General features: G+C 73.0%; 52 protein-coding genes and 2 pseudogenes (1 of these 54 running past the window's edge). 32 read left to right on the top strand and 22 right to left on the bottom strand.

The genetic code is table 11. The features are described from left to right. Both ACI79O_RS12410 and ACI79O_RS12405 read left to right on the top strand, forming a co-directional pair. A protein-coding gene (locus ACI79O_RS12410; RefSeq protein WP_456914286.1) for a transposase crosses the window boundary here: on the top strand, window positions 1-259 show its 3' portion. It extends 32 nt beyond the left edge of the window; 259 of the gene's 291 nt are visible here — the last part of the coding sequence; the start codon falls outside the window, past its left edge; the stop codon is at window positions 257-259. Next, window positions 256-1,077: an IS3 family transposase gene (locus tag ACI79O_RS12405; protein WP_456914285.1), complete on the top strand. Its 822-nt coding sequence runs from the start codon at window positions 256-258 to the stop codon at window positions 1,075-1,077. The genes ACI79O_RS12410 and ACI79O_RS12405 overlap by 4 nt, the downstream gene beginning before the upstream one ends. Before the next feature lie 406 nt (window positions 1,078-1,483). Here ACI79O_RS12405 and ACI79O_RS12400 read toward each other — a convergent pair whose 3' ends face one another. After that, the gene (locus ACI79O_RS12400; protein WP_456914284.1) at window positions 1,484-2,170 is read right to left on the bottom strand and encodes a recombinase family protein; all 687 of its coding nucleotides are present in this window, start codon (window positions 2,168-2,170) and stop codon (window positions 1,484-1,486) included. A gap of 209 nt (window positions 2,171-2,379) precedes the next feature. Between ACI79O_RS12400 and ACI79O_RS12395 the strand changes: the two genes are divergently transcribed. Then, on the top strand, window positions 2,380-2,520 hold the full coding sequence (locus tag ACI79O_RS12395) for a hypothetical protein (RefSeq protein ID WP_456888962.1): 141 nt from the start codon (window positions 2,380-2,382) through the stop codon (window positions 2,518-2,520). A gap of 806 nt (window positions 2,521-3,326) precedes the next feature. Here ACI79O_RS12395 and ACI79O_RS12390 read toward each other — a convergent pair. Further along, window positions 3,327-3,662, bottom strand: coding sequence for a hypothetical protein (locus ACI79O_RS12390; protein WP_456914283.1), 336 nt, complete (start codon window positions 3,660-3,662; stop codon window positions 3,327-3,329). A gap of 244 nt (window positions 3,663-3,906) precedes the next feature. Between ACI79O_RS12390 and ACI79O_RS12385 the strand changes: the two genes are divergently transcribed. Continuing rightward, a complete protein-coding gene (locus tag ACI79O_RS12385) occupies window positions 3,907-4,176 on the top strand; it encodes a DUF4242 domain-containing protein (RefSeq protein ID WP_456914282.1) in 270 nt (89 codons plus the stop codon). Here ACI79O_RS12385 and ACI79O_RS12380 read toward each other — a convergent pair. Beyond that, window positions 4,121-7,066, bottom strand: coding sequence for an ATP-binding protein (locus ACI79O_RS12380; protein WP_456914281.1), 2,946 nt, complete (start codon window positions 7,064-7,066; stop codon window positions 4,121-4,123). The genes ACI79O_RS12385 and ACI79O_RS12380 overlap by 56 nt on opposite strands. A 165-nt stretch (window positions 7,067-7,231) precedes the next feature. Here ACI79O_RS12380 and ACI79O_RS12375 point away from each other — a divergent pair, with 165 nt between their 5' ends. From ACI79O_RS12375 to ACI79O_RS12355, 5 genes are all read left to right on the top strand, one after another. Continuing rightward, window positions 7,232-8,602, top strand: a complete 1,371-nt coding sequence (locus ACI79O_RS12375) for an FAD-binding oxidoreductase (RefSeq protein WP_456914280.1) — start codon at window positions 7,232-7,234, stop codon at window positions 8,600-8,602. Window positions 8,603-8,638: 36 nt separating this feature from the next. Beyond that, window positions 8,639-9,001 carry a hypothetical protein gene (locus ACI79O_RS12370; protein ID WP_456888955.1) on the top strand — a complete coding sequence of 121 codons (363 nt, stop codon included), beginning with the start codon at window positions 8,639-8,641 and terminating at the stop codon, window positions 8,999-9,001. 870 nt (window positions 9,002-9,871) lie between these two features. After that, window positions 9,872-10,483, top strand: coding sequence for a GNAT family N-acetyltransferase (locus ACI79O_RS12365; RefSeq protein ID WP_456914279.1), 612 nt, complete (start codon window positions 9,872-9,874; stop codon window positions 10,481-10,483). A 375-nt stretch (window positions 10,484-10,858) separates the two neighbouring features. Beyond that, entirely contained in the window at window positions 10,859-11,821 is a 963-nt protein-coding gene (locus ACI79O_RS12360; RefSeq protein ID WP_456914278.1) for an AraC family transcriptional regulator, read from the top strand. Between the two features lie 591 nt (window positions 11,822-12,412). After that, the gene (locus ACI79O_RS12355) at window positions 12,413-12,853 is read left to right on the top strand and encodes a helix-turn-helix transcriptional regulator (protein WP_456914277.1); all 441 of its coding nucleotides are present in this window, start codon (window positions 12,413-12,415) and stop codon (window positions 12,851-12,853) included. Between the two features lie 407 nt (window positions 12,854-13,260). Here ACI79O_RS12355 and ACI79O_RS12350 read toward each other — a convergent pair whose 3' ends face one another. The 3 genes from ACI79O_RS12350 to ACI79O_RS12340 all read right to left on the bottom strand — a co-directional run bounded on the left by ACI79O_RS12350 (window position 13,261) and on the right by ACI79O_RS12340 (window position 17,232). After that, window positions 13,261-13,539 (bottom strand): hypothetical protein, encoded by a 279-nt coding sequence (locus ACI79O_RS12350; protein ID WP_456914276.1) that lies wholly within the window; start codon window positions 13,537-13,539, stop codon window positions 13,261-13,263. A gap of 181 nt (window positions 13,540-13,720) precedes the next feature. Next, window positions 13,721-15,070: an ANTAR domain-containing protein gene (locus tag ACI79O_RS12345; RefSeq protein ID WP_456888943.1), complete on the bottom strand. Its 1,350-nt coding sequence runs from the start codon at window positions 15,068-15,070 to the stop codon at window positions 13,721-13,723. A 914-nt stretch (window positions 15,071-15,984) separates the two neighbouring features. Then, window positions 15,985-17,232: a PP2C family protein-serine/threonine phosphatase gene (locus ACI79O_RS12340; RefSeq protein ID WP_456914275.1), complete on the bottom strand. Its 1,248-nt coding sequence runs from the start codon at window positions 17,230-17,232 to the stop codon at window positions 15,985-15,987. A gap of 216 nt (window positions 17,233-17,448) precedes the next feature. Between ACI79O_RS12340 and ACI79O_RS12335 the strand changes: the two genes are divergently transcribed. Further along, window positions 17,449-17,964, top strand: a complete 516-nt coding sequence (locus ACI79O_RS12335) for an ATP-binding protein (protein ID WP_456914274.1) — start codon at window positions 17,449-17,451, stop codon at window positions 17,962-17,964. 375 nt (window positions 17,965-18,339) lie between these two features. Here the strand turns inward: ACI79O_RS12335 and ACI79O_RS12330 are convergent, their stop codons facing one another. Beyond that, entirely contained in the window at window positions 18,340-18,708 is a 369-nt protein-coding gene (locus tag ACI79O_RS12330) for a nuclear transport factor 2 family protein (RefSeq protein WP_456888937.1), read from the bottom strand. A 514-nt stretch (window positions 18,709-19,222) separates the two neighbouring features. Between ACI79O_RS12330 and ACI79O_RS12325 the strand changes: the two genes are divergently transcribed. Further along, entirely contained in the window at window positions 19,223-20,428 is a 1,206-nt protein-coding gene (locus tag ACI79O_RS12325) for an alpha/beta hydrolase family protein (protein ID WP_456914273.1), read from the top strand. Between the two features lie 103 nt (window positions 20,429-20,531). Here ACI79O_RS12325 and ACI79O_RS12320 read toward each other — a convergent pair whose 3' ends face one another. The 4 genes from ACI79O_RS12320 to ACI79O_RS12305 form a co-directional block, all read right to left on the bottom strand. Then, window positions 20,532-22,763 (bottom strand): xanthine dehydrogenase family protein molybdopterin-binding subunit, encoded by a 2,232-nt coding sequence (locus tag ACI79O_RS12320; RefSeq protein WP_456914272.1) that lies wholly within the window; start codon window positions 22,761-22,763, stop codon window positions 20,532-20,534. 77 nt (window positions 22,764-22,840) lie between these two features. Continuing rightward, entirely contained in the window at window positions 22,841-23,836 is a 996-nt protein-coding gene (locus ACI79O_RS12315) for an FAD binding domain-containing protein (RefSeq protein ID WP_456914271.1), read from the bottom strand. Beyond that, window positions 23,833-24,384: a 2Fe-2S iron-sulfur cluster-binding protein gene (locus ACI79O_RS12310; protein ID WP_456914270.1), complete on the bottom strand. Its 552-nt coding sequence runs from the start codon at window positions 24,382-24,384 to the stop codon at window positions 23,833-23,835. Before ACI79O_RS12310 ends, ACI79O_RS12315 begins: the two co-directional genes overlap by 4 nt. A 24-nt stretch (window positions 24,385-24,408) precedes the next feature. Beyond that, entirely contained in the window at window positions 24,409-24,687 is a 279-nt protein-coding gene (locus ACI79O_RS12305; protein ID WP_456914269.1) for a type II toxin-antitoxin system Phd/YefM family antitoxin, read from the bottom strand. Window positions 24,688-26,057: 1,370 nt separating this feature from the next. Here ACI79O_RS12305 and ACI79O_RS12300 point away from each other — a divergent pair. Together ACI79O_RS12300 and ACI79O_RS12295 are read left to right on the top strand one after the other, a co-directional pair. Next, entirely contained in the window at window positions 26,058-26,300 is a 243-nt protein-coding gene (locus ACI79O_RS12300) for a hypothetical protein (RefSeq protein WP_456888925.1), read from the top strand. Between the two features lie 85 nt (window positions 26,301-26,385). Then, window positions 26,386-27,552: an NAD(P)/FAD-dependent oxidoreductase gene (locus ACI79O_RS12295; protein WP_456914288.1), complete on the top strand. Its 1,167-nt coding sequence runs from the start codon at window positions 26,386-26,388 to the stop codon at window positions 27,550-27,552. A 77-nt stretch (window positions 27,553-27,629) separates the two neighbouring features. Here the strand turns inward: ACI79O_RS12295 and ACI79O_RS12290 are convergent, their stop codons facing one another. Continuing rightward, the gene (locus ACI79O_RS12290; protein ID WP_456888919.1) at window positions 27,630-28,514 is read right to left on the bottom strand and encodes a hypothetical protein; all 885 of its coding nucleotides are present in this window, start codon (window positions 28,512-28,514) and stop codon (window positions 27,630-27,632) included. Window positions 28,515-28,749: 235 nt separating this feature from the next. On the opposite strand from ACI79O_RS12290, the gene ACI79O_RS12285 reads away from it, so the two are divergent. The 7 genes and pseudogenes from ACI79O_RS12285 to ACI79O_RS12255 all read left to right on the top strand — a co-directional run bounded on the left by ACI79O_RS12285 (window position 28,750) and on the right by ACI79O_RS12255 (window position 36,555). Then, complete coding sequence (locus ACI79O_RS12285) at window positions 28,750-31,287, top strand: ATP-binding protein (RefSeq protein ID WP_456888917.1); 2,538 nt, start codon at window positions 28,750-28,752, stop codon at window positions 31,285-31,287. Window positions 31,288-31,566: 279 nt separating this feature from the next. Continuing rightward, complete coding sequence (locus tag ACI79O_RS12280) at window positions 31,567-32,520, top strand: alpha/beta hydrolase (RefSeq protein WP_456914268.1); 954 nt, start codon at window positions 31,567-31,569, stop codon at window positions 32,518-32,520. 370 nt (window positions 32,521-32,890) lie between these two features. After that, window positions 32,891-33,826 (top strand): hypothetical protein, encoded by a 936-nt coding sequence (locus tag ACI79O_RS12275; protein ID WP_456888913.1) that lies wholly within the window; start codon window positions 32,891-32,893, stop codon window positions 33,824-33,826. Window positions 33,827-33,906: 80 nt separating this feature from the next. Next, entirely contained in the window at window positions 33,907-34,326 is a 420-nt protein-coding gene (locus ACI79O_RS12270; protein ID WP_456914267.1) for an SRPBCC family protein, read from the top strand. Between the two features lie 280 nt (window positions 34,327-34,606). Then, window positions 34,607-34,922, top strand: a pseudogene (locus tag ACI79O_RS12265) (IS5/IS1182 family transposase); the annotation flags it as partial. 241 nt (window positions 34,923-35,163) lie between these two features. Further along, entirely contained in the window at window positions 35,164-35,823 is a 660-nt protein-coding gene (locus ACI79O_RS12260) for a hypothetical protein (RefSeq protein ID WP_456914266.1), read from the top strand. A 498-nt stretch (window positions 35,824-36,321) separates the two neighbouring features. After that, a complete protein-coding gene (locus ACI79O_RS12255; RefSeq protein ID WP_456914265.1) occupies window positions 36,322-36,555 on the top strand; it encodes a hypothetical protein in 234 nt (77 codons plus the stop codon). On the opposite strand, the gene ACI79O_RS12250 is transcribed toward ACI79O_RS12255, so the two are convergent. After that, a complete protein-coding gene (locus ACI79O_RS12250) occupies window positions 36,509-37,081 on the bottom strand; it encodes an ROK family protein (RefSeq protein WP_456914264.1) in 573 nt (190 codons plus the stop codon). The two genes, ACI79O_RS12255 and ACI79O_RS12250, sit on opposite strands and share 47 nt — an antisense overlap. Here ACI79O_RS12250 and ACI79O_RS12245 point away from each other — a divergent pair. The 3 genes from ACI79O_RS12245 (at window position 37,052) to ACI79O_RS12235 (ending at window position 39,027) form a co-directional block, all read left to right on the top strand. After that, a complete protein-coding gene (locus ACI79O_RS12245) occupies window positions 37,052-37,825 on the top strand; it encodes an enoyl-CoA hydratase/isomerase family protein (RefSeq protein WP_456914263.1) in 774 nt (257 codons plus the stop codon). The two genes, ACI79O_RS12250 and ACI79O_RS12245, sit on opposite strands and share 30 nt — an antisense overlap. A 198-nt stretch (window positions 37,826-38,023) precedes the next feature. Then, on the top strand, window positions 38,024-38,449 hold the full coding sequence (locus ACI79O_RS12240; protein ID WP_456914262.1) for an SRPBCC family protein: 426 nt from the start codon (window positions 38,024-38,026) through the stop codon (window positions 38,447-38,449). A gap of 164 nt (window positions 38,450-38,613) precedes the next feature. After that, window positions 38,614-39,027, top strand: coding sequence for an STAS domain-containing protein (locus ACI79O_RS12235; RefSeq protein WP_456914261.1), 414 nt, complete (start codon window positions 38,614-38,616; stop codon window positions 39,025-39,027). Window positions 39,028-39,045: 18 nt separating this feature from the next. Here ACI79O_RS12235 and ACI79O_RS12230 read toward each other — a convergent pair. Next, window positions 39,046-39,806 (bottom strand): annotated as a pseudogene (locus tag ACI79O_RS12230) (DNA glycosylase AlkZ-like family protein). Window positions 39,807-39,909: 103 nt separating this feature from the next. Between ACI79O_RS12230 and ACI79O_RS12225 the strand changes: the two are divergent. The 4 genes from ACI79O_RS12225 to ACI79O_RS12210 all read left to right on the top strand — a co-directional run bounded on the left by ACI79O_RS12225 (window position 39,910) and on the right by ACI79O_RS12210 (window position 44,959). Next, complete coding sequence (locus tag ACI79O_RS12225) at window positions 39,910-40,293, top strand: hypothetical protein (RefSeq protein WP_456888909.1); 384 nt, start codon at window positions 39,910-39,912, stop codon at window positions 40,291-40,293. 141 nt (window positions 40,294-40,434) lie between these two features. Further along, window positions 40,435-43,119, top strand: a complete 2,685-nt coding sequence (locus ACI79O_RS12220; protein WP_456914260.1) for a hypothetical protein — start codon at window positions 40,435-40,437, stop codon at window positions 43,117-43,119. A gap of 83 nt (window positions 43,120-43,202) precedes the next feature. Beyond that, complete coding sequence (locus ACI79O_RS12215) at window positions 43,203-43,565, top strand: hypothetical protein (RefSeq protein WP_456875037.1); 363 nt, start codon at window positions 43,203-43,205, stop codon at window positions 43,563-43,565. Between the two features lie 269 nt (window positions 43,566-43,834). Continuing rightward, window positions 43,835-44,959 (top strand): DUF2235 domain-containing protein, encoded by a 1,125-nt coding sequence (locus tag ACI79O_RS12210; RefSeq protein ID WP_456914259.1) that lies wholly within the window; start codon window positions 43,835-43,837, stop codon window positions 44,957-44,959. 304 nt (window positions 44,960-45,263) lie between these two features. Here the strand turns inward: ACI79O_RS12210 and ACI79O_RS12205 are convergent, their stop codons facing one another. Continuing rightward, window positions 45,264-45,656: a hypothetical protein gene (locus ACI79O_RS12205; protein ID WP_456914258.1), complete on the bottom strand. Its 393-nt coding sequence runs from the start codon at window positions 45,654-45,656 to the stop codon at window positions 45,264-45,266. Between ACI79O_RS12205 and ACI79O_RS12200 the strand changes: the two genes are divergently transcribed. Together ACI79O_RS12200 and ACI79O_RS12195 are read left to right on the top strand one after the other, a co-directional pair. Continuing rightward, window positions 45,649-46,065 carry a hypothetical protein gene (locus tag ACI79O_RS12200; protein ID WP_456914257.1) on the top strand — a complete coding sequence of 139 codons (417 nt, stop codon included), beginning with the start codon at window positions 45,649-45,651 and terminating at the stop codon, window positions 46,063-46,065. The genes ACI79O_RS12205 and ACI79O_RS12200 overlap by 8 nt on opposite strands. Before the next feature lie 195 nt (window positions 46,066-46,260). After that, window positions 46,261-47,859: a M20/M25/M40 family metallo-hydrolase gene (locus tag ACI79O_RS12195; RefSeq protein ID WP_456888898.1), complete on the top strand. Its 1,599-nt coding sequence runs from the start codon at window positions 46,261-46,263 to the stop codon at window positions 47,857-47,859. 27 nt (window positions 47,860-47,886) lie between these two features. Here the strand turns inward: ACI79O_RS12195 and ACI79O_RS12190 are convergent, their stop codons facing one another. Next, a complete protein-coding gene (locus tag ACI79O_RS12190) occupies window positions 47,887-48,063 on the bottom strand; it encodes a hypothetical protein (RefSeq protein WP_456888897.1) in 177 nt (58 codons plus the stop codon). 196 nt (window positions 48,064-48,259) lie between these two features. Further along, window positions 48,260-49,339: a M43 family zinc metalloprotease gene (locus tag ACI79O_RS12185; RefSeq protein WP_456888895.1), complete on the bottom strand. Its 1,080-nt coding sequence runs from the start codon at window positions 49,337-49,339 to the stop codon at window positions 48,260-48,262. 364 nt (window positions 49,340-49,703) lie between these two features. Here ACI79O_RS12185 and ACI79O_RS12180 point away from each other — a divergent pair, with 364 nt between their 5' ends. Next, window positions 49,704-51,914, top strand: a complete 2,211-nt coding sequence (locus ACI79O_RS12180) for a hypothetical protein (protein WP_456888894.1) — start codon at window positions 49,704-49,706, stop codon at window positions 51,912-51,914. A gap of 7 nt (window positions 51,915-51,921) precedes the next feature. Here the strand turns inward: ACI79O_RS12180 and ACI79O_RS12175 are convergent, their stop codons facing one another. From ACI79O_RS12175 to ACI79O_RS12155, 5 genes are all read right to left on the bottom strand, one after another. Continuing rightward, on the bottom strand, window positions 51,922-52,224 hold the full coding sequence (locus ACI79O_RS12175; RefSeq protein ID WP_456914256.1) for a hypothetical protein: 303 nt from the start codon (window positions 52,222-52,224) through the stop codon (window positions 51,922-51,924). Window positions 52,225-52,327: 103 nt separating this feature from the next. Continuing rightward, window positions 52,328-53,938: a M28 family metallopeptidase gene (locus ACI79O_RS12170; RefSeq protein WP_456914255.1), complete on the bottom strand. Its 1,611-nt coding sequence runs from the start codon at window positions 53,936-53,938 to the stop codon at window positions 52,328-52,330. Between the two features lie 39 nt (window positions 53,939-53,977). Continuing rightward, entirely contained in the window at window positions 53,978-54,217 is a 240-nt protein-coding gene (locus ACI79O_RS12165) for a hypothetical protein (RefSeq protein WP_456914254.1), read from the bottom strand. 70 nt (window positions 54,218-54,287) lie between these two features. Further along, a complete protein-coding gene (locus ACI79O_RS12160; RefSeq protein ID WP_456914253.1) occupies window positions 54,288-54,497 on the bottom strand; it encodes a hypothetical protein in 210 nt (69 codons plus the stop codon). Between the two features lie 6 nt (window positions 54,498-54,503). Beyond that, the gene (locus ACI79O_RS12155) at window positions 54,504-55,499 is read right to left on the bottom strand and encodes a leishmanolysin-related zinc metalloendopeptidase (protein ID WP_456914252.1); all 996 of its coding nucleotides are present in this window, start codon (window positions 55,497-55,499) and stop codon (window positions 54,504-54,506) included. Window positions 55,500-55,750: 251 nt separating this feature from the next. Between ACI79O_RS12155 and ACI79O_RS12150 the strand changes: the two genes are divergently transcribed. Together ACI79O_RS12150 and ACI79O_RS12145 are read left to right on the top strand one after the other, a co-directional pair. Next, a complete protein-coding gene (locus ACI79O_RS12150) occupies window positions 55,751-55,879 on the top strand; it encodes a hypothetical protein (RefSeq protein ID WP_456888888.1) in 129 nt (42 codons plus the stop codon). Window positions 55,880-56,054: 175 nt separating this feature from the next. Then, window positions 56,055-57,611, top strand: a complete 1,557-nt coding sequence (locus ACI79O_RS12145) for an LVIVD repeat-containing protein (protein WP_456914251.1) — start codon at window positions 56,055-56,057, stop codon at window positions 57,609-57,611. Window positions 57,612-57,671 lie beyond the last annotated feature (60 nt).

Here is a 57,671-nt window from a genome sequence, read left to right as displayed (position 1 = left end):
CCGGGCGGTGGAGTTGGCCCGCCGGCGGGAGAAGTCGATCGCCGAGATCGCCCACGACCTGGGGATCGCGGAGTCGTGCTTGCGGCGGTGGCTCAAGCAGGACGACATCGACTCAGGCCGCGCCGAGGGGCTGTCCACCGATGAGCGGGCCGAACTGGTGCGGCTGCGCCGGGAGAACCGGGTGCAGGCGATGGAGATCGAGATCCTTAAGCGAGCCAGTGCCTACTTCGCCCGGGAGGCCTTTCCCGGCCCAAAATGATCTACCGGCTGGTCCACGAGCTCGCCGCTGACGGTATCGACGTCGCGGTGGCCTGCCGGGTGCTGCGGGTGTCGCGATCGGGCTTCTATGAGTGGCGCGGCCGGGCTCCCGGCGCTCGCCAGGTCGTCGACGAACAACTGACCGTCACGATCACCGAGGTGCATCAGGCCTCCCGCGGCACCTACGGGGCCCCGAGAGTGCACGCCGAGCTGCGGCTGGGGCTCGGGCTGGCGTGCGGGCGCAAACGGGTGGCCCGGCTGATGCGCACCGCTGGCCTGGCCGGCGTCTGTGCTCGACGCAGACACCGCCGCGCTGGCCCGGCGCCGGCCGTGCACGCCGATCTGGTGCAGCGGCGGTTCGTCGCCGAGGGCCCGGATCGGCTGTGGGTCACCGACATCACCGAGCACCCCACCGGCGAAGGCAAGGTCTACTGCGCCGCGGTGCTCGACGTGTTCAGCCGGGTCGTCGTGGGCTGGTCGATCGCCGACCACATGCGCTCAGAGCTGGTCGTCGACGCCCTGGAGATGGCCCGCTGGCGCCGCCGGCCACCAGCCGGCGCCGTGGTTCACAGCGACCGCGGCAGTCAGTACACGTCCTGGATCTTCGGCCACCGGCTGCGTGCCGCCGGGCTGCTCGGGTCGATGGGGCGGGTCGCCTCCAGCATCGACAACGGCTTGATGGAGTCGTTCTGGTCGACCATGCAGCGCGAGCTGCTCGACCGGCAGCGCTGGGACACCCGGGCCGATCTCGGGTCGGCGATCTTTGAGTGGATCGAGGCCTTCTACAACCCCCGCCGACGCCATTCCGCACTCGGCTAACTCAGTCCCGTGCAGTTTGAGGAGCTTCACACCGCCGCACTCACCGCGGCATGATCACCCAACCTGACGTGTCCGGAGAACCGGGTCAGGCTCCATTATGAATGGGGCAGGACCTGAGGGACTCAAAGCCCAACCCACCAGCCCTGGCCCCGACGTTAGGCAGTAGGGGGTGCGCACGCCCCTGACCGTCGGCATACGTGTCTCTCCCATCCGGAACGGGGCGCGCTGGTCGTCGCCAGTCCGTGCGTCGGCATCGGTGGGTGATGCACGCTTTACCCAAGTTCGGCGGCTCTCGCATCACCGGCTGCAATGGCCTGGGAGCGGGACGGCAACGCCGACTGTGTGTTCGTTCGCAGTCGGCGTCGTCGCTGGCCTGGACGGGCGCTCGCCGTCCTGACGGGTGGGCTCAACCGATGCCAGCCCGACGACCGACCTTCGCCAGCCCGGCGGCCGTCCACGCGTCGGCGTTGCGGGGCCGGTAGGCGGCGCCGCCGGCGTTGAGCCGTTCGGCGACGTCCTGCCAGCGCAGCCCGTCTCGGCGGAGGTCGCGCATGGCCACGAGCACGCGCTGCTCGCGCACGACCTCGCCGTCCTTGGACCAGCCGAACGGATAGCGCCCGACGGCCTTGCCGCCCTGTGCAGCCTTGGCGCGTCGACCGTCACGCAGCCGCTTGGTGATCATGTTGCGATCCAGCTCCGCGAAGACGCCGGCCATCTGACGCATGGCCGTCCGCATGGGGTCATCTGGATCATCACGCATGACCTCGCCCTGGTCCGCCGCGACGACCTGGCCGCCGTCGCGCCAGACCGCCGCCAAGATCGCGTCCTGGATGGTCAGGCTGCGCGCCAGCCGATCTAGCCTGGCGACGACGACCGCGTCAGCATCGCCAGGGATCCCCGCCAGGGCGCACGCCAGGCCGGGCCGATCGACCGCGTCCGTGGTGCCCGAGACGCCCTTGTCCCTGCACACGGCCGCGATCTCGTGGTGGTTGGCCTGCGCCCACTGGCGAACCTGCGCGTCCTGAATGTCCAGGCCGAATCCTCGCTCGGCCTGGACGTTCGTGGACACACGCAGATAGGCGACCAGCCTCACGGCGCGACGCGGAAGGTGACCCGCGCGCTGGTCGCGTCGGCGTCGAACCGCCGGACCTGGACCTTGCAGCCGACCTGGCGAGCGGCCTTGTGCAGTGCGCCTGCGATCGTCGTGTACTCGCTGGCGCCCTTGCGGCCCTCGAACGGCTGCGTCGAGATCCGACCAGGCAGCTCGCGGCGCTTGCCTCCTTCCGAGCCTGCTCGACCAGCTTGACCAGCGCGGGGTCCGCGGCCTGGGTGCGCGGCGTCGTCGCGGTGGGGAACTCGGCGGTCGTGGCCACGGTGGCACCGGCAGCGAGGGCGGCGAAGTCGATCGTCGTCGTCATGGCTTTCGCCACGAGGACAGCATGAGCGTCTCATGCCCGGGGCTCGACTCGACGCTGCTGAAGGTGTAAGTCGGGAGGTGTGGAGTGGCTCGTACACCGCGGAGGCCTTGGGGCGTTGCTCGAGCGGCAGCCCGCCCAGCAGGGAGCGCCAGTCGTCCTCCACCCGTGAGGTGGTGCCCTATGGCGTGGACCATGCCCGTCGGTCAGCCAGGGTCACTACTCGAGGACCCGGGAGGGCCGACAGTTTCGTCCTAGGGAGCGCTCGCGGCCTTGGTCATTGCCCGGGTCAACAGGCCGGCCGCGACGGTCGCGGCCGCTGCTATCGCGGAGCGAAGCAGCTGGTGTCTGCGACTCATGGCTGCCTCCTGGAGGGGGTGTCCGAATCCTGCTCCGGCGGCTCGATTCCCTCAACGGTGCGTCAAGTCCACACGGGCGAATCGTCAGCGGTTCAGTGCTTCAAGGAGCCCGCGATGACGCGACCAACTTACGACCAACAAACCACCCTCGATGCCCGACGATGACCAACGTCGGCCGATGCCATGGACGGCCGCTGAACTGCAGGTTCGTCGCCAACCAACCGCTGCCGACGATGTCAAGATCAACTCGCAGGGTTATTGGTTCGAGTCCAATCGGGGGAGCATCCCCGCAGGTCAGCGGCCTGACGCGGTCGCGGGGCCGGGCCCGCGACCAATCAGCGATCAACAACGAGCGGACCGCCCACCTCGGCCGAGGGCATCCCTCCGCGGCGGTGGTCATCGAGCGGGTGGACGACGAGGACTCCCGACGCCGCGGCGGTCGACATCCCGGGGCATTCATCGGGAGTGCAGCGCCTCACCGCGCCCGAAGGCGGACGCGCTCCGGCGGCACACTCGTGAGGTGACGGCCCCAGCCGTAGTCGTGCAGCTGCCGCCAGGTGACCGCGGCGCGCCAGCCGAACCCGTCGTCGCACAGGCCCACGCCGTCGGGTGGCCCGCCACCCTGCTGGCCTTTGGCCACCCGTGTCCGGTATCGGATCTGTTCGGCGTGGCCGGCCGGCGGCTGCTCGAGGGGCTGGGGCCGCCCGAGCCGTGGGCCGGCGACGTGACCGCCGCGCTGCCGCTGATCGACGTCCTGGACGGCGAGATCGACGACTGCGAGGCCGCGCTGCGCCGCGAGGGAGCCGAGCACCGGTTCCTGCCGACGCTGATGACCGCGCCGAGCATCGGGCCGGTGCTCCCTCGGGTCTGCTGCGTCCGAGAGGCGACCGGCTCCGCACGCACACGGAACTTCCCGATCCGAGAGTCGTGCGCGGTGGCTCGTCGCGGACTGCGGGGGTGCCCGTGTGCGGCGGACTCCCGCCGGATGCGTGCGTGCGGTCGGTCCATCGTGGGCGTGCCCGAGTACCGTCGGACGCCCGTCGAAGGGCCGGCCGATGCCTGTCTTCATGATCGAACGTCGATTCGCCGACGACCTGGAACTCAGCGCCGAGCACGTGGACGGGGTCAACCGGATCAACGCCGACGAAGGCGTGCAGTGGCTCTACTCGTTCCTCTCCGCCGACAAGCGCAAGACCTACTGCCTGTACGAGGCGCCCTCCGCAGAGGCCATCCGCCGTGCCGCCGCCCGCGCCGGGCTGCCCGCCGACGTCATCGTCGAGATGACCGCGTCGATCCGGCCGGACGGTTCCCTGGCCCCGCTCTGAGGGGTGGCTGCTGGTCCAGCAGCCCGTGAGCCGCGGCGAACACCGCCGCCTGGGTACGGTTCCCCGACCCGGTCTTGACCAGGATGCTGCGTACGTGGTTGGCGGCCGTGTTCTCGCTGATGAACAGACGCTCGGCGATCTCCCGGTTGAGCAGACCCTCCCCGAGCAGCCGGAGCACCTCCGTCTCGCGGAACGTCAGGCCCGCAGGCCGCCGGGGTGCCGGCACGGACGCGCGCGTCCCCCTGAGGATCCGCAGGACGCGCTGGAGTCCCAGGGGCTCCGCCAGCCCGCGGACCCGTCCGGCCAGCTCGTCGATGACCCTGGAGTCGGCACCCGTCCGGCGACCGTGCACCACCTGCGCCGCGAGGCTGTGGGCCAGGTGCACAGCGGACCCCATGCGGGTGTCCATCTCAACGGCCGAGGCCAGCTCCTCGTCCGCCGGCTCGCCCAGCAGTGAGTCGAGGGCGCCGAGGTACCGGTCGGCGCTGCCGAACACGGCGACGAACTGACCGGCCACGAGGTTGGTCCCGGCGTACTCGGCCACCAGCGGGCGCAGTGCCCGTCCCGCAGCCCGGTCCTCGAGGAAGAGGGCCGCCTCGACCGCGTACACCAGGACGCACGGCCATTGCGCCGAGTCCTCGTAGCCCGCCAGCCGGCCCTCGGACAACCACGCGAGCAGCCGCGCCGCCGGCACGGCCAGCCCGAGCTCGGTGTAGAGGGCGAGCAGACCCGGTGCCCAGTGCTCCTCGGGCCGTTCTTCACCGCTGATGAGGTGGCGGACCTGGCCGACCGCCCCGCTCTCCCGCCGGATCATGTAGCTCTGCACGGCGCACGGGCCCTCGGTGTCGTCGCTGCCGAACGACGTGCCCAGCTCGAGCAGATCCCCGCAGGTGCGGTGCGCCGCGGCGAAGTCCCCGGCCATGAACTGCCGGGCGCAACTGATGCAGCCGGCCATGTAGTCGAAGAACGTCTGGCCCGTTGCCCGCGCCATCCGGACGAGGTCGTCGTGGGCCTGTGCGAGGGCAACGGGCTCGCCCTGCAGGTAGGAGATGACGCCGCGGTAGTAGGCCGCCGGTCCCAGGTGCCCCAGCGCGCCCGTCCGGTCGGCCAGCCGGGACAGCTCTCCCGCGCGGGCCAGCTTGTCCGGCGCGTCCTTGGGGCGCAGGCCGTTCCACAGACTGGCCTGGAGCGCGTGGGCGAGTAGGTCGTCGTCCCCCTGCTCCCGCGCCAGCCTCACCGCTCGACGACCGAGGGCGCCGGCCTCGGCGGTGGCACCGGTGAAGGCCATCGCCCGGCCGAGGCTGGCCAGGCCCCGGACGTAGCGCGGGTCGGTCGGGTCGGGCTCGATCCCCGCCAGGGCGTCGACGAGCAGCTCCACCGCTCGGTGCCCGGGGAGGCCCGGACGCCAGGACGCGTCCTCGTACGCCACCGCGCCGGCCAGCCGCTCAGCGGAGGATCCCGCGTCGGTCGCCACTCGCTCGGCGACTGCCCGGGCCCGCGCGAAGTCGCCGGCGAGCAGGTGGCTGCCCGCCGCAGCGAGTACCAGCCGACTGCGCTCGGCGTCGTCCTCGCTGAGGCCAGCGGCCTGCTCGAACCACCCCGCCGCGTCCTCGTGGGCCAGACTCCGCTCCGCCGCCCGGGCTGCGTCGGTCAGGTAGCGCAGCGCCTCGGCGGCGTGACCGAGGGCCTGCGCCTGCGCGTAGTGGAAGGCCAGCCGCTGGGTCCGTCGCTCGGAATCCGGGACGGTGGTCTCGACCGCCTGTGCCACACCGGCGTGCAGGTGGAGGCGACGCGAGGTCGGCATCAGGTCGAGGACCGCCTGCCGGCACAGGGCGTGCGGGAACCGCAGCGTGTCGTCCGAGGGCGGTACGAGCTCCATGAGACCGAACGCGACGGCCTCGTCCAGCCCGGCCAGGGTGGTCTCGCGACTCCACTCGGCCGCGGCGAGCACGGTGGCGACATCGACGTCTTCCCCGACGACGGCGGCCAGCTCGACGGTCTGTCGCCCGGGGGACGTCAGGCGTTCCAGGCGGCTGAGGATCGTGTCCCGGACCGAGGCCGGCGCCTTCCCTCCCGCCAGGCGCGCCCCGCCGCGCGCGAGGTGGTCCCGCCACAGCTCGCGCAGGAAGAACGGATTGCCACCGGTCTGGTCCCGCAGCACGGTTGCCGCGCTGCGCGCGGCACGTGGGGAGAGGTGTCCCTCCACGACCAGGTACTGAGCGATGTCCTCCGCCGCCAGGCCGGCGAGGTCGAGCCGTCGCACGCCGTCGAGCCGGAACAGCTGGGCGATGGTGCGAACCAGCCCCGCCGAGCGGTCCGGCGCCGTGGTGCGGTGGGTGGCCAGCAGGAGGATCGGCGCGTCCGCGGTGCGTTCCACGAGGTGCGCGAGCAGCTGCAACGACGACGCCCCGGCCCAGTGGAGATCCTCCAGCACGAGGACGAGCGGTCGGTCGGCGGCTGCGTCGCACAGGGCCTCGACCGCCGCGTCGTACAGTACTCGGCGGTGCTCGTGCGACGGACCGTCGGCATGCACCACTGTGCTCCGTCCCGCGAGGAGCGACAGCCGCTCGTCCTGCCTGGCCTCGCCCCGGGCGCCGAGCAGTGCCGCGAGCGGCTCGCCGAACGGCTGGTAGGGCGGCCCGAACTCCGCCGCGCACGTGCCCACCAGCACGGCGGCCCCGTGCCGGTGCAGGGTGGTGGACACCTCGGCGACCAGGCGAGACTTGCCTGCTCCGGGCTCGCCCCCGACGAAGACGACCTGCCGGCTGCCGGCGAGGACCGCGGTCCAGACCTCCTCGAACGTGGCCAGCTCGCACCACCGGCCGACGAAGGCTGGACGCGCCGGTGAGGACCAGCGCGCCGGCAGCGACGGTGGTGCCCAGCCGGACACGACAGCGAGGCTAGACCGCGCACGCCCGCCGCGTCGATGACCAGATCTGGTCATGAGCGGCCGCGAGTCGATGCGCACTTCTGGTCATGTGCGGGTGCCGCGACGTCCCTACCGTCGATCGCATCCCGCCCGAGCGGAAGAACGCGACCCATCCGAGGAGCAGCCATGGTCATGTCAGCGTTCGACGCCCTCGCCGATCGCGTGCGAGGACCCCTGGTCCGTCCGGGGGATGAGGACTACGAGGACGTCCGGCACGTCTACAACGCCATGATCGACGCCCGTCCGGCGGCGGTGGTCCGGTGCGCGGACACGGCCGACGTCGTGGCCGTGGTGCGGCACGCCGCCGAGACGGGGATCCCGCTGGCCGTACGCGGCGGCGGGCACAGCGTGCCGGGCTTCGGCACCGCGGACGACGCGCTCGTGGCGGACCTCTCGGCCATGCAGGCGGTGGACGTCGATGACGAGACCCGCACGGCCACCGCCGGGGGCGGCACCACCTGGGGCCGGTTCAACGACGTCACCGCCGCTCACGGCCTGGCGACGACCGGTGGCATCATCTCCACCACCGGGATCGGTGGCCTCACGCTCGGCGGGGGTATCGGCTACCTCTGCCGCGGCTACGGACTCTCCTGCGACAACCTGCTGTCCGCCGAGGTGGTGACCGCCGACGGGGCGGTCGTGGTCGCGAGTGAGTCCGAAGACCCCGAGCTGCTGTGGGCACTGCGCGGTGGCGGCGGCAACTTCGGTGCCGTCACCCGGTTCACCTACCGGCTGCACCCGGTGACCACGGTCTACGGCGGTCCGATGTTCTTCGAGCTCTCTGACGGCACGGCCCTCCTGACCCACTTCCGCGAGTTCATCCGGACGGCGCCGCGCGAGTACGGCGGCTTCCCCGCCTTCCAGATCGCGCCACCGCTGCCCTTCGTACCGGAGAACCGGGTCGGGGAGCCGTTCGTGGCGCTGGTGTCCTGCTGGACGGGCGACCCGGCCGAGGGCGAGCGCCTGCTCGACGGCTTCCGGCAGGTGGCCCGTCCGGTGGCCGAGCACATCGGGGAGATGCCGTACGCGGCGCTCAACAGCGCGTTCGACGCCCTGGTACCGCCGGGGCTGCAGCACTACTGGAAGGCCGCCTTCGTCAGGGAGCTCACCGACGACGCGATCGCCGCGCACATGGAGCACGGGCCGCAGGTGCCCACCGTCAACTCGACGGTGCACCTGTACCCGATCAACGGTGCCGTCCACGACGTGGCGGGGGACGCCACGGCGTTCGGCCACCGCGATGCGTCCTTCGCGCCGGTGATCGCGGGGATGTGGCCGGACCCGGCGGACAACGAGCGCAACACGGCCTGGGTCCGCGACTACTACGCGGCGATCGCCCCCCACTCAGAAGTGGGTGGCTACGTCAACTTCGCCTCGGCCGACGACCAGTCACGGGCCGGCGCCAACTACGGCAACAACTACGACCGCCTGCGGCAGCTGAAGCGGCGTTACGACCCCGGGAACCTGTTCCGGCTGAACCAGAACATCGAGCCCTGATCCGGCCCCGCGGACCACTCGAACCGAGGAGACACCATGCGCGCGTTCGACCGCACGGACCTGCCGCTGGCAATCGAGGGAGGAGGTGTGGAGTTCCGGACCGACCGGGCCGGTGAGAACAACATCGCCTGGGTGCGCCTACCGGCCGGGGCGGACCTCCGGTCGGGTCTGGCCGGCCTTCCGGATGACCTCTGCTCCTGCCCCCACTGGGGCTACATGATCTCCGGTCGCCTGGTCATGCACACCAAGGACGGTGACTCGACCTACGAGGCGGGACAGGCCTTCTACTGGGCCCCCGGGCATGCGCCGGAGGCTCTCGAGGACTGCGAGTACCTCGACGTGTCGCCGTCCGCCGAGCTCGAGGAGGTCGTTCACCACCTCCAGCGCGGCTCCGCATAGGGGGCCGTGACGGAGGCTCCCGGTTCCCTCGACCGGTTCCCTCGACGGGATCGGCGAGGCAGCACGGAGCGCCGTGGCCGACCCGTGGTGATCCGACCCGGCAGACCGCGTCACACGGCGACCCCCAGGGGCCCCGGTTCCTCGGTCGGGCAGACGCTGAGGACGCGCTCGCGAGCTCATGCCGGCGGCCACCGGGATGCGTCGCCTCGAGGCGCTCGCTCTGCGCTGCTGGGACCTCGACCTCCGTACCGCTCGGCTGCAGGTCCGGCCCAGTGTCGGGGTGGTGGAGGGCGAGGGCCCCGGCCAGCGGCTGGTCGGGAGCCCGGCCGGTCCCGGGTCGTCGACCTCGACGCCAGCACCGTGGCCGCGCTCCACACCCACCGCGTCGCCCGCTGTCGGATGACCGTCGATCTCGTCCGGGACTCCGTTTTCGTCGTAGGAGCGCGCGTCGGTGAAGACCTGCATGAACCAGCTCGGCCGCAGGATCGACCGGCTGTGGCCGCTGCTGCGGACGACGTCCTCGGCCCGCACGGACCACCCGACGGGGCCGGCCTGATCGGCGCCCCTCTCGGAGAGCAGGACGACGTGTGCCCCGGGCGGCGTCGCCTCGAGCAGGGCGCCGACGAGCTCCGGGGCGTCGGCGCGGATGGGCAGGACGACGTACAGCGCGTCCACGCCGTCGGTGGCCCCGAGCCAGTCGGCGGGGCTTCCGCAGCTCCCCCGGGTGGTCGTGACCCCCAGACGCCGGCGGTGCTGTGGGACTCGCCGCGGTGAGGGCCACCGGCCCACCGGAGTGGAGGCGGGCGTGGCGAGGTGGGTGTTCGCCAACCACTCGGCCTCCGCTCCGCGCGCCGCGCCCGCGTGTCGGCGATGACCGACGACTCCGAAATGGGCTTCGCCGTGTGGATCGCATGGTCGAGGCTGGCCGTCGTGCTGCGACCACTACGCGCGAGTGACCTTGCGGCGGTGCGCGACCTCGTCGTCGCGGCCGGCATGTTCACGGCCGACGAGGCGGCCTTCCTCGACGACGAGCTCGGACCACTCATCCGGATGCCGAGACCGGGCGACGGCGACGGCGATGGTGATGGCGATGGTCGGACCTGCCTGGTCGAGGAGGCCGAGTTGCCGGTGCATCCCGCCGCGCTCGCCGGCCCACCTGCGGCGAGGACGGTGACGGCGGTCGTGTACTACCGGCCCGAAGAGGCCGCCGACCGCGTCTGGGACCTCACCATGATCGCGGTCCATCCGGATGTGCAGGGTCGCGGTACCGGACGGATGCTGATGCGCTACGCCGAATCCGACCTGTCCGCCCGCGGCGGGCGCTTGCTGGCCGTGCGGACCTCGGGCACCCCGCAGTACGCCGGTACCCGCGCCTTCTACCACCGGTGCGGCTACGACCGGATCGCCCAGGTCCCGGACTGGTGGACCGACGGTGACGACTTGGTCTTGTTCACCAAGCGGCTGACCGCACGGACACGGTGAGCGGCCGATCGGCCCGTCCTCACCAGGCTTCTCCACGGGTGCCCGGGCCGGCGACCGTGCGCGCCGGCAGCTTCGTCGGCCACTCCGCCCTTGTCGGCGAGCGCCACCATTGCGTCATGCGAGCCTGAGATCGCGGCGGGGTGCGTGGGCGTGATCGCGGTGGCATGCGTGAGATTGCGGCGGCGAGCGTGACCGCGGCGGCCACCTGGGTAGCCCCGTCCGTACTCCGTCGAGTGCGTGCGCGAAGCGGCATCTACTGCGCTGCGGGGCGAAGGGCTTCGCACCGCGGGTGTCGGCGGCTACCGTCGGCCGGGCCGGCGCTGCCGGTGGCGGCCCAGCCACGGCCCCTGGAACGCGCACCCTCGGAGTCGCGTCATGCCGGTCGAGGTCGTCGAGCTGTCGATCCGGGAGCCGGACGTCGCCCAGGCCGTGCTCACCGACCTCTACCGCTCGGAGCGTCCGCTCGCGTTCTCCGGCGTCCGCGGGTCGTTCACCTGCGAGCTCCGGTCGGCAACGGCCGGTCACCTGACCGCGGACCGGCTGCGGTTCACCGCGGGCATGCGCTGCGCGGTCGCTCCGCTGAGCGACCTCGTGGTGGCCAGTCCGGTGAGCGGTGGGTGCCGGTACGTGGCGGGCCGGGAGCAGGTCATCACGCGACCGGGCGTGGTGTTCCGGTGCCCGACCGGCGTGCCGTTCACGAACGAGTGGGACGACGTGGACGTGGGCATCGTGCGGCTGCCGCTGGCGGTGATCGAGCGGGTGACCGAGGAGCGGCTGGGGGTCCCCGGGACCGATGTCCGGTTCGACGGGATGGGACCGGTGTCCGAGCCGATGCGCCGCACGTGGGTGGGGCTGATGCGGTTCGTGCACCAGCAGGTGGCCGATCCCGGCAGCGGGCTGGCCGAGCCGCTGGTCGCCGCGCAGCTGGCCGAGCTGGTGGCGGCGACCGCGCTGGCGGCGTTCCCGAACACGACGATGACGTCGGGCTACCTGCCCGGCGCCGGCGCGGTGGCGCCGGCGGTGGTGCGCCGGGCGGTGGCGTTCGTGGACGGGCACGCCTCGCTGCGGATCACCGTGACCGACGTCGCCCGCGCCGCCGGGGTCGGCCCGCGGGCACTGCAGCTGGCCTTCACCCGCCACCTCGGGCTGTCCCCGATGGGCTATGTGCGGCGGGTGCGGCTGGAGGGTGCGCACCGGGAGCTGCAGGCCGCCGACCCCACCGCCGGGGACACGGTGGCGGCGATCGCACGCCGCTGGGGGTTCGCCAAGCCCGACCGGTTCGCCGCCGCCTACCGCGCCGCCTACGGGGTGACCCCCGCCCACACCCTGCGCACCTGATGGTCCTCGGACTGACATCGCCCTGCGAGTTGACATCGCCTCACGAGCGGGGGAGGAGAGCGGCATGGGAACCCCCACACCGGGAGCACTACGGCGGCATCAGTACGCCACGTCTGACCCGGGCGAGGCGCGAGAGCTCATCGACGACCTCTTCGGCGGCCGGCTGCAGCTGAAGGCTTCCCCGGACACCAGATGGGAGGCCAGCGTCAGGATGCTGGACGCGGGTGCGTTCAGCATCAGCGATGTCAGGGTGCCGGCCGACCTCACGTTCGACTTGGCCGGCCAGGACGACGTCCTCATCTCCGTAGCCGTCGCCGGTGCCATCGGGTACGACCGCGGGCACGACCTCGAGCGGTACGTGCCCGGGGACGTGTTCATCGCCAATCACCCCGACACCCGAGCCGTCGCGACAGTCATGAAGCTCGGACCTTCAGCGTCGCCCTCCCACAGTCACTGCTCACGGACGTCGCCCGGGGCACTCCCGCCACGAACGAGCCGTGGCGGTTCACCGCCTCGCAGGCCACTCCCGGCGGAGCTGCTCGATGGCGGCAGGTCACCCGCTTCGTCGACGACCTGCTCGCCGGATCCGAGATGGCCGCATCCCCGCTGGTTCTCGGTCCTGCCGGACGGCTGCTCGCCGCGACCGCCGTGACCGTCTTCCCCCACACCCTGCTGCCGGCGCTGGTGCCTGCCGACCGGGTGGACGCCCACCCCGGCACGCTGCGTCGAGCCGTGGCCTACATCGAGGCCAATCCCGACCTCGATCTCTCCGTCGCCGACATCGCCCGGGCCGCCTACGTCACCCCACGAGCGGTGCAGCTGGCGTTCCGGCGGCACCTCGGCACGACGCCCATGGCCTACCTGCGCCGGGTCCGTCTCGAACAGGCCCACCGGCAGCTGCGCGACGCGACTCCCGGCGACAGGGTGACCGTCACCGCCGTCGCGGCGCGCTGGGGTTTCACCCCCAGCCGGTTCACCGAGCACTACCGGGCCGCCTACGGCGTGCTGCCCAGCCGCACCCTGCGCACCTGACCCGTCCTGTGCGGCCCGCAGCCGACGGCGCTCCAGCGCCCGGCGCAGCACCTCGGCGCGCTGGGAGCAGGCACGTGCCTCGGCGACGAGCTCGGCCGCGGAGCGCCGGGCCCGCTCGGCCGCAGCGGCGCGACGCGCCGCTACCGCGGACCGGTTCGTCGGCCCTCCGCGCTGCGCGTGCCTCCAGCCGTCGGCCATCGCGCCCACCGGTGCCCTCGCTGCCTGCTCGTGGGGCGCCGCGTGCGGAGGGCCACCGCCTGGGCTCAGCGGGGCGCTGCTCGTCCGAGAAACCGGCCGCACGCGGCGACCCGCGGTCAGTGGACTCCCCGGCCGCGGACGGCGCCGACCGAGCCGGCCCGCGGCTGCGCTTCGTGGGGGTGTCGGTTCGCCTGCCGGGGAACCGCCGGTCAGTGCGCGGCGGACTCGAGCGCGTCGGCCCGCGCCCACATCCGCAGCGCCAGGCGGCGTTGCGCGTCGGCCCGTGTGCGCGCCCGTGCCGCCCGGTTCCGGTGCGGCCCGGGCTCATCGGTGGTGCCGGCGGCGGCGTCCGCGACGTCCGCGACGGCGTCATAGCTCAACGCCGCGGCGGCGGCCGTCGCGGCGGCCGCCCGGATCGCTGCAGCGGACTGGCGCACGGCCGCGGCCCGTCTACAGCTGAGCGGCGACCGCTCGGGTGCTGCCGTCACGGGGGGAGCGTGCGCAGCCCGCCACCGGCCGGCTACCCCTGCGGGCGAACGGTCCACCCCGCGGACTCGCCCGGAAACGAAGCACGCCGCCAGAGGGCCGCCGACATCGGACGAGGCTGCGCCACAGCACTCAGTGCCCGGGCCTCGGCGAGGTGGACGACGACGGCGACCTGCGGCCCGGTCAGATGCGGTCGAGGATGGTCAGCACGTCCGGATTGCCCGCGACCACCATCGGGGCCAGGTCGCGGACCTTGACGTTGAGCGCCTGGCTGAGCCGGGACAGCCGGTCGAACGCGTCCTCGGCGGAGCCGCCGGTGCGGGCGATCAGCACTCCCTTCGCCTGGTCGATGACCGCCCGGGAGGTCAGCGCCCGCTCCAGGTTGGCCGCCAGCTGTCCGAGCGCGGCCCGCTCGGCGACCTCGCGCAGGATGGCGGCGACCGCCGCGGCGACCATCTCCCCCAGCCGGACGCTGCCGCCGGTGAACACGCCCGGGCGGTCGCTGTAGACGTTGAGGACCATCCACCGCTGGTCGGGCAGCTGCGCCGGCACGGCCAGCACGCTGCGCACGCCGGCATCGGTGAGCAGGCCGCGCAGCCGCGGCCAGCGGGCGTCGGTGGTGACGTCGGCGGTGACGACGACGGCTCGCTGCTCGTAGGCGTCCTGGCAGGGGCCCTCCCCGGCGACCATCTGGTGGCCGTCGAAGACCTGCGCGACGGTGTCGTCGCTGGCCAGCAGCTGTGGCTCCATCGGCGGGCCGACGTTGATGCTCAGCGCGGTCGCGCCGGGCACTGCTCCGCGGACGACGGTGACGATCCGGTGCAGCAGCCGCTGCTCGTCACCGGCGTCCAGCGGCAGCAGGACCAGCTCAGCGAACGCCTGGGCCATCGCCATCCCCGCGCCGCCGGCTTCGCCGGCCGCCTCCGTGGCCACCGGCTCGGTGGCTGCCGCCTCGCCGGCCGGGGGCAGCGCGGCCGGGCTGCCGATGGCGGGCGCTTCGATGCCCAGCCAGCGCAGCACCGCCGGTCCCGGCGAGGTCGCCTCCGGCCAGCCGAACAGCCGGACCGGCCGGGCCCGCCCGTCCCGGCCGTGGAAGGTGACGTCGACCTGGGCCTCGCCACGCTCGCCGGTGGCCAGCACCGACAGCGCCCGGCGCAGCGGGCCGCGGTCGGCCAGCTCGACCGAGGCCAGCAGCACCCGCCGGGCCAGCCGGGCGGCGGGCAGGCCGAGCAGCTGGGCCGCGGCGGGGTTGCCGTGCAGGATCTGCCCCTCGGCGTCGGTCCGCAGCAGCGCCACCGGCAGCGTGTCGGCCAGCTGGTGTTCCCGGCGCCGCCGGTCGGTGGCCAGCAGTTCGGCGATGGTCTCCTGCTGGGTGCGCAGCTCCTCCTCGGCGACCCGCAGCTCCTCGTAGGCGACCTCGAGCTCGGTCAGCGCCTCCGACAGCTGTTCCTCCGGCGCCGGCGGAGCGCCCCGGAGCCGTCCCAGCGCGGCGGCGATGACGGCGGAGTCCACCTGCGTCGGCGGTTCGGCCACGGTGCCCTCCCCGCGAGGCGGGATGTCAGCGCGGAGCTCGTGCGCCACCGAGCGTACGGCCGGCCGTGCCGATGCGGAGAGCGCCGTCGAGCCCACGGCATCGACCCGGCGACGTCGACGCATCGGCGGGCTCGCCGGCCGGACCGGCTCACCGGCGCCGGAGCACCGCCGGAAGACCTGCGGGCACCTGGCCGCGGCGTCCTCGTCGGTGCGCGCCCGTTCCTGCGGCGGCTGCTGCCGCTCGTCGACCTCGAGGACGTTCCGATCCCCCCTCCGCGCGCCCGGCATCCGTGCCGGCTGCTACCGGTGCCGGCCGTGTCGCCGCGGGAGCGGGAGGCCGACCAGATGCCGCCGGTCGAGCCTGAGCCACTCGCCGGACCGCCGGAGTCGGCCGGAGGACGTCCGACCGGCTGAAGGCACCCGGGCGGCATGCCGTCGACGGTGGGCCTACCGGGGCACCGGGAGGCGGCGGACGGCGAGGACGGCGACGCCGGCGGAGCCGGTCAGGACGGCGAACCTGAGTCCGCCATCGGCGATGATCGGCCTCCCGGTTAACACGGCACCGCACGTGTTGCAGGGCCGCATCAGCGCAGGTCAGCTGCGCCTCCAGCAGGATCGCCTCCGCCCGGTCACGCACGGACCTGCTCCGCAGCCGGAGCACGATCGCCGTCTCCCGTGCGGTTCGGGGCCGGATCCGTTGCATGGCCCGTCCCTCCCCGTCTCATGCCGTCTCGTGCCCGGGCTGGCTTGGTGCGCCACCCCAGCATCGCCCCGGCGGCTGCCCCGGCTACCCGTTCACACTCGTGTCGCACCCTCGGTGACCGCGCCGAGACCGCGGACACGTGCGGTCACGCCCTGCCGACGGGACCCGTCTCCGGAAGCCGTCCCGGAGCTGCGGGCTTCCGAGGTGCGGATCAGGCGCTCGGCGAGGTGCGGTCGGGATCGGCCCCCTGCTCGGTGGTGCGGGCGCGCGGCGGCCCGCCGTACCAGTCGAAGCAGAGCATCGTGGCGTCGTCGCGGAGCTCCGCGCCGGTCGCGGTCAGCACGGCGGCCCCGAGGGCGTGCACGACCTCCCGCGGGTGCAGGTCCGCGGTGTCGGCCAGCGCCGCGGCCACGTCGAGGGATGCCGCGTTGCGCTCGAGCATGCCGTCGGTGAGGAAGACGATCCGGTCGCCGGGCTCGAGAGGGAGGCGCTGCACGTCGAAGGCCTTGCCGGGCAGCACCCCGAAGGGTGCCTCGACGCGTAGGGCGATCTCCTCCACGATCCCGCCGCGCAGGCGCAGCGGCAGGGTGTGCCCGGCGTTGACGATCTCGGCGGTGCCGGCGTGCAGGTCGACGCGTACGAGCTGACCGGTGACGAACTGGCCCGGGGGCGCGTTCTCGGCCAGGCAGTCGTTGGCGTAGCCGGCCTGCGCGGCGAGGCCGAGCCCCTTCCGGCGGCCGTTGCGCAGGCCGCCGACCAGCAGAGTGGCCAGCAGGGCTGCCGCGACCTGATGACCGACCGCGTCGGTGATCGACAGCTGCAGGAAGTCGCGGTCGAGGTTGTAGTCGAAGGTGTCCCCACCCACCGCGGCGGCCGGCTCCAGCCAGCCGGCCAGGGTGAACTGCCCGGCCTCGCAGGTGTAGGCGGCCGGCAGCAGCCGGCGCTGGATCTCCGCCGCCAGGGAGAACGGAGTCGTGCGCATGCCCCACTCGAACACGTCGGTGTGCCGGCGGGCGGCGACCAGGACGTAGGCCAGCGCGTGCGCGGCGTCGCCGATGTCGGCGACCTCCCGAGCCGAGGGGACCCGGGGCAGCGTCAGCTCCAGCAGCCCGATGGCGTCCCCGCGGTCGGTGACCGGAACGACGAGCCGGGCGCCGCCGGTGACCCGCTGCACATCGGCCTGCTGCGTCCGCAGGACGCGGTCGTACACGGTGCCCGGCAGCGGAAGCGTCTCGGCCTGCTCCGGTCCCCGGCTGCGGGCGCCGTCGACCCGATCGGCCGACGTCAGCCGCACGACCGCGCGGCCGCTGAAGTCGACGAGGAGCAGGTGCACCTGGCGGGCGTCGACCATCTCCGCGAGCGCGGCCGCGACCGCCGGCACCGCGTCGACCGGCGCGGCCGCCTCGACCTCGTGCAGCAGTCCACCGACATCCAGCCGACCCCTGCCCGGTCCACCCACGCGCCGACCCTAGCCGGGCGGCGACGGCCCGCGGCGGCACTGCTCCAGCAGGCCGATCCGGCCGGTCGCGCCGGTTGGCGCAGGTCGCGGCCGGGTACGGCGGGCGCCGCGGAACGAAGCAGACGGAACCGGCTCGTTCCACGCGGTAGCGCAACGGCCTCCCCGGCCGCGGCCCACTGCGCACAGGGCAGCTCACCCCTGGACCGAACGAGGCAGATGAACGCGCACTGGCAGCAGCGACCACCTCCCGACCTCGCCACCGGCGCGGCGTGGCAGGGCACACCGCGCACCGCCGCCGAGCTCACCGCGCTGCGCGCGGACCTGCACCACGCCCTGCGTGACGGGCCGCTGGCCACCGACGCCCTCACCGCCGCCGACGCCGCCGACGCCGCCGACGCCGCCGACGATGCGGTCGACACCGCGCTGCTGACCTTCGAGGAGCTGGCCTCCAACGGGCTCCGCCACGGCCGCCCGCCCGTACACGTCATGGTCACCGCCGCCGGCGCCGGCTGGCTGCTGGAGGTCAGCGACGCCGCCGTCGACCGGCCGCCCGCCCCCGCGACCGGCCGGGACCCCGCCCGCGGTGGCCACGGGCTGCACCTGGTCGCGCGGCTCTGTGCCGCGCACGGGTGGTTCCCTCGCGACGGCCGCAAGTACGTCTGGGCGTACGTCGCACCTGCAGACGTCGCCTCAAGGCCATCACCGCCGCCCGGTGGCCGCCCGCGCCTCTGAGTCGGCCTCGCCGGACCGCGCGGGTCAGGTCCACTCGGAACTGCACGACGTCGCCATGGGGTCAGAGGCGCGAGCGGCGACGTCAGGGACGTCGCACGAGTCACTTCCAGGTCGTCGAGTGGACATGGGAGATGGCCGACGGGCTGTTCGCAGGCATCTCGCGCCCAGAGACTCGACGGCTCCAGCTCCCTGCCACCCACGGTGCGGCCGTGCACAGCCGGCTTGCGCACCGGAACTCGACACCGATCAGACGCGGCGGCGGGGAAGAGGCCGGCGACGACATGGCCAGCAGCCTGGGCTGACCTGCTTCCGCGACGTCTGGCTCAGCCGTCCGGCTCCACTGCCCCCCGCCCGGCAGAGCCCGAGGACGCCGGCTCAGGTCGGCAGTGGGCCGAAGAAGCCGACGATCCGGCGCAGCCTGCCCGCGCCGTCGACCTCGCCGAAGTCGGTCCCCTCGAGAGCGACCGAGCCGTCGGCTGCCAGCATCCGCCAGGCGAACCGCAGGTAGCCGTCGTGCTCGTCGACGCCGCTGACGACGTCGATGCGCGCGCCTGGACTCCCCTCCTGGAACGACCCGATCAGCGACGACAGCCCGTCGCGGCCCTCGACGCGGTTCAGCGGGTCGCAGTAGACGCCGTCCTCGGCCCAGCACGTGTCCAGCAGCGTCCGGCGCGCGGCGGTATCGGTCTCGCGCCAGGCCGCGGCGTACTGCTCGACGGCGGCGCTCCCGACGGTCAGTGTCACCCCGAGCACGGTAGAAAGGACGAACGGCCGCAGACAGGGGCGAACGACCCGGTCCGGCGGGTGAGCCCGAGGTCGTACTCGGTCGTCCCGCGGGGCGGGGATGCGACCTGGCCTTCGCGGAGAAGGCGCGGCGTCCGGGGATGCGGCGGCCCGGATGGACGTCCGGCGCCGGGGCCGGCGCACGGCCGGTGGGCGGTGTGCGCTGACCTCCGCCGTGGGCGCGACGCGACCAACCCACGACCAACGAACACCCCTGACGCCCGACGATGACCAACACCGCCGATCCTGCGGACAGGCTTTGACCTGCACGTTCGTTGGCCAACTCCAGGTCGTCGACCCTGTGCCAAGGAGGGCCTCGCCCGGCTGTTGCTCGCCTTCCTCGCCCTCGCCGCCACACTGGCCCGGTACGAGGAGCTCGCGAGCTGGGATCGGCTGAGGCGCCATCCTCTTTCCTTCCCGACGTGGACTGGTCACCGTGGAAACAGGCCCGGCCAGCGTTCGGATGGAGGATGCGATGGCGCGCCGGTTCTTCGACTTCGAGCAGTTCGACTTCCAGTTCCAGCTCGGTCTGGGCGGTGTGTTCTCCGGGTGCGGGGACGTCGGGGAGATGTTGGCGACCGCGGCCCGCATCGTCGACGGCGACGCGACCAGTTGGTGCACCGAGTGGGTCGCCACCGCCGACCGCGTCGCCGCGATCGCCGACGGGTGCGCCGCCGCCGGTCATCCGGTGAGTGCCCGGTCGGCGTACCTGCGGGCGAGCGCCTACTACGCACAGGCCCTGTCCGCGGTGGATGGCACCCAGGACCCCGAAGCGCTGCTGCAGTCGACGTTCCGAGCGCACCGGCGCTGCTTCGACGACCACGTCGACCGCCTGCAGCCGGCCGGCCAGCGGGTCGAGATCCCCTACGAGGGCACCACCATGCCCGGCTACTTCTTCACTCCTCCAGGCACGGACGGGCGGCACCCGACGCTGGTGGTGAACAACGGCAGCGACGGCCCCGTCACCACCCTGTGGCCGCCGCTCGGCGCGGGCGCGGTCAACCGGGGGTACAACGTGCTGGTCTTCGACGGTCCCGGTCAGCAGTCCATGCTGTTCGAGCGGCAGGTGCCCTTCCGGTACGACTGGGAGGCGGTGATCACGCCGGTGGTCGACTACCTGTCGGCGCGGCCGGACGTCGATCCGGAGCGGATCGCGCTGCACGGCGTCAGTCAGGGCGGCTACTGGGTGCCCCGCGCGCTGGCCTTCGAGCACCGCATCGCCGCCGGCATCGCCGACCCCGGCGTGTACGACGCGTTCGAGCCCTGGTGGAACGCGTTGCCGCAGCCGCTGCGCGACTGCCTCGACGCCGGCGACCAGCAGCGGTTCGACCAGCTCATGGCCGCGGGGATGCAGCAGGCGACCGCGGGCGAGCGGCAGAACTGGGAGTGGCGCGCCAAGCCCTACGGCAAGACGTCGGCGTACGACGTGGTCACCGAGGCCCGCCGGTACACCCTGGAAGGTGTGGCCGACCGGATCACCACCCCGATGCTGATCACCGATCCCGACGGTGAGCAGTTCTGGCCGGGCCAGTCCCGGCGGCTCTTCGACGCGTTGCCCGGGCCCAAGCAGCTGGTCCGCTTCACTGCCGCCGAGGGCGCCGACCGCCACTGCGAACCCATGGCTCGCTCGCTGCTCGAGCAGCGCGTCCTCGACTGGCTCGACGAGACCCTCACCCGATGACGCCCGCCCGATGACGCCGGCCGAATCGTGCAGATGGTCGTTGCGGTACGCGCGCCACTCACCTGCAGCTGGCGCCGTCACCGGACTGGAGTGCTGAGCAGTGTCACAGCAGCCGGTCCAGCGTCACGGGGAGGTCCCGGATCCTCACACCGGTGGCGTGGTGCACGGCGTTGGCCACGGCGGCGGCCACGCCGGTGATGCCGACCTCGCCCACACCCAGCAGCCCCAGCGGGGTCGTCGGGTCGGGCTCGTCGAGGTAGTCGACGTCGATCCGGGGCGTGTCGGCCTGTACCGGCACGTGGTAGTCGGCCAGGCCGGGGTTCACGATCCGCCCGGTACGCGGGTCCACCAGCGTCTCCTCGCACAGCGCGGCCCCGATGCCCATGACGATCCCGCCACGCAGCTGACTGGTCGCCGTCTTGGGGTTGATCACCCGGCCGACGTCGAAGACCCCCAGCCAGCGCGACACGCGCACCTCCCCGGTGTGCTCGTCGACGCGGACCTCGCAGAAGTGCGCGCCGGTGGCGGCGCGCACCCAGCGCCTGCGGTCGCGGAACCAGCCGGCGGCCGCCCGGGCCTGCTGCAGCGTCCGCCCGGCCCGCGTCCCCGGGGCGGTGCGGACCTCGATCGCCGGTCGTCCGGCGCGGCTCAGGATGACGCCGTAGGTCTCGCCCTGGTCCGGCGCGTCCGCCCGGTACAACCCTCCGCGCCCGGCCCGCAGCTCCGACAGCCGCCGACCGTGCAGCGGTGACGACGGAGAGCGCCGGGCCAGCGCCAGCGCGGACCGCGTGAGCTCCTCGCACGCCTCCAGCAGCGCGGTCGCCACGCTCGCGGTCTGCCCCGAGCCGCCTGCCTGCGGCCCGACCGGCAGGTCGGTGTCGCCGTGCTCGACGGTGACCGCCTCGACCGGCACACCGAGGGCGTCCGCGGCGATCTGCGTCTGCACGGTGGCCGCGCCGACGCCGATCTCGTGGAACGCGCAGCGCACGAGCACCGTGCCGTCCGCGTGCAGCCGCACGGTGACGTCGGCGGGCAGGCGGACCGGTAGGTGGAAGGCGGTGGCCATCCCCCAGCCGACGAGCCAGTGCCCGTCGCGCATCGACCGCGGCCTCGCGGTGCGCTCGGCCCAGCCGAACCGTTCCACGCCGCGGGCGTAGGCCTTCCGCAGGTCGCGCCGCGAGAACCGCTTGCCGTCCAACGGGTCGCGGTCGGGCTCGTTGCGCATCCGGAGCTCCACCGGGTCCATCCCCAGCGCCACGGCCAGCTCGTCGACCGCCGACTCGAGGGCGAACGTGCCGACCGCCTCTCCCGGCGCCCGCATGTGGGTGGTGGGGAGGACGTCGAGCGTGGTCGTGGCGTGCCGGATCCAGATGTTCGGCGCCGCGTAGAGGTGGCGTGACTGCGAGCCCGCCGGCTCCGGTGTCCCACCCACCCGGCCGACCTGCGAGACAGCGGTGTGCAGGAGCGCGGTGAGGGTCCCGTCCCGATGTGCGCCGAGCGCGATGCGCTGCACGGTGGGGGTGCGTCCCCCGACGGTGCGGGTGACGTCCTCGCGGCTGAGCACCATCCGCACCGCCCGGCCGGTGGCCCGGGCAGCGAGGACGGTGAGCACCGTCCCCGCCCAGACCGGGGCCTTGCCACCGAAACCGCCGCCGACGTGCGGGGCGAGAACGCGCACGCCCGCGAGCGGCACCCCGAAGCGCCGGGCCAGGTGGCGGCGGGCCCAGTCGACATCCTGCGAGCTCTCGTGGACGGTCAGCCGGTCGCCGTTCCAGACCGCGATGGTGGTGTGCGGCTCCAGGGCGTGGTGGTTCTGGGCGGGTGTGGTGTACCGGTGGTCCACGACGACGGGGGCGGTGGCGAGGGCGCGTTCGGCGTCGCCCGTCCGCGCCTCGCCGAGGACGAGAAGCGTGCCGCGCAGCGGGACCGCGTCGTCCTGTGCGGCGGCGAAGTCGGTGACCGCGGGCTCCACCTCGTAGGTGACGCGGACGAGCCGGGCGGCCTGTCGGGCCGTGTCGGGCGAGTCGGCGACGACGACGGCGACCGGCTGGCCGTTCCAGTGCACCTGGTCGGTGTTGAGGTAGTTCACTGTGGTGCCCGACGCCAGCGTGCTCAGGTCGAACGCGCTCACCGGCGCCGGCGGCGTGATGCGCGGGGCGTTGTGGTGGGTCAGGACCGCCAGCACCCCGCCGACGGCCTCGGCGTCGACGGTGTCGAGGCCGGTGATGCGGCCGCGGGCGACGGTGGCGTGCACCAGTGCGGCGTGCGCGAGGTCAGGGACGTGGTGGTCGGCGGTGTACCGGGCGAGCCCGGAGGTCTTGGCCGGCCCGTCCACACGGTCGAGCGGGCGCCCGACTGCGTGGACGGGTCCAGCCGTCGGCGGGGAAGGCCGGATGCGCTCTGGTGCCCGAGTCATGCCGCACCTCCCTCGGTCACCAGCTGGTGCAACGTGGCCACGACGGTTCGCCGCGCGAGCTCGATCTTGAACTCGTTCTGCGGTCGGCCGACGGCGGCCGCCAGCTCGGCGGTGGCCGCCCGGCGGAAGGTCTCCTCGGTGGCCGGCGCGCCGACCAGCACCTGCTCGGCCCGGGATGCCCGCCACGGCCGGGGTGCGACGCCGCCGAGGGCCAGCCGGGCCGCCGTGATCGTCCCGTTCGCGTGCTCCAGCGCCGCGGCGACCGAGACCAGCGCGAACGCGAACGAGGCCCGGTCGCGCACCTTGCGGTACCGCGACGAGGCGGCCACCGGCAGCGTCGGCAGCTCGACCGCGGTGATGAGCTCGTCGGGGTCGAGCGCCGTTTCGACGTCCGGGGTGTCGCCGGGCAGGACGTGCAGCTCGGCCAGCGGGATGCGGCGGGTGCCGCCCAGGCTCCGCACCTCGACGACGGCGTCCAGCGCGACCAGCGCCACGGCCATGTCCGAGGGGTGCGTGGCGATGCAGTGCTCGCTGGTGCCGAGGACGGCGCTGCCCCGGTGGAACCCGCCGATCGCCGCGCACCCGCTGCCGGGGTCGCGCTTGTTGCAGGCGGCGGTGCCGTCGGCGAAGTACAGGCAGCGCGTGCGCTGCAGGAGGTTGCCGCCGACCGTGGCCATGTTGCGCAGCTGCCCGGAGGCGCCGGAGAGCACCGCCTGGGACAGCACCGGGTAGCGGCTGCGCACCACCGGGTGGGCGGCGAGGTGGCTGTTGCGCACCAGGGCGCCGATCCGCAGGCCGCCGGCGGGCAGCTCCTGCACCTCGGTCAAGGGGAGGGTGGAGATGTCGACGACGGTCGTCGGGCGCTCGACGTCCCGGCGCATCAGGTCCACGAGGTTGGTGCCGCCGGCGAGGAGCCTGGCGCCCGGTTCGGTGGCGATCGCCCGCAGGGCGGCGGCGACGTCGAGGGGCCGCAGGTAGGCGAAGGGCCTCATCGGCCCGCCGCCGGGTCCGCAGTTCGGGCACGGTCGTCGACCCCGGCGGCGGCGACGTGCTGGATCGCGTCGACGATGCCGTCGTAGGCGCCGCAGCGGCACAGGTTGCCGCTCATCCGCTCCCGGATCTCGGCCTCGGACAGGGGGATCGCGGTCGCCGCGAGATGCGGCGTGACGACGCTCGGGACGCCCGCACGGTGCTCGGCCAGCATGCCGACCGCCGAACAGATCTGGCCGGACGTGCAGAAGCCGCACTGGAAGCCGTCCGAACGGATGAACGCCTCCTGCAGAGGGTGCAGGCGTCCAGGTTCCCCGAGGCCCTCGACGGTGGTGATCTCGCGGTCGCCGTACTGCATGGCCAAGGCGAGGCAGGCGAGAATGCGTTCGCCGTCGACGAGCACCGTGCACGCGCCACAGGCGCCCTGGTCGCAGCCCTTCTTCGTGCCGGTCAGCTCCAGGCGCTCGCGCAGCGCATCGAGCAGGCTGACCCTCGGCTCGAGCTGGATCCGCCGGCTGGTCCCGTTGACTCGCAACTCCACCTCGGCCATGGCGCCGCTCCTCGGGTCGTCTCGTCACCCCGACCGTAGGGCGGACCACGGCCGTGTCCAGCTCATCGCGGCTCTCGGCCTCTCCGCGGGCGAGCTCGGCCTCAGGGGCGCGCCGACGCCGCATGTCATCGGCGTCGGCGAGGATCTCGTGGTCTCCTCGAGCGACTCGAGGTCCTCGATGGCGAGCAGCACGGCGGAGGACTTGCCGTGCACGGTCACGTACACGCACCCGTGCCGTCCGCTGACGCGGGCGACCAGCTTCGACAGGTGAGCCTTCGCGTCCGCCAGGGACAACGTCGTCATGGTCAAGAGTGCGAACCGAACGACTGCGCCGGGCCAGCCGCCGCGAGGCGGGTGGTGGAGTCGGGCGGGGTTGGTCCGAGTCGACGAGGCGACCGATCAACGACCAACGAACCACTCCCGGCGCCCGACGATGACCAACACCGGCACATCATGCGACCAGGCTCTGACCTGCGCGGTCGTCGCTGTCCACTCGCTGCCCAGCACCTCGAGATCCACTGGCAGGGTCATTGGTTCGAGTCCGATCGGGGGAGCAACACCGCAGGTCAGCGGCCTGACGCGCACTCCGAAGCGTGGCCCACGACCAGCAGTCCCTCTCCTGCCCAGCCCGGTACGACCGCTGTAGGGCCATTCCGGAGACGGCGCGCCGACGGGAGAGTCGCCGCGGGCGGCCCGGAGCCGGTTCGTCGTCAGAGCGTGGCTGCAGGTCGGTGGCCGCTCTGCGGCTGGCGAGCCGGTGGCCCGTGTGAACGTCCTGGGTGAGGCTGGGCCGGCGGTGGCCGAGGTGGCCGGCGATCTGCCGGGCGGACAGCCCGGCATCGTCGAGCCCGGTGGCGACGGTCTCGCGGGGCGTGCGCGAGGTCACCCAGTCGGAGCCGGCCCGGTCCAGGGCGCGGCGCAGGTCGCCGCTCGTCTTGTTCGGATCCCGCAGCCGGCCCTGCGGACTGCGGCGGAGCACCGGCGGGTCGGCGTCGTGCGCAGTCACGGCGGCGGCGTGTGCGCAGCCGAGCGTCCAGGTGAGCGGCCGGCGACGGTCGCAGTGCCGGAGGTCGGCCGGTCCAGCCCCGGCACGAGGCGCAGGGTGGTCGACGTGCGCGTGCCGTTGGGCCCCGCGAGCGGCAAGGGACCTGTTCGCGGCTGGAGCCGAGGAGCGCCGTGAGGCGACGCGGATCCTGCCAGGCCGAGCGAGGCACAGGCTGCCACCGGCGACGACGGGACACGCCCGCGACCACGCCGGAACGCTCGACCTCGCCGCGCCTGACCTGGCTGCCACGATCCGTCCAACAGTCCCTGGCGGAACCGACACGACCGGAGTTGACTCCATCCCCATCCGCTGGGAGGGCGAGCGGGGAGGTGCCAGCCGTGCGGTTCCCGATCCTCGGCCCGCTGGAGGTCGCTCCCGGCCACCCACGCGTGGAGCTCGGCCGGCCCGGGCAGCGGGCGGTGCTCGCGATCCCGCTCCTGAGCCGCGACGGGGCCGGCCGCTGGAGGCCCGTCGAGGCGGCGACGTTCCTCCCATCTCGCTGGACCGTGGCAGCGGCACCCGGCTGCCGCTGCGGAAGGAGGACAGTCCGATGCGCACACACGATGGAAGGGCACGCCTGAGCACGAAGCGTCGCGCCGCTGTCCGGCCGGTGGGCCCGATGGGCCCGATGGCCGTGCGTGCGGTGGCCGTCCGCTCGCTGGCGATCGGAGCGGCGGCGGCCGGCGCGGCCGCGGTCGGTGCCCTGGCGGTCGGGGCCGCGGCGATCGGGTCCCTGGCCGTGGGCCGCCTCGTCATCGGTCGTGCCGAGGTGCGTGATCTCCGCCTGGCCCGGCTGCAGGTCGACGAACTCGTCATCACCAGGCAGAGCGGCTCGCTCGAGGACGTCCCGTCCGGCGCCGGGCTGTCCTGACCGCGTCGCGTGGCCAGTTCCGGGACACCGGCTGCGGTGCTCCGGGCGCTGAACCGCTGCCCGGGAGGTTCGACCAGCAGGGACCATCCGGCTCCACGGCACCCCGGGCCCTGACGGCGGTCCGGGCCCGGGGTGCGCGGGGCGGGCCCGGAGAGGGGAGCAGCATGTCCGAGGCGTCGACACTGGTGGCCGCCGTCCTGCTGGTGGCGGTCCCGACCGTCGAGATCGGCGGGGTCTCGCTCCTGGCCATGATCAGTCGCAAGATCCCGGGGTACCTGGACAACCCCGTGCCGTCGGGGCCGGCCCGGCCGGCATGGCCGCCGCCGTGTACGGGGCCAGCGAAGGACTCACCACCCTGGTCGTGGAGCGGACGGCGATGGGTGGTCAAGCAGGGACCAGCTCCCGGATCCGCAACTACCTCGGCTTCCCGCGCGGTGTCAGTGGTCACGACCTGGCCACCCGCGCCTTCGCCCAGGCATGGATGCTCGGCGCCGAGTTCCTGTTCACCATCGGCGTCGCGGCGCTCGCTCCGGACGGGGGCAGCACGAGGGTCGGACTGAGCGACGGTACGACCGTGAGCGCGCGCTCGGTGGTGCTGGCCACCGGCGTGACGTACCGGCGGCTCGGCCTCCCGCAGCTGGAGGCCCTCGTCGGAGCGGGCGTCTACTACGGGTCGGCGGTCTCCGAGGCAGCGGTGCTCCGCGGCGCCGAGGTCTACATCGTCGGTGCCGGCAACTCCGCAGGCCAGGCAGCCGTCTACCTGGCCCGCTTCGCCCACCGGGTCACCCTCGTCGTCCGCGGCGACACGCTCACCAGCAGCATGTCGGACTACCTGATCCGGGAGATCGGTGCGGTCCCGAACATCACCGTCACCCCGCACACCGAGGTCGTCGACGGAGGAGGCTCCGTCCGCCTCGAGACGCTCGTCCTCCGGGACCGGCGGACGGACCAGCGCCGGGAGGTGCGGGCCACCGCCCTGTTCGTCATGATCGGCGCGGTTCCCGACACGGCGTGGCTCCCGGAGCAGATCCGCCTCGACGACCACGGTTTCGTCCTCACAGGTCGGTCCGCCGAGGGGCACACGGGGCTGGGCGCTGAGGTCCTGTCGTTGCAGACCTCCGTGCCCGCCGTCTTCGCCGCCGGCGACGTCCGCTCCGGGTCGGTCAAGCGGGTCGCGGCCGCCGTCGGCGAGGGAGCGACGGCGATCTCGGAGGTCCACCGGTACGTGACGCAGGCATCCCGGCGCACGTGAGTCCGCAACGGGAGGTGCGTCGAGGTCACCGGGCCCCGCCGGCACGGCGATCACGACGGCACCATGGCCCAGCGGCGTCAGGAGCGGAACTGCCGGTCGTAGCCGGTGCGCGCACCGGTCAACCGGGCGATCGAGCGCAGGTGTCGCCCGGTGTTGCCGGTCCTCCAGAAGTCCCGGTCCTCCGGCGGCCACGCGTACGCCGGGGCTCCTCCCTCGTCCAGCAGGCCGGTCAGCCGCGGCTCGCCGAGGCATGCGGCGGAGAACGCGTACAGCTCCGGCAACCGGGGCGCGATGACCCCGTAGTCGAGAGCTCGGGCCAGCGGCTGCTCGGCCGCGATGGCCTGCCCGAGGGACAGCCGGAGCGGGTAGTGGGTGGGGAAGGACCGGCGCAGGTCGAGGAAGAGCCCCACGGTGGGGCCCCGGGGGTCGACGAGGGCCGGCCCGAGTCGCGCGAGAGGACCCAGGGCCAGGCGCGGCCGGGCCACCAGGGCGTGGGTGAAGAGCAGCCGCAGCAGCGCCACGTTCATCATGAACCGCTCCACCGGGAGCTCCTCCGCGGCGAGCGGTTCGTGCTCCAGGTAGGCCGCGACGACGCTGGCGTTGTGGGCGCGGTACCAGGCCGCGGGGTCCGGTCGCCGGATGAACGCCGTCCACAGTTCGACGCCGGCCGCGTCGGCCGTCCCGGGGACCCCGTCGACCAGGAGGTCCGCCTCGACCTTGTCGCGCAGCAGCCGCTGGTTGACCGCTCGCCACCAGGGGCTGCCCGGGGGATCCGCGTGCAGCGGCGCCAGCACACCGCGGGCGAGTTCCCAGCGCAGGAACCTCAGCTCCGCCCGGCCGTACCACCGCCGTGGCCCGTCGGCGTGCCGGTAGAACCGCCGGGCCAGCTCGAAGCGCCCGGCTGGGTCGTCGCGCACCCGGGCCACCTGCCGGTCCGCCCGGGTGGCCGCCGTGTCAGCCACCGCGCCATCCTCACCCCCCAACCGCCCGGCCCGGTGGTCGCGCCGTCGCCCGACACCGGGTCGGCGGCCGGTGACGCAGCCGCAGCGGGGCGGGATCATGCGCGCACGCCACGTCCGCCACCGAACAGGAGCGTGGTCGTCCCGGTGCGTGCCGGTGGTGCCGTCCTCGTGAGCGGGTCGATCGACCCGGGGATCGGCCCACCGGTCGCCCGACCTGGGGTGCGAGGGGGCAGTCGTGCCGATCCGGACGCCGGACCAGAGACTCCGGGTGTTCGTCAGCTCGACCATGCGGGAGCTGGCCGACGAACGCGTCGCGGTGCGCGGCGCGGTCGAGCGGTTGCGCCTCACGCCGGTGCTCTTCGAGCTCGGCGCCCGGCCGCACCCGCCCCGAGAGCTGTACCTCGCCTACCTGCAGCAGAGCGACGTCTTCGTCGGCGTCTACTGGCAGTCGTACGGCTGGGTGGCTCCGGGCCGGTCCGTGTCCGGCCTGGAGGACGAGTACCTGGCCGCCGCGGGCAAGCCCAAGCTGGTCTACCTCAAGACGCCGGCTCCCGACCGGGATCCCCGTCTGGTGGAGCTGATCGACCGGATCGGCTCCGACGGGCTCTCCTACCGCAGCTTCGGCACGGCCGAGGAACTCGCCGTCCTCGTGGCCGACGACCTCGCCCTCCTGCTCAGCGAGCGGTTCGAGCTGCCGGAGCCCTCGCCCGCCGGCGAGCCGATCGGGCAGTGGCGGTTGCCTGCACCCGTCAGCTCGTTCATCGGCCGCGAGCAGGAACGCACCCAGCTCCGCGGCGTGCTGTCCGACGCCGCCACCCGTCTGGTGACCCTCGTCGGACCGGGCGGGATCGGCAAGACCAGGCTGGCGGTGCAGGTCGCCGCCGAGGTGCGCGGCTCGTTCCCCGACGGCGTGGTCGCCGTGCCGCTGGACGGTGTCCGGGCTCCCGAGCTGCTGGCCGATGCCGTCGCGACCGCCCTCGGCCTGCCCGACGGCGGAGGGCGGTTCCCGGAGCAGGCACTCGCGGCGTTCCTCGCCCCCCGGCGGATGCTGCTCGTGCTGGACAACATGGAACAGGTCGTCGGCGGGGCGCCGCTGATCACGCAGCTGCTGGGTGCGGCGCCGGGCCTCACGGTGCTCGCCACCAGCCGGGAGGTGCTCCACCTCACCGGCGAGCACGTGGTCGTCGTCCCGTCACTGGGGACCGTGGGAGCGGAGGAGCCGATCGACGTCCTCGCCCGGTCGGAGGCGGTGCGGCTGTTCGTCGACCGGGCGCGCTCCGCGCGGGCCGACGTCGACCTGGACGACCACCAGCTGCGGGCGATCGCCGAGATCTGCCGGCGGCTGGACGGGCTGCCGCTGGCCATCGAACTGGCCGCTGCGCGGGTCCGGCTGCTCCAGCCGGTCGAGCTGCTGGGCCGGCTCGGCTCGCGGCTCGGCGTCCTCACCGGTGGGTCCCGGGACCTGCCCGAGCGGCAGCGGACCCTCCGCCGGACGGTCGAGTGGAGCTTCGACCTCCTCGACGACGACGACGAGGTGGTCGTCGCCCGGCTCGCCGTGTTCGTCGGGGGCTTCTCCCTGGATGGGGCGGAGGCCGTGTGCGGCGACGAGCAGGTGTCCGACGTCCTCTCCTCGGTGGCCTCGCTCGTGGACAAGAGCCTGGTCCAGGTGGCTCCCGGCGCCTCGGGCGAGCCGCGCTTCGCCATGCTGGACTCCGTCCGGGAACTCGCGCTCGAGCGGTTGGAGGCCAGCGGGGCGGCCGATCAGGTCCGCGGAGACCACGCGCGGTTCTTCCTCCGGTTCGCGGCCGGTGTGCACACGGCGGAGCACGGCGCCCTCGACCGGTCCACGGTCGACCGGTACGTCACGGAGTCCGGGAACCTCGGTGCCGCGATGCGCACGTTCCTCGACGGTGGCGCCCTCGACGAGGCAGCGGGGCTCGGCCGGGCGCTGTGGCAGTTCTGGTGGGTACACGGCCTGCTCCGGCCGGGCATCGACTGGATGGAGGAGTTGCTGGCGCACCAGCCACACCTCACGCCGGCGGTGCGTGCCGACGCGTCGTTCGTCCTCGGGATGCTCAGCTTCGAGCTGGGTGAGGAGGGCCGCGCTCTCCCGGCGTTGCGGACCGCAGTCGAGCTCTCCGGCGAGCTGGGTGACGACCGGTCGGCCGCGCTGGCGAGGATCCCGCTCGGACTCCTCGTGGCCCGCAGCGACACCGCGGCAGGTGAGGGTCTCCTCGAGGCAGCCGTGGCCGCCCTCCGGGAGCTCGGTGACCGGTGGGGCCTCGCCTTCGCCCTGCTCTCCCTCGGCGGGGCGAAGCTCCTCCGCGACCTCCCGGACGACGCCGTCCCGCTGCTCGAGGAGAGCGCCGCGCTCGCCCGGACGGCCGGGACAGACGTCTTCCTGGGCAACGCGCTGGTGAACCTGGGGCTGGCGCACACCGCCCGCGGTGACCTCGACACGGCTCATCGGGTGCTGTCCGAGGCGCTCGAGCGCAGCCGGTCCATGGACAGCCGGGAGACCACCGCGCGGGCCCTCGACGGCATGGCTGCTGAGGCGGTGGCGGCGGGCGAGCCGGAGCGCGCCGCCCGTCTCACCGGCGCGGCGGAGGGGATCCGCCGGTCGATCGGCGCGGACGTCTTCCCGCCCGACCGCACCGGCTGGGTGCGCACCCGCGCCGTGCTCGCCGAGCGGCTGGGGGCGGCCGAGAGCGCGGCCCTCATCCACGCGGAGGCCGACCGGCCGGTGCGTGACCTGCTCGCCGAGCGCTGGTGACGTCACGGGCCGGTTCCGCGATCACACCGGTGCACACCACACCGCCGTGGGACCGGTCGTCGTCGACGAGGCGGATGGCCCGAGGGACGAAGAGCACTGGTGCGGGCCAGGACGTGCCGGGACGATCCGCGCGAGGACCCGGTGGCAGCCGTGCGAGGTCGAGCCGACCAGCAGCCACCCGCGGCAGGACGGTTCCGAGGCGCAGGAGGCCGCCTGCCCAGGCCCTCGTCAGGTCCCAGCACTCCCTGACCCATCCACTCCGACCGGAGGAGACTCGTCATGGCATCGACGTCCGAGCGGGAGATCCGGGAGATCGAGGCCGCCAACGCCTCCGGCGGCACCCCGGTCGTCTTCATCCACGGCCTCTGGCTGCTGCCGAGCAGCTGGGCCAACTGGGCGGACCTCTTCCGGCAGGCCGGCTACGCACCGCTCACACCGGACTGGCCGGACGATCCGGACACGATCGAAGCCGCCCGGGCGGAGCCGGAGGTCCTCGCCCGGAAGTCCTTGAGGCAGATCGCCGATCACACCACCGAGGTCATCGAGGCCCTGGACAGGAAGCCGGCCCTCATCGGGCACTCGACCGGGGGTCTGCTGGCGCAGATGCTCGCGGGCCGAGGCCTCTCGGCGGCCACGGTGGCGATCGACCCCGGGGTCTTCCGCGGCGTCCTGCCGCTGCCGGTTGCCACGCTCCGGTCGGCGGGCCCGTTCCTGGTCGACCCGCGCACCCGCGGCCGAGCGCTCACGCTCACCTTCGACCAGTTCAGGTACAGCTGGGCGAACGCGCTCGACGAGGAGGAGGCGAGGGAGCTCTACGAGAGGTACCACGTCGCCGGCTCCGGGCTCTCGCTCGTGCAGATGGGCAACGCGAACCTCAATCCCCGGACGGAGGCGAGGGTCGACACGAAGAACCCCGACCGCGGTCCGCTGCTGATCATCGAGGGCGAGAAGGACCACACGGTGCCGTGGGCGATCGCGAACGCCGCCTACAAGCGGCAGCGGCGCAATCCTGCCGTGACGGAGATCGTGAGGATGCCGAACCGGGGCCACGCCCTCACGATCGACCACGGCTGGCGCGAGGTCGCCCAGACGGCGCTGGACTTCGTCCAGCGGTTCACCCCGAGCGGTCGTGCGACGACGACGTCGGTGCCGAGGGCGCGCGACGCCTCGGCGGACTCCGGGCCGCCCACCGGCGCTCCCGCCGCGGAGACCGGACGCATGTCCAAGCGGTAGCCGCGTCATCTCGAGGAGGGGCTCCGTGCCTCTCCTCGATCAGCGCACCCGACCAGCGGACCTGGGTGGACAGGTCGCGCAGGTCCGGGGGGCGGGAGGCCGGTCGCACCGGGTGATCGAGGACCCTCGCTCTGCGTCGGTCGTCGCCGGCCTGCGCGGTCGACCGGTCCTACCCCTTGTCTGGCTCTCGGCCGAGGACGATCCTGCGCACAGGCCTCGGACCGAGCAGCCGGCCCGTCGCCGGGTCCGTGCGGGGGAGCAGGTCGACGAGGGTGGCGCACCGATGGATCCACGCGAACCCGATGTGCAGGCCTCGGGAGAGCCATCCGAGGGGCGGGCTCGGACGGACGAGGTCGGGGTCGGCGGCCGGTTGCTGCTGGCCGCGTTCAGCTGCCTGACGGCGCTGGCCGTCCTGCGACTGCTGGTCGGGGCCTCGGCCCACCACGACTTCGCCTGGCGCATCCACAACGAGCTGACGGCGGCCTTCCTCGGCGCCGCCTTCGCCGCGGGCTTCGTCCTCTCCCTGCTCTCCTTGCGGGAGCGGCGGTGGAGCCGGGCCCGGATCACCGTCCTCACGGTGGCCGTGTACACCGTCCTCACCCTCGTCGCGACGCTCATCCACAACCACGGTCTGCGGCTGGTGGCCGGGGGACCGTCCGCGCAGTTCGCCGCGTGGTTCTGGCTCGTCGTCTACCTCGTGGTCCCCGCCGGCTGCCTCGCCGTCTACCTCCGGCACGAGGCCCGCCGGGTCCGGGCCGAGCCGGCCGGCCGGCCGATGCCGGCCTGGCTGATGGCGCTGCTCGCCGTCCAGGGCGCCGCCATGGCCGCGGCCGGTGTGGTCCTGTACCTCGGTGGTGCGACTGTCCACCACACGCTCGACGACATGACCGGTTTCTGGCCGTGGGAGCTGGGGACGCTGAGCGGCCAGGTGGTCGGTTCCTGGCTGATCGCCTTCGGAGTCGCTGCCGCGCTGAGCATCCGGGAGCGGGATCTGACCCGACTGGTCATCCCCGCGGTCGCCTACACCGTCTTCGGGGTGCTGGAGCTGCTCGTGCTGCTCCGCTACCGGGCCGAGGTGAGCGCCGGTGACCCGTGGGCGTGGGGCTACGCGGCCTTCCTCGTCACCCTGGTCGTCACCGGCGGATACGGCTGGTGGGCCGGCCGACGCGCAGCGGACGACACACACCCGGGGCCGCGACCCCCCGGACGAGTCGGCCTACCTGCTCCCCGAGGACGTCTCCACGGCCGCAGTGGGACCGGTCCGGACGCCGTGACCGCCGCGGCGACCGGCCCCGGCCGCGACTGACACCGCACCAGCGCTCGTCCGGACGCCGGCCAGAGGGCCTCAGTTCGTGATGTCGTCGACCCGGGTCGACTGGAGCAGTCGTGCACTCGCACCAGACCCGGATACCGGGCGCAGGACATCGATCAGACCCTGGAGGCCTCCGGTCGACATCCCACCCCGACGTGAGGCAGGAGGATGGCGCGGAGGAGCAGCGCGAGACGATCGACGTCGAGACCTCGGTCCAACGGGTCTGGGAGGTGCTGCTCGACGTCGAGCGGTGGCCGGAGTGGGCGTCGACGGTGACCTCGGTGCGGCGGAACCCGCGTGGCGGTGACGTAGATGGTGGCGTTGCCGCGGGTGTGCCCGAAGGTGAAGGCGTTCGGTGTCCCGTCGTCGACGACCCCGAGCCGCACCGGTCGCACGCCGGCCTCCCGGCACCGACGCTCGACGATCCCGGCCAGCACCTGGGTGCGCGGATACCGGCTGGTGTCGTACCCGTCGCCGGCGCGGGGATCTCGTAGGCCGGGATGAGCGACCGGACGAGGTAGGGGGCCACCGCGCACTGGCCGCCGACGACCACGACCGCGACGACGACCGGCACCCACAGCGGCGCACCCCAGGACAGCAGCACCGCTCCACCGGCGACGTGCAGCGCGCCGAGCAGTCCCAGCGGTGGCCGTCACCCTGGGTGAGCGTCCGTTGCTGTGTCCGAGGCGGTGGAGATGCCGGACCGGGCCTGCGTCCAGTACCGGATGGAGGCCGTCACGCGGACGGTGTAGCCGCCTGCGCGGACGCGCCCCGCTCGGCGGCCCGCGGCATCCGTGCCGCCAGCCGCTGAAGCTGCACGCCCACAAGGGCTACGACGACCCACGGGTGCGTCGCTACCTGCGCCGCCGCGGGATCACCGCGAAGGACCGCCCGCATCGGCCACGACTCCGGCGTCCGCCTCGGCTCCGCCGCTGGGTCGTCGAACACCCTGAGCTGGCCGTCGTCCTGCCCATGCCTCGCCCTCCGCTTCGAGGGCACCTCCAAGGCGATCACGGCGCTGGCCCGCGTGGCCGTCACCCTCGTCTGCGTCCGCCAGCGCGAGCCTGGTCAGCGCCCTCACGTCGGCTGATCGGCGGTCGAGTGACAACGATCCAGGTCCACCTGGACCGTTGTCACCGTGAACGGCCACATGCCTGGTGTGACGACCGGCGGGTCGATGGCGACGATGACGTTCCGCTTCGCTACGAGGCCACTGGACAGGCGCTGTGACCCCGATCACAGTCTGCGCGGGGTCAGGGGGAGGCTCATCAGGGCCCTACGACGGTCGAGAGATCAACTGCAGGTTGACACCGCTCAGTGAGGAGCCCCCCATGAACCGTTCAGCACGTGCCGGCGTTGTCCTGGTCGCCAGCGGAACGTTGGCGCTGATCGCGTCGCCAGCGGGAGCCCACTCCGGTGAACCGGCGCCGGACAACGACGCCGGCTGGGTCCCGATCGAGCAGTTGCGACCGGATTACTATGGCGCGTTCTCGGGTCCGGCGTGCGGCACCACGGTGACGTTCACGACCGGTGACGTCGCCGAGGTCGAGGCCCGTGAGACGGTGAACGAGGACGGCAGCGTCCTGCTCGAGATCCGCGGCGAACAGACCGTCGACGTCACACGCGAGGACACCGGCCAGACGATCGAGGAGCTCGACATCTCGGGTGAGGGCTATGAGCTGTTCCAGCCGGACGGCACCGTCGAGAACTACCTGGAGGCGAACTCGATCCTGCTCGCCGGCTTCGGCCCCATCGATGAAGCCGCGTTCGACGCCGCTGGGCTGCCGCGTCTGTCATACCTGACGAAGGGCTCGGTCACGTTCCACTTCTCAGTCGACCTGGAGACGGGCGAGCTGCTCACCGAGACGATCGATACCAGCGACGCGCGCAAGGTCATAGACCTGTGCACGTGGTTCGACGGCAACCGCGGTCGCGGCGACGGTGAGGGTGGCGGTCGCTACGCCCACGACAACTGGAAGGGCCACGACTGACGAGCCGAAGGGACACCGGTCATCGGTGCCCTCGCCACGGTGATCATCGGGCTGAGCGCCGGCCCGGCTGCGGCCTGGCCGGGCGGAGCGAAGCCGGGGTAGCCGACCAGCTCACCCGGCGTCGAGGAGACCGGCCAGACCGATGAGGCGTGCTCGGCGACGAGCGGTCACCTCGACCAGTTCGACCACGGACCGTCCCGTATGCGGAGCGACTCACGGCGGCGGTGGCGGCACTTCCGGCGAGTGCTGTCACCGCCGCCTGCGAGCGCCGGCGAGTCCAGGTCTGCCGGTGAATGGCCGCCCACCCGTGCCGCGACGCTGCCGCAGATCAGCAGCAGCGCCGGCGGTACGTCGAGGTCGGACGCCCACGCCCGACCCCGGCCGCGCCACCAGTCGCCGCCCCGGGTCCGCCGGACCCGCGCGGCCGGTGACCGAGTCGGTGACAACGATCGACGTCGCGGTCCCAGCCTGACCAGCAGGTGCCGCACCGGCGATGGGTTGCTGCCGATCCAGCCCTGGGTCCGGGCGGGCAGCGGCAGCCACACCGCCCAGGACGGCGCCACCGCCGACGTCACGTACGCGGTCACCGGCCACCGCTGGATCCAGGCCCTCGTCGACGGCCGGCATCGCCCACCGACCGGTGCCACGGTGAGCCTGCAGGGCACGCAACAGGTGCACCTGCAGATCAGGGGAGCCGCCCGCCGCGGGGACCGCTCCCTCGTCGGGTCGTGACCTGGGCGGCCCGGAGGGGGACGCGCCGGGGGAGTCCAGCCGCGCGGTCGGAGACAGCCTGCAGCACGGCCGGGTGGATACCCCAGGCGCCGCCGACGACGACCAGTTGGGGATCGGTCACCGCGACGAGGGCCGAGACCACGCCGCAGACCGCCTCGACCGGGGCGGCCAGAGTCCCGTCCGCACTGTCGCCGTCGGTGTCCACGGCGGAGAGCAGGCGGTCCACGTCCACCGCCGTGGAGTCCTGGTGCCGCAGCCGCAGGTCGGCGAAGACGTCGGTGAAGGCGACGGCGCGCCCGCCCGGTCCGCGGGTTAGCACGTGGGCGATCTCCCCGGCGAGACCGCCCCACCCGCGCCGGACCTCGCCGTCGGCGACGACGGCACAGCCGAGTCCCTCGCCCAGGTACAGGTACACGAAGTCGTCGGGGCCCTCGGGACCTGCGGCTGCCCGCTCGGCATCCTCTAGGGTCGGTCGACGGTGTGAAGGGGAGGGCGGATGGCCGACTTCCTGCGGGTCAGCGTGCACGACCGGGTGGGCTGGATCGAGTACGACCGCCCGCCGGTCAACGCCTTCCACTGGGAGATGCTCCGGGAGGTCCCGGAGGCCCTGGAGCGGCACCTCACCGACCCCGCCGTGCGGGTGGTGGTGATCGCCAGCGCGCTGGACGCCCACTTCAGCGTGGGCGCGGACCTGCGGGTCTTCGCGGAGATGGACGACGGAGGCATGCGCCGCTGGGTGGACGTGTGCCACGACCTTGTGCGCAGGATGCGTGCGTCGCCGAAACCGCTGCTGGCGGCCGTGCACGGCACCGCGGTCGGCGGCGGCCTGGAGATGGTGTTGCACTGCGATGTCCGCTTCGCGGCGAGCACCGCCCGGCTCGGGCAGCCGGAGATCGGCATCGGGTTCATCCCGCCGGTCGGCGCCACACAGGCGCTGGCCCGCCTGCTGGGCCGGCCTCAGGCGCTGCGTTTCCTCTACGACGGCGCCCTGCTCGGTGCCGAGGAAGCCCACCGCATCGGCCTCGTGGACGTCGTGGTGCCTGCTGAGCGGCTGCGTGAGGAGGTGCAGGGCTACGCCGAGGGGCTGGCCCGGAAGCCGGCGCGGGCGCTGGCGGCGATCCGGCGCTGCATCACCGAGGGTGTCGACCTGCCCTTCGACGAGGGCCTGGCCATCGAGCGCGAGGAGGCGGTGGCGCTCGGCGCGACGGCGGACTTCCGTGAGGGGCTGGCCGCCTTCCTCGCCAGGCGGCCGCCGGTCTGGTCGGACTGACCTGGCACCCGCCCGGTGGGTGCTGGACGCCGGACGTGCGAGCCGTTCGCGTCTGCGACCGGACCGCTGGTCGGACGAGTCCGGCTCCGTCCCGGTGAGACGACGGGAGCCCCGCGACCGGCATCCCGTCCTCCCGCGCTCTCCAGCGAGGCGAGCGCGGGGTGCCCACCGACGATCTCGCGAGAGCAGGATGGTCCGGTGGAGCAGCGCGAGACGATCGACGTCGAGACCCCGGCCGGTCGGGTCTGGGAGGTGCTGCTCGACGTCGAGCGGTGGCCGGAGTGGGCGTCGACGGTGACCGCGGTGCGGCGCCTGGACGACGGCCCGCTCGCGGTCGGGTCCCGGGCCCGGGTGGAGCAGCCCCGGATCCCCCCGACCGAGTACGTGGTGACCGAGCTCGAGCCGGGGCGCTCGTTCACCTGGGTGGCCACCGGCCCGGGCGTCCGCACCACCGCGCGGCACGTGGTGGAGGACCTCGGTGCCGGCGGCACCCGCGTGACGCTGTCGGTCGAGCAGGCCGGGCCCGTGGGCGCGGTGGTGGGACGGTTCTACCGCCGCCTCACCGATCGCTACCTGGCCGCCGAGGCCGAGGGGATCAAGGCGAGGAGCGAGGGACGGCGGTGACGGGACGACCGTCTCGCGGCGCATCCGATTGCACACGACCTCCTGACCGGTCAGCATGTAGCGCGAGGCGCTGATAATCTGGCGACCGGTCGAGAGTCCGGCCTGACGCGCACGTCCACGGGACGCCGTCGGCCCACCGGCCCGGCGTCCCGCCGGGGGATGCCATGACCGCACCGATCCTCGCAGTGCCCACCGCCCAGGACCTCGGGCGCCCGCTGGCGATCTCGACCGACCTGCGAGCCGGTCGGGTGACGGTCGCCGGCGAGCTTGAGCGGGCCACCGCCCACCACCTGCTGGACGTCCTCGAGGCCCTGACCCTCAGCGGTCACCACACCTGGACCGTGGACGCCGCGGGCATCACCTTCTGCGACGTGGAGGGCATCCGCGTCCTGGCCCGGGCGCAGTCCCTCCCCGCAGCCGGGGCCGGGCGCTGGTCCTGGTCGGGCCCCGGCCCTTCCTCGTGTACTCGCTGGTCCTGGTCGGGATGCAGAGCCTCGTCGACCCGCCGCCGGCCGGGAGCGTCCACGGTCGTGTCGGTCCGGCCCGGCGGCGGGAGACGGCGCAGCGCTGAGCCGTGAGCCGGCGCCGGGCGGGAGTCAGCGGTCGTCCCACCGCACGTCGTGGTCGCGCCCGGGAGCCAGCCACCGCAGGAGGCGGCCTCCCTCGGCCTCGACGTCGGCACGCGCGGCGGCCGGTAGCGGGAGGGACGGGCGCACGGTGAGCACGGTGGCCGCCTTCCCCGGCCGGGCCGCCCACATGGCCTGCACCCGCCCGTCGACGAGCTCCGAGCCGACCCATCCGCCGGGACCACCCTGCAGCGGCACGTGGTCGCTCGGGGGGACCACCCGGCTCCGGTCGGCGTAGGACAGGGTCGCGTTGTCGTACTCGGGCAGGAAGCGGACCGCCGCCGGGGTGTCGAGATGGGGTCGCGGCGCGTCGGGCAGGTCCACCAGCTCCGCTCCCTCCTCGTGCGGAACCGGCGCAGGCGTGGACCCAGCCGGTCCACCACCTCACGCAGCCGGGTGAGCCCGCACCACGCCTGCACGTCGCGCACGGTGGCCGGCCCGAACGCCGCCAGGTAGCGGAGCACGAGCTCCTCGAGCGACGTCCCCGGGGCCGGACGGTCGCCCAGCCGGGCAGCGACGGTCGTCATCACCGCGGCGCCGCGACCGCTCCACAGCCCGCGGGGCGGCGGCTGCACCCACGGCACCCAGTAGCTGACGCCGAACCCGGGTGCAGTCCGGGACCCGGTCGTGTGGGCCGCGGCCGTGCCGGAGGACCGGGCGGCGGCAACTGGGCGACCCGCCGGGCGCTCCGGCTGACCACGCTGGTCCGGCCAGATGCTGCCGTGACGCATCAGTGACGGGTGCGTGACGGGGCTTGAGCATGCTCGCGCTCGACCGAGCGGACCCAGGAAGTGAGGCAGCGGTGCCGCTCAACCGGGAAGAGGGGAGCAACGAATGACCGAGCAGCCGTACGAGCAGCCGCCACTGAGTGATGAGGCCCAAGCCGAGGCCCGCCAGGCCATCGACGAGTCCGCTGCCCTGGCCGCGGGAGTCGTCTTCGCCGTCGTGGACGGCAACGGAACCCTGGCCAGGGGCTCCGGAGCGGTGTCGGCGACCAAGCTCGCCGACGGTGCGTACGAGGTCATCTTCAACCGCAACATCCGCCGGGGTGCCTTCCTCTGCACCATCGGGCTGTCTGCCGACGCAGGCGCCTCCCCGCCCGGCGAGGTCATCGTCAACCTCCGCGTGGGCACCAGCAACGGCGTCTTCGTGCTGACGCACGACAGCACCGGGAAAGTCGAGGACCGGTCGTTCCACCTGGCTGTGATCCTGCCCTGATCCACGACGACACCGGCACCTGCGTGACCCGGCCCCGCTCTGCTCCTGAGCGAGCGGGGCCGGTTGCGTTCCCGGACAGATCCCTGATCGGTGACATCTCCTGGCGATGCCATCGCCTGGTCTCGATCCGTCGGAGGCGACATGGTGGCGCATCTGGTCCTCGACGGCCGGGTGGTCGACGCCGACAGCGGCGCACCACTGGCCGGCATGGCCGTCACGGCCATCACGCGATCGTCGTCTCCGCTGCCAGGGACGGTCTCTGACGGCGACGGAGCCTTCCGACTGGAGGCCCCGCTGGCCGGCGTGTCCCCTGCGCACGACCCCTCCCTCAGCTTCGTCGTCAGCCTGGACCGAGACGGCCCGCCCGTCCACCGCACTGCCCCCGTCCCGCTGTCCGAGCTCGCCTCGGACGACCTGCAGATCGCCGTCCCCGGCGCCGACCTCGCATCCGTCCTGACGCGCGGGGAACTCGTCCTCATCACGGACGGCGGCGCGGGAGACCGGCTCGCGGTGGGGCAGACCCTGCTGCTGTCGGCCGCCCGCCTGCGGCCCGGCAGTGTGCACACGGTCGCGCTCACCGTTGACGGCGAGCCGTACGCCACTCACCGGCTGGTGGCCGACCAGCTCGGCGCGCTGCCGCCCACGGTGGTCGCGCCGCGGTTCGGCCTCGCCGGCGCAGACGGTGGGCCGACCCCGGCGGAGGCAGCCCGGCGGTGGGCCGGCCGTGCCCTGTCCGTCACGGTGGACGCGGCCGGCCGGACCGTCGCGAGCGCGACGCTGCCGATCGTGGACACCGGCGGCACGCCGTCCGGCTTCGTCTGCGATGCGGCCGGCCGGCCGTCGGACGTGGTCACGGGTACGGCTGACCTCCTGTTCCTCCGCCTCGACGGCGTCCGGGAGAGAACGGTCATCAGGGTGTCCGTCGTGCCGTCGCAGTCGGAGTGGGTCGTCGGTGATGCCATCGAGCCGGTGACGGACATCGACGGCCGACCGCTGGTGGTCGAGACGGTCGTCGCGGGGCCGGAGGAACCCGTCCGACTGATCGAGGCGGACCGGCTGGTTCCTGGCTCCTTCGACCTGGTCGTCCGCCCCGTGCGGTACGGCTTCGAGGCTGACGAGCTGCCTGCCCTGAGCCGGCACGACCTCGTCGTCGGCCGGTTCGCCCCGGGCCTCCTGGTGCGCGACCAGACCCTCGTCGACCAGCCTGTCCGGCAGGCCGTGGCTCCGTCCGCGCAGGTGACCGGGACAGCCGTGTCAGAGGTCATCGGAGCAGGCGTCGCGTCCGGCTCGCGCGTCCTGCCCGATCCGGGCACGTTGAGGGAGTTCCGGCACGTCGGGGCGTTCACCATCGACGCGTCACTGCTCCTCGCGAAGGGCCTCAGCACCTCGCTGACCGTCGAGGACGAGAACACCGCGTACTTCGAGCCGGGGGCGTTCACCCCGGTCAGCCGCACCTTCCGCCGCCAGGCGATCGTCCGGTTCCCGGCCGATGCCCCGGGGGCGACCACGCCCGCCCAGGTCAGCACGGCGCGGCCCGACTACCCGGTCGTCGTGGTGGTGCACGGCAACGGCCACCAGTTCACCAGCTATGCGTTCCTCCTGGAGCACCTGGCCGCCAACGGGTTCGTGAGCGCCTCCATACACATGCCCAACGGGGTGCACGGCCTGGCCCGTGCGAACGCCTTCTTCGACCACCTCGGCCTGCTCCGAGTGCTGTTCGGAGCCGTGCTGCAGAACTCCGTGGGGGTCCTCGGGCACAGCCGGGGAGGGGAGGCGGTGTTCAAGATCGCCCGCCTCAACCGGTCCCTCGGGCTGGCCATCGGACTCAAGGGAGTCCTCGCCCTCGCGCCGACCGATCAGTACGGGCGCGAGACGCTCGTCGGACTGAGAGCCGTGCCGCTGCACGTGCTGTACGGGGCCAAGGACGCGGACGTCTCCGGATGGCCGCCCTACGCGGGCTACGACGTGCGCCAGTCGGGCTTCTCGCTGTACGACCGGGCCGACGGCCGGGACAAGTCGATGAGCTTCGTCGAGAACGCGACCCACAACGGCTTCGTGACCACGAACGAGGCCTCGCCGCCTCCACTGCTCCCCGCCTCGGCCCAGCGCACGATCCTGCTCGCAGACGCGAACGCCTTCTTCCGGGCGACGCTGCGTCAGGAGCCGGAGTGGACGGGCGTGCTGCGCGGTGACTCGGTCCCGGGCAGCGTCGCGTCGACCGGCGCCAGGATCCACCACCAGTACCGCTCCACCCGGCGCCGGACGCTCGACGACTTCGAGGGTGCGCACACCCCGTCCAGCTGGAAGACCGGGACGCTGGGTGGCGCCGTGACCCAGGTGGGCCTGCCGGCCGACCCGGTCGAGGCCCAGCTGTACCCGCACGACGACCGCTCACCGCACGACACCGGCGGGCTGCGTCTCGCCTGGAACAGCACCTCCGACGCGCTGTCGATGTCGGTTCCGTCCGCGGCGCGGGACGTGCGGACGTTCGCGGTGCTCAGCTTCAGCGTCGCCAGGGTGGCGAAGAGCCCGTCGAACCCGGCGACGCGTCCGCAGGACCTGCGTGTCGTGCTGGAGGACGGCAGCGGCCACGAGCGCTCGGTACGAGTGAGCGCATTCGGCTCGATCCCGGTGGAGGCGGCCGCGAACGAACCCGGGAACGTCAAGTCGGCGATGACGACCGTCCGCATCCCCCTCGCCGCGTACACGAGTGCCTCCGACGGCGACGAACCGGTCGACCTCAGCGACGTCGTGGCGGTGACGTTCTCCTTCACCGAAGTGCCGACGGGCGACATCGCGCTCGACAACGTCGAGTTCAGTGACTAGACGGCGATCGACGGAAGGGGCGACGGATCATGTCGGTGGTCCCCGTGCCGGACGGTGGTGTCAGGTGGCGCGCCCGGGAGACCGTGCGCGAGGTCGCGGCCCGGCCGCACCTGCTGCTGCGCCTCGACGTCCTCGGGCCGCAGTTCCCCCAGCGGGATGTGGTGCCCTTCGTCCGGCTGAGCGACGGGCAGTCGTCCACGGGGGCGCTGATGACGGAGGTGTCGGACGACGGGACGTCGCTGCGTGCCTACTTCCCGACCGACGTGCCGTTGATCGGCCGCATCGAGTTCGGCTACGGCAGCGAGGTGCTGGGCACGCTCCCGATCGAGACCGGAGGGGAGGTCGAGCGGCTGGACGTGGCTCGGATCGTCTCGGCCGTACACCGGGTGACGAGGGCCGATCCGGGGGCGTTCGCCGCCCAACTGCGTCGAGCCCGGCGACCGTGACCGTGACCGAGGCGGCGCCGGACAGCGGCCCCCGTGGTGGTGACGTCCGGCTCGGGACAGGCCTGGATCCGGCGTCCGGCCGGCCGGTGGCGCTCCAGGGCGTCGTGGCACCAGACCGATCGCCGACGCGGGTCGTCACCGTGGGCATGCGGGGTGGTCGCTGGCAGACCCTTCACGGCGCGGTGACGCCGACGTGACGCCGCACCGCGACGATCGGGTGGACGCCGACGGCCATGTCGGGTGACGACCCCGGTCCGAGGGGGATGACCGTGACGAACGCGGACGCACGAGGGACGGCGAGCCGGGGAGGACGCCGCGGCATCAACATCCCCGTGCTGCTCGACGGCACGTGGAGCGACACCAACACCAACACCAACGTCGGGCAGATCCACGGGCGGGTGCCCCCCGACGCGGCCGGCCTGGCGCAGGAGCGCTGTTACCTCGAGGGGGTCGGCACCGGCCGCTTGGACCGGATCCGGGGTGGCCTGTTCGGCCAAGGCCTGGAGAAGGTCATCCGCCGGGCCTACGGCCACGTCGCGCGGCACCACCGCTCCGACGACGACCGCATCTTCCTGATCGGCTACAGCCGCGGGGCGTTCACCGCGCGGAGCCTGGCGGGGATGATCGCCAAGTGCGGGCTGCTGGACCCCGATGACCTGTCCGCCGAGAGGGTCTTCGAGCGCTATCGCAACAGGAAGACGCCCGGTCTGCGGGAGATGCAGACCGGTGAGCAGCCGGCGCGCACGGCCGAGGATCGACTCGTCCTGCAGCGCTCACGGCTCGTGCGCATCCGCTTCATCGGGGTCTTCGACACGGTCGGCAGCCTCGGGATCCCCGCCGGCCTGGGACGTTTCCTCACCCGCCGCAAGTACCAGTTCCACGACACGAACCTCAGCGGGCTGGTCGACGTCGCCTGTCACGCCGTCGCCGTCGACGAGCACCGCAGGCAGTTCGAGCCGACGCTGTGGACCGATGTGCCGAAACCCGTCCCGGGCCACCGGACCGAGGTCGAGCAGCGCTGGTTCGTCGGGGCACACGGCAACATCGGTGGCGGCGGGAGTTTCACGCCCGCCACCGAGAACCCGCTGTCGCTGCTGGCCCGCGAGTGGATCGTCGAGCGGGCGGTCGCGGCAGGGCTCGTCGTCGATCCGCCGGACGCCCCGCTCAGGGGAACCGAGTGGAACGGGCCGATCCACGACTTCCAGAAGACGGCCCTCGGCCGCCTCGCCCGCCTGTGGCCGCTGAACGAGCCGCTCCTGCGACCGGTCGGCAAGACGGTCGAGGAGACGCTCGACCGCAGCGTCCTGCGCCGCTGGGATGACGCCGATCCGCCGTACCGTCCCCGCAACCCCGGCCTCGCAGCGTGGGTGCAGTCGCACCGCGCCGCCGGGTGACCCGCCTGCCGCCGGCTCGTGCACGTCAGCGATGCGGACGCCTGCCCTCGTCCATGCGCACCGGTTCCAGGAGCCGCGGGACCTCCAACGCGCCACCACGAGAGGGGTCGGGATCGTCGACGAGGCCATGGATCTCGGGAACGGCGTCGATGGACGCAGGGGAGGGGCTTCGATGGCAGCGCCGCGCTACACGCTGGTCCTGGGCGACTTCTACATCCGTTACCCGGATCTCCCCCGCAACGGACCGGAACCGGACGGCGACACGGTCAACTTCCTGCCGGACAACGACGACCTGGTCCGCGGCCTACCTCGATTCGGCGCCGTCGGACCGGATCGACGCCACCTGGGGACGTACAGCACCCGGTTCGAGGGCATCGACACCCTGGAGATCCACTTCGAGAACCAGCACCAGGATCTGGAGTTCGCTGAGGCAGCGCGCGACCACATGCTGCAGACCATCGGTTTCGGTGAGGTGACGTTCTGGGCGGACCGGCCGAACAAGGTCAGAACCGCCGAGCACCACCCGCTCCGCGGCTTCCTGCTGGCCATCGGAGTCGAGAGCAACGGACGCGTCCTCGGCCTGGTCTACACCGGCGAACCGGCCCTGCCGGGGCTCGAGGGCGTCGGTGACGGCGATCGCGCCTTCGTCGACGACGAACTCCTCGAGTCGAGCGTCAAACGCCGAACTCGTGCGCACCGGCCTGGCCTACGCCGAGCTGTACGCCACCACGCCCCTGGACGTGATCCACCGGATGCGCCAGCTCACCACGACCGCCCGCGCCGACGGTGTCGGGCTCTGGCCCGGGGAGGACCTCACCACCACCACCCGTGTCGATCCGCTCGGCGTGGCAGATCTGTCCACACTGATCATGTTCCCGAAGCTGTACCGGCGACTGGTGAGGTACTTCAAGGCCGGTCACCGTGACCTCACGTCCTTCGACACCTGGCTGCGTGCCGACCCGATCGACCGCGACGACCGGGTCCTGCTGCCCACCGGAGAACTCGGCAACCTGCACGACCTCTACGACCTGACCGCCGAGGGGATCCGACTGGTGCACCTGCCCGAGGAGCTCACGTTCGCGCCCGATCCGCCGGTACGCCGCTGAACGACCCGACTGCCCCGCGCAGCACTCCGGGCGTGGTGCCGGCGAAGATGGGGAGGATCCGCCATGAAGGTGGTCCTGTTCGACCTGGGAGACACCCTCGAGCACGAGAACACGTTGCTCCCCGGCGCCGTCGAGACCCTGACGGCCATCGGCCGGATCCGGGACGAGGAGCACCAGCCGGTGAGGAGGGGGCTGGTGTCCGACTTCGACATGCCGCGCAGCCCCGCCGAGATCCCGGCCATCCGGCGGCGCTACCTGGCCATCCTGGACCAACTCCACATCCGGGACTTCTTCGAGCCCGTGGAGGTGGGAGTCACCCTCTCCACCGAGGTCGGGGTGCACAAGCCGGACCCGCGCGTGTTCCGAGCGGCGCTGGACAAGTTCAGCCCCGGCCTGTCCTTCGGGTCCGCGTTGTTCGTCACCGAGAACGAGGACCACGTGCTGACGGCCCGGTCACTCGGCATGCGTGCCGTGCACCTCGCCACCGCCCCAGGCGCGTCGGGTGACATCACGACGCTCACCGATCTGATCCCCCTCGTGCACGGTTTCGCGTCCTCGCCGCGTCCCGTCGTCACCGGGATCGCGCCATGGAGGGCCGTCGACGTCGACGGCGGTGACGCCCACAGCTGGGCCAGGTTCGGCGACGACGTCTTCCTCGTCGATCCACCGGACCCGACCGGCGGGAGACGCCACGCCGGCACGACGCCACGGCGAGCACAGGAGGTGCCACGAGACCATCTGCGCCTGGTGATCCAGTGCGGCCGCTCGTTCCAGAAGGCGCACCCCGACGTGCCCGTGCTCCTGGACCACGGGAGGTTCCTGGTCGTCGCCGTCGACCCCTCGCGCGAGTCCGCCCTCCACGACGGGAGCGGAACCCGCTTCGTCGTTCGATCCCTCGCCGACCGACAGGTCGTCTTCACCTCGTCGCCGAGCGGCCGAGGCCGGGGTACCCCCGTCCCCTGGATCCAGGCGCTCGTGGACGGCGTCAGCCGCGCTCCGTACGAGGCTGACGTGGCGCACCTCGCCTCCTACCCGACCCGGCACTCGACGTCCGGCTCCTTCCGCGAGGCGGCTGCCTGGGTCGGCCGTCAGCTCGAGGACATGGGATACGGGGTGTGGACGCAGGCGATCACCGTCGACGGACGCGCCAGCCTGAACGTCATCGCTGACCGCCCAGGACGGCGATCGGGCAGCAGGGGGCTGGTGGTGGCCACCGCCCATCTCGACTCGGTCAACCACGACGCCGGGGGAGGGCCGGACGTGCCCGCCCCCGGAGCGGACGACAACGCCTCGGGCAGCGCGGGCGTGTTGCAGTTGGCCCGCTCGCTGCGCGACCACCCGGCCGCCGAGGACCTGCGGTTCATCGTGTTCGGAGGCGAGGAGCAGGGTCTCCTCGGCAGCCGCCACTACGTCTCCGGGCTCGACACCGCCGAGCGGGCTCGACTCCGCGCCGTCGTGAACATGGACATGATCGGGTGTCTGAACCGAACACCCACCAGCGTTCTGCTCGAGGGCGCCGCCGTCTCGCAGGCCGTCATCGACGGCCTGGCGCTGGCGGCCGCCACCTACACGGGGCTGGTCGTCGAGATGTCGCTGAGCCCCTGGGGGAGCGACCACCTGCCCTTCATCGAGGCGGACCTCCCGGCTGTGCTCACGATCGAAGGCGCCGACCAGGCGAACGAGCGCGAACACTCCGAGAGAGATCGCATCGACACCATCTCCTTCGATCTCGCGCTCGAGATCCTGCGGATGAACGTCGCATTCATCGCCGCTGAGCTCGACACGCTTCCGTGACCGGTCGCGCCACGAGCTGTCCGGCCCTCACCCGGAGTCCATCGACGAGGGACGTCGGACGGCGAGACGATCCGGGGTGAGGTCGGTGATCTCCAGCACCTGCGGCGAGCCGCCGACGACGACGCGTACCCGATGCGGGTTCTCCTCATCGACCTGCCACACCCCGGTCGTGACCTCGGGAACGTCCGCGGCCCCGATGCCCACGCGCCTGACCGTGCCGTCCGCCTCGAACCGGTACCCCGCTCGACTGCGCTCTCGCCGCGGGAAGTCGAACCCGGCCGGCCGGTAGACCTCTTCGGTGTCGGAGTCCTCCTGCCGCGAACGGAGCCACGACTGGCACAGGAGACGGGTGTCGACCGGTCCGCCCAACGTGAACCCCCCGCTCGGAGCGGATGTCATCCTAGTCGACGCGGACCCATGAGACCCCGTCGAACTCCAGGGTCGGACGGGTGCCCCGCTCGTCGCTGACGGCCGAACGGGTGCCGGCGTCGCTGCTGGTCTCGAGCCGAGGGGTGGCCACGGGGGTCAGTCCGGTCGAGTTCGCGAGCGGCGCCCGGGGACCCGCCAGGGTCGCGTTCATCCGCCGGACCTGGCCCTTGGTGAACATGAGCATCGTGTCGTCGTCGACGTAGTCCATGTAGTTCATGAACATGTCGCCGTTCGGCCCGTTGTCGCAGGTGATGTGCGGGAAGTCGGACAGCCGGACCTCGGACCCATTGGAGTCGGCTTGGTTGGGGGTGTCGTCCACGTTGTCGGAGCCACTGCAGCCGCCGCCGTCGTCCCCCCAGATGTGCAACAGGTTCAGCCAGTGTCCCACCTCGTGCACTCCGGTCCGGCCCAGGTCGTAGGGCGCCTCGGCGGTGCCACCGGAGCCGAATGCCGCGTTGTTGATCACCACGCCGTCCGTCGCAGCGGGGCCGCCGGGGAACTGTGCGTACCCGAGCAGCCCACCGCCGATGGTGCAGGTCCAGACGTTCAGATAGGAGTCGCGGGGCCATGCGGCCTTGCCGAACTGGTCGAACTTGATCATCGCGTCCAGCTTCTCGGTCGCCAGCGGATCGAACGGGTCGAACGGGAAGGCTCCCTTCGAGGTCCACGTGCGCGTGATCCCCGACGTGGGGTTGCCCTGTGGGTCCCGTACTGCCAGTGCGAACTCCACGAGTGCATCTGCGGCGAAGACGCCGAACGGCGCTGGGATCTGGCCCTTGTCCGGGTTGAGCAGGCGGTAGTCGCGGTTGAGGGCGGCGATCTGGCTGTCGATCTGGCTCTGGTCGATGTTCTCCGTCTCCGTGTGGTGGACGACGTGGACCACCACGGGGATGCGGATGACGCCCGTGCGCATCGCCACCCGAGCCGCTCTCGTGTCGGTCTCGATGGCACGTCTGTTCTCTCGGTACACCGGATCGGTGTCGGCGAGGTGGAAGTGGTGCGGCATGGTCGCGCAGGTCCGGCGCGGGCGAGCGGTCCCGGTCTCCGTCATGACGGCTCTCCTCGAGGTGCAGTGGGTGGGAGTCGGTGGGGCGATGGCGCCCGGCACGTCGGGAAGACGGTGCTGAGCGCCCCTGCTCCACGCAGATGACGTTCCCTGCCGACGGAGAGGCCGGTTCGGCGAGGCCGATCAGCACCCTGGGGAGCAAGGGTTCCCACAGGTCGTCACCGCGGCGTCACTGCCGCATCACCACAGCTCGTGAGTGACTGCACAGTGCGATGCGGGTCCCGAGGCGGATGTCCGGTCGGGACCGAGGACCACGCGGCACCGCCCGGGGTGACGCCCCGATGACGCATCGGTGACGCCCCCCTGGAGAGGCTCGGCCTGCACTGCGCCCACCTCGGAGGAGAGCGACATGATCGTCAAGCCGGATGCTGCCTCGACGACCGACGTCAGCGTCGAGGGGCTGCCCGAGATCCGTTTCCAGAGCGGGCAGGAGCCACAGCAGAAACAGGTCAGTGGCCTGTACACGGCCCATCCGAAGGACTCCGAGGACGTCTCCGTCGACGTCCGCGAGGCGGCCGACGGCGTCCCGTTCCTGGACGGCGCGGTGGACGGGGCCCTGGACGGGACGGCTCGCGTGGCGCCGGTGCTCCTGGTCTCACAGGCCGGGCGTGAGGAGCTGCGCCTCGACGTCGACGGCCCCCACGCCCAGCAGGTGGCCAGTGGAGTTGCCGGCCTCGGCCTGGACCGGGTGCACTGGATCGCCGCGCTCACGCCGATGGGTCCCCACCGGTGGCGTGGCCCCATCCACTACAAGGACGGCGCCACCTCGGCCTTCCCGTACACGACCGTGACCGTCCACGTCGGCGGCCACGGCGACCCGGGCGACATGCGGGCGACGGCGAGGTTCGAGGCCCCGGGGGGCCTGCGCCGCACCCGCCGTTACCGGTACTCGTCGCGGTACTTCCACACGGTCGACTTCGAGTTCGACGCCGCGACCGGGGAGTCGGCGACGACCAGCATCAACACCTGCGCCCACCCGAACCGGCCCGGGTCGCTGCCGTGCGAACAGCTCACCATCCGGACCGTCTTCCAGCGCGCCGGCTTCGACGCCACGGAGTCCCCCGGCGGGACCGTGCCGCTCACCGGTGCCGGGTCCGACGCCCGCTGGAGCGACGCGGAGATGCACGACGCCATGCAGGTGTTCTGGTCGCGCTTCTCGTCGAGCGCCCAGTGGGCCATGTGGGTCTTCTTCGCCTCGCTGCACGAACAGGGGACCAGCCTCGGCGGCATCATGTTCGACGACATCGGCCCGAACCACCGCCAGGGCACCGCGATCTTCAACGACTCGTTCATCTCCCAGGCGCCTGCGGGCGACGCCAACCCGCAGGCCTGGGTCCGGCGGATGGTCTTCTGGACGGCCTGCCACGAGATGGGCCACGCCTTCAACCTGGCCCACTCGTGGCAGAAGTCCCTCGGGACGCCGTGGGTGCCCGGTCTCCCCGACGAACCGGAGGCCCGCAGCTTCATGAACTACCCGTTCCGGGTCGCCGGTGGGCAGACGGCGTTCTTCGCGGACTTCGCCTTCCGGTTCAGCAACCCGGAGCTGCTGTTCCTGCGGCACGCCCCCGAGCGCTTCGTCCGGATGGGCGACGCCGCGTGGTTCGACCACCACGGGTTCGGCGAGGCCCAGGTGTCCCTCGAGCCGGCTCTCCGGCTGCAGCTGCGGGTCAACCGGGAGCGCCCCGTCTACCAGTTCCTCGAGCCGGTGGTCGTGGAGGCCAAGCTGACCAACACCTCCGGGAGCCCGCAGCTGGTGGACGCCCACGTGCTGGACTCCGTCGACGACATGACGCTGGTCGTCCAGCCGCCGCGCGGGCCGGCCCGCCGCCACGTCCCGTTCGCGCGCTACTGCCGCTCCCCGGAGACCGTGGTGCTCGCACCGGGCGAGTCGCTCTACTCCTCGCTGCTGGTCTCGGCCGGCATCGAGGGCCAGGCGATCGCCGAGCCGGGCACCTACCGGGTGCAGGCGGCCCTCCGCCACGGCGAGGAGGACGTCGTGTCCGAGCCGCTGACCCTGCGGGTGGCGGCCCCGGACAGCCGGGAGGAGGAGGCCCTCGCCCCGGACGTCTTCACCGAGGACGTCGCCAGGTCCCTGACCTTCGGCGGCACCGCGGTGCTCGAGCAGGCCAACGACACCCTCTCCGAGGTGGTCGACCGCCTGGGTGACCGGCGGGTCGCCGTCCACGCGGCGCTCGCCCTCGGCCTGCCCGCGGCAGCGGACTACAAGCTGGCGACCGCACGCTCGGACTCCCCGGCGGGCCTGGCCGTCGACGTCCGGAGGGCACGGCCGGAGCAGGCCCGGCGGCTGTTGGAGCACGCCCTGGTGGACCGCGCCGACGAGGCGGCCGTGACGCTCGGCCACATCCGGTTCGCGCAGGAGGCCGAGACGGCCTCGCAGCGGTTGAGCACCTCCGACGACCCGGAGGTCGCCGGTCGGCTGATGGGCGCGGCCCACGACACCCTGTCGCGCCGCGTGGTGGGCCGGCGGAGGGTCCTCTCGTCGGTCCTCGAGGAGCTGGCACGCAAGCGGGACCGGTACTCGCAGACCACGGTGGGGTGACCGGGGATCAGACGTAGCCGAACGGCGTCGGCGAGGTCCGGAACAGCACGGCGTCGCCGTGGACGGAGACCCCGACGTACAGCCGGTCGGCGACGTGGGCCCGCAGCCGGCCGACGGCCGGGCGCGACGTCAGACGCACCTCGACGTCGACGTCGACCCCGTCGTCGGCCGGCACCTCCACCGTGTCGGCCAACCCGATCTGCACGCGGGTCCGGACCTCCTCCTGCTCGAGGACCCTGCGGCCGTCCACCTCGACCACGACGGAGTCACCCTCGAACCCCTCCTCGAGCGCGATGCTCAGCACCGCCACGACCCACCACCTGCCTCTCGCCGGCCTGCTCCCCGCCCGGCGCCGCGCCTGGGGCCGGACACCAGCAGCGTGCCCTCGACCCGGTGCCCCATGACACCCCGGCTCAGTGCGTGGCGGTGAACCAGGCAGCGGCCGCCACCAGGCGGGTGATGTCCGCCGCGTACCCGGCGTTGACGGAGGCGTCCGCGGGCGTGTGGTAGCGGGGGTTCATCTCGGCCGGCGGCGCGCCGGGCCCGGGTCCGGCGAAGAGGTCCTCCGAGACCAGGCACGCGGTGTAACCGTTGAGCTGGAAGCTGTAGTGGTCGCTGCGGGCCTCCGCCGGGTCGGTGTCCCCGGTGGGCGGGTACAGCTGCGGAGGCGGCAGCGAGGGGGACACCTGCGGGACGAGTGCGGCGATCCTCCGCGCGAGGGCCAGCGACCGCCGCTCGATCGTGGCGGAGTCGCTGAAGCCGGCGTGCAGCTCGAAGGTGGGGTCGGGCAGCACGTCCCAGCCGATCATGTCCAGCTGGAAGACGCCGACGACGGGGGTCCCGAGGAGCGCCTGGTCGCGGGCGTAGGCCAGGCTCCCGACGAGGCCGTGCTCCTCGGCGTTGAAGAGGACGAACCGTACGGTCCGGCGGGGCACGCTCAGGGTCGCGTCCAGCGCCTGGAACGCGTCCGCCGTGGCGAGCACCCCGGCGACCCCGCTGCCGTCGTCGTCGGCTCCCGGAGCGGGATCGGTCGCGGGGTCGTATCCCCGGTGCAGGGCGCCGGTGGAGTCCATGTGCGCCGTCACCAGCACGACCCCGTCCAGCCCGTTCCCTGGGAACTCGGCCTCGACGTTCTCCAGTCGACGACCCTCGTGCGCGAAGCGGTGCCGACGGACGACGAAGCGCCCGCACCCGATCCGCGCGAGGTCCGCGACGAGCGTCGACACGGCCAGCGCGTTGTGCCGGTGGTGGATGTGCCTGCTGGTGATGACGTCACCGGCCGGGGAGACCGGCGTGGCCCCGGTGTACCGCGCCAGGTGCTCGGTGAGTGCCTGCGGCCCGATCCTGGCGTCCAGGACCTCCCTCTCCTCAGGAGTGACGGTCGGTGGGGCGGAGCCGACCTCCGCCGCTCCGGCGCGGTCGTCGGCCCACCCGGTCGCCGGGGCGGTCGGTGCCAGCTTCAGGTTGTGCCCGTGCCGGGTGCCGTCGAAGTGCAGTGCCTCCACGGACCGGCCCGCCGGTACGGCGACGACGAGGCCGTCGTCGGTGGAGGTGAGGACGGCGCGGGCCGCGGCCCCCGTCCGGAAGAAGTCCCTCGAGTTGCCGTCGAGGGCCAGGAAACCGCTGTCGACCTGGCGGTCGTCACGCAGCAGGTACAGCTCCGTCGTGAGCGGCTCGTCCTCGACCCCGAGGCGGTCGACCCGGAAACCCAGGTCGTCGAGCCGCGCGGCGGCCGTCGTCGTGCCGATCGCGTACACCGTGGTGCCGTCGCGGCCGGTGACGTGCACGGGCACCAGCGGCAGGTCGCGGAGCGCGCTCCGCCAGTCCTCGCGGGCGTGGTCCGGCGGGACCGTGACCCGCACGTAGCGCAGGTGCGCCCGGTCGTCGAGCACCGCCGTCGCCAACAGGGGGTGCGGGGCGACCAGCAACCCGGCCCGCAGGGCCTGAGCGCGCTCGTCCGGGTCCTCCCCGACGAAGAGGACGCGGTCCGCGGTGCCCGCGCGCTCCAGGGCCTGCTGGAACACGCGGGGTGAGTCCTTCGACCCGTGGAGGACCAGCTCGGGCTAGAGGGCGCTCCAGAGGCCGGCGTCCTCGAGCGCCCGGTCGAGCTCGTCCGTGGGGAGCGGGCCGGGATCCGAGAGGACGCCCAGACGGGCGCCGCGCTGCCGGAGCTCGGCGAGCACCCCGCGCACGTACGGGTAGACGGCGAGTTCCTCGATCCGTTCCCCGTCGGCGGACAGCGTGACCGAGGCCAGTGTGCCGCCGATGTCGGAGTACACGACCGCGTCGGTCAGTGGGCCCATCGTCGCTCCTCTTGCCGCGGGACCGCATCGTCAGCGCGGGACGGCGGAGGAGGCCCGTCCGCGCCCGGTCTCAGCGGTCCTCCTGCTGCGTCTCCGCCGGCCGGTCCGGATCCGTCCGGGATGGCTCGCTCCGCCTCTCCTCCCCGGCGGCCGCGTCCGCGCCGGGGAGGGTGCGCTCCTCGTGTCCGACGATGCGGACCTCGTCACCGGCGACCTCGGGAGTGGGGTGCTCGACGTGCTCGTCGATCCACCTCCAGTCCTCCTCGCCGGGCGGCTGCACCGGCCCTCACCCCCGGTCGGTCAACACCGAGTCCGGGGCGACCTCGGGTGTCGGGTGCTCGACGTACCCACCGGTGCCGCCGATCTCGCCGATGACCTCGTGCATCCGCCCGGCCGTGAGCACGCCCATCACGGCCAGGGTCGTGGCGGACGGGAGGCTGTAGTCGTCACAGGCGTCGAGGTCCACCTGGTAGCCGAGGTCCTCGAGCGCGCCGCCGGTCACCCTGCTGAGCGGGTTCGCGCCCTGGTTGACGAAGCCGGTCATCATCTCGGCGCCGAAGACGCTCTCCCGCCAGTGGCTGCCGATGGTGCCGGGACCGAAGTCGTCCTCGATCGGGACGGGGACGCCGCCGTCCGCGCCGTCCGCGGCCGCCGACCGGAGGCCGGCGAGCTGGGCCATCGTGGCGTTGGCGCACGGGTCCTGCAGTCTGCCGAACTCCTCCATGGCGGTCGGCCCGGTGAACGACCACTGCGGGGTGTTGCGGTTGGCCACGAAGCCCTTCGCGCTCCAGACGAAGTCGAGCATGCCGATGACGTGGCCCATCTCGTGCATGATCACGGTGTTCCACAGGTCCTGCGCGATCATGGTGGGGATGTCGGCGACGTCGAACTCCATGATGCCGGTGATCGGGAGGAACTCGTGCGTGCTGCCGGCCGGCCGCAGGAGGCGGGGTCCGGCCCGGCCGAGGACCCGGCCGGGGCCGTCGATGGACACCCCCGCAGCGTCGATGCGGACGTCGTCGACCACCGTGCCGTCCGGTAGCCGGACGTCCTCGAGGTCGCCGACGATGACCTCGGCCCACCTGTCCGCGGCCGTCCTGAACGCCTGCTTCTGCTCTTCCGTCAGGCCGCCGAGGAACCGGACCTCGATGTGGAACGGGTTGTCGGTGTCGGCGATGCGCTTCGCGACGGTGGGGTCCGCCACGGCGTCGTACACCTCCTCGACCTCGACCCCCTCCAGTCCTGAACCGAGTCCGGCATAGAAGCTCCTGTCCTCGGACACCTGGACTCCCTCCTGACCGTCGTGGCGACGGCGGCCGACGTGGTCACGGCCCGGTGGTCACGGCTCGCCCCACCGCTGCGGGGACCCGCTCCACCGGGCGCGAGCACGCTAGGCGCTGCCCCGTCACCAGGTCGTCACCCCGGCGTCACCGTCTCCCGGCACCGCCGGAGCGGGCCGGCGGTGGCCACGACGGGACCTCACGGTCCGCGTGATGCAGCGGGGTGGAGGACCTCGGTGCCGGCGGCAGCCGCGTGAGTCTGTCGGTCGAGCAGGCCGGGCCCGTGGGCGCGGTGGTGGGACGGTTCTACCGCCGCCTCACCGATCGCTACCTGGCGGCCGAGGCCGAGGGGATCGAGGCGAGGAGCGAGGGACGGCGGTGACGGCCGACCGGGCTCCACGGCACCGGCGGCCGGTCTGGAGGGACTCCAGCGACACGGAACCCGGCGTTGCGACACGCCGAGTGGGCCTTCCGTAACGGACGGATGGCTGCATACCGTCCGGCCGCCTCCAGACGGGTCCACGGGGGACACGTGGGGGTGCCGAGAGGAGCAGTACGTGAGGTCAACGACGACCCGCCGCCGGTCCGTGATCGTGGGACTGGCCGCCGCCGGGGGGCTGGCGGCCGGCCTGCTGGTGGCGCCGCCCGCCACGGCCCACCCGGACCACTGCGTGTCCAAGGACAGCGAGGAGGTCGACGAGTCGGAGTGCTTCACCGACTCCCAGATCGCCGAGTTCGACGACTCCGGCGCGCCGCTGGCCACGCCCGGTCAGGTGGCGAGCTCACCGAACCTGCGCCTGATCAGCAGCACGCCGAAGAGCGGCATCGCCGCCGGACAGGACGCCTACAACTCCGACCTGGCCTTCGTCGACGGCTACGCGATCCAGGGCAACTACAACGGCTTCTCCGTCTGGGACGTGCGCCGGTCCGGCAGCCCGACGCTCGTCGGTCAGGCGGCCTGCCTCGGCGCGCAGAACGACGTCTCCGTCTACGGCGACATCGTCATCACCTCGACCGACTCCCGTCGCGTCAGCGACGACTGCGACGCCCCGGCGCTCACCCGCCCGGCCACCTCCGACCCGACCGCCGACTACTGGGAGGGCATCCGGGTCTGGAGCATCGCCGACAAGTCGAACCCCCAGCTGCTGACCAGCGTCGAGACCGACTGCGGCTCGCACACCAACACGCTGGTCCCCGACCCCGCCCACGGCCGCATGCTGGTGTACGTCTCCTCCTACGGTCCCAGTGCCGCTCAGAAGGACTGCCAGACCCCGCACGACAAGATCAGCATCGTCGCCGTCCCGGACGCCGACCCGGCGTCGGCCGCGGTCGTCGCCGAGCCCGTGCTGTTCCCCGACGGCGGTTTCGCCGGGGCCACCACCGCGCCGGACGAGGCCTTCCCCACCGGTCGGGTGCGGAGCGCGACCAGCGGGTGCCACGACATCACCGCCTACCCCGAGAAGGGCATCGCCGCCGGCGCGTGCATGGGCCAGGGCGTGCTGATGGACATCAGCGACCCGCTGAACCCGCAGGTGACGTCCTCGGTGACCGACGAGAACTTCACCTTCTGGCACTCGGCGACCTTCGACAACGACGCCACCAAGGTCGTCTTCACCGACGAGCTCGGCGGCGGCGGCGCCCCCACCTGCAACCCGACCATCGGCGACGAGCTCGGCGCCAACGCCGTCTACGACATCGTCGACGGGCAGCTGGTGAAGCGGTCGTACTTCAAGATCCCGCGGACCCAGACCAACGAGGAGAACTGCGTCGCGCACAACGGCTCGCTGATCCCCAACACCCAGGGGCGCGACATCATGGTGCAGGCCTGGTACCAGGGCGGGATCTCGGTGTGGGACTTCACCGACTCGGCGAACCCGCGTGAGATCGCCTGGTTCGACCGTGGCCCGGTCAGTGCGGACCAGCTGGTGCTCGGCGGGTCGTGGTCGGCGTACTTCTACGACGGCCTCGTCTACAGCAGCGACATCCAGCAGGGCTTCGACGTCCTGAAGCTCAACGACCCGGCCATCGCCGGTGCGGGGTCGGACAGGACCGGCACGCTCAACCCGCAGTCGCAGACGCGGTACACCGTGGGCAGCAGCGGCAGGTCCCGCTAGTCCCTGGAGCGTCGGGCCCGCCCCCTGCCCGGGGGCGGGCCCGATCGCGGTCCGGCCGCT

The sequence above is a fragment of the Geodermatophilus sp. SYSU D00696 genome (genome assembly GCF_054050235.1).
This window is presented reverse-complemented; position numbering and strand designations above follow the sequence as displayed.

Coding starts and splice junctions, on each gene's coding strand:
- ACI79O_RS12405 (WP_456914285.1), top strand. CDS start 256: ATGATCTACCGGCTGGTCCACGAGCTCGCCGCTGACGGTATCGACGTC.
- ACI79O_RS12385 (WP_456914282.1), top strand. CDS start 3,907: ATGCCTGTCTTCATGATCGAACGTCGATTCGCCGACGACCTGGAACTC.
- ACI79O_RS12375 (WP_456914280.1), top strand. CDS start 7,232: ATGGTCATGTCAGCGTTCGACGCCCTCGCCGATCGCGTGCGAGGACCC.
- ACI79O_RS12370 (WP_456888955.1), top strand. CDS start 8,639: ATGCGCGCGTTCGACCGCACGGACCTGCCGCTGGCAATCGAGGGAGGA.
- ACI79O_RS12365 (WP_456914279.1), top strand. CDS start 9,872: ATGACCGACGACTCCGAAATGGGCTTCGCCGTGTGGATCGCATGGTCG.
- ACI79O_RS12360 (WP_456914278.1), top strand. CDS start 10,859: ATGCCGGTCGAGGTCGTCGAGCTGTCGATCCGGGAGCCGGACGTCGCC.
- ACI79O_RS12355 (WP_456914277.1), top strand. CDS start 12,413: ATGGCCGCATCCCCGCTGGTTCTCGGTCCTGCCGGACGGCTGCTCGCC.
- ACI79O_RS12335 (WP_456914274.1), top strand. CDS start 17,449: ATGAACGCGCACTGGCAGCAGCGACCACCTCCCGACCTCGCCACCGGC.
- ACI79O_RS12325 (WP_456914273.1), top strand. CDS start 19,223: ATGGCGCGCCGGTTCTTCGACTTCGAGCAGTTCGACTTCCAGTTCCAG.
- ACI79O_RS12315 (WP_456914271.1), bottom strand. CDS start 23,836: ATGAGGCCCTTCGCCTACCTGCGGCCCCTCGACGTCGCCGCCGCCCTG.
- ACI79O_RS12310 (WP_456914270.1), bottom strand. CDS start 24,384: ATGGCCGAGGTGGAGTTGCGAGTCAACGGGACCAGCCGGCGGATCCAG.
- ACI79O_RS12305 (WP_456914269.1), bottom strand. CDS start 24,687: ATGACGACGTTGTCCCTGGCGGACGCGAAGGCTCACCTGTCGAAGCTG.
- ACI79O_RS12300 (WP_456888925.1), top strand. CDS start 26,058: ATGGCCGTGCGTGCGGTGGCCGTCCGCTCGCTGGCGATCGGAGCGGCG.
- ACI79O_RS12280 (WP_456914268.1), top strand. CDS start 31,567: ATGGCATCGACGTCCGAGCGGGAGATCCGGGAGATCGAGGCCGCCAAC.
- ACI79O_RS12260 (WP_456914266.1), top strand. CDS start 35,164: ATGAACCGTTCAGCACGTGCCGGCGTTGTCCTGGTCGCCAGCGGAACG.
- ACI79O_RS12245 (WP_456914263.1), top strand. CDS start 37,052: ATGGCCGACTTCCTGCGGGTCAGCGTGCACGACCGGGTGGGCTGGATC.
- ACI79O_RS12235 (WP_456914261.1), top strand. CDS start 38,614: ATGACCGCACCGATCCTCGCAGTGCCCACCGCCCAGGACCTCGGGCGC.
- ACI79O_RS12225 (WP_456888909.1), top strand. CDS start 39,910: ATGACCGAGCAGCCGTACGAGCAGCCGCCACTGAGTGATGAGGCCCAA.
- ACI79O_RS12220 (WP_456914260.1), top strand. CDS start 40,435: ATGGTGGCGCATCTGGTCCTCGACGGCCGGGTGGTCGACGCCGACAGC.
- ACI79O_RS12185 (WP_456888895.1), bottom strand. CDS start 49,339: ATGACGGAGACCGGGACCGCTCGCCCGCGCCGGACCTGCGCGACCATG.
- ACI79O_RS12180 (WP_456888894.1), top strand. CDS start 49,704: ATGATCGTCAAGCCGGATGCTGCCTCGACGACCGACGTCAGCGTCGAG.
- ACI79O_RS12165 (WP_456914254.1), bottom strand. CDS start 54,217: ATGGGCCCACTGACCGACGCGGTCGTGTACTCCGACATCGGCGGCACA.